43 protein-coding genes and 1 other RNA gene (2 of these 44 only partly in view) are annotated in these 57671 nt (G+C 59.0%); 34 read left to right on the top strand and 10 right to left on the bottom strand.

The window, feature by feature from the left end:
* The 9 genes from acnA to AC07XF_RS11160 form a co-directional block, all read left to right on the top strand.
* A protein-coding gene (gene acnA / locus AC07XF_RS11200) for an aconitate hydratase AcnA (RefSeq protein WP_495026532.1) crosses the window boundary here: on the top strand, nt 1-2455 show its 3' portion. It extends 287 nt beyond the left edge of the window; only the last 2455 of its 2742 coding nucleotides appear in the window; its start codon lies beyond the left edge, outside the window; the stop codon is at nt 2453-2455.
* 597 nt (nt 2456-3052) lie between these two features.
* Entirely contained in the window at nt 3053-3844 is a 792-nt protein-coding gene (locus tag AC07XF_RS11195) for a CPBP family intramembrane glutamic endopeptidase (RefSeq protein WP_495026531.1), read from the top strand.
* Between the two features lie 379 nt (nt 3845-4223).
* Nucleotides 4224-5018, top strand: coding sequence for an ABC transporter permease (locus AC07XF_RS11190; protein WP_495026530.1), 795 nt, complete (start codon nt 4224-4226; stop codon nt 5016-5018).
* A gap of 13 nt (nt 5019-5031) precedes the next feature.
* Nucleotides 5032-5685, top strand: a complete 654-nt coding sequence (locus tag AC07XF_RS11185; RefSeq protein ID WP_495026529.1) for an ABC transporter ATP-binding protein — start codon at nt 5032-5034, stop codon at nt 5683-5685.
* A gap of 47 nt (nt 5686-5732) precedes the next feature.
* Nucleotides 5733-6839 (top strand): KpsE/RkpR family capsule polysaccharide export protein, encoded by a 1107-nt coding sequence (locus tag AC07XF_RS11180; protein WP_495026528.1) that lies wholly within the window; start codon nt 5733-5735, stop codon nt 6837-6839.
* A 40-nt stretch (nt 6840-6879) separates the two neighbouring features.
* Nucleotides 6880-7950 (top strand): polysaccharide biosynthesis/export family protein, encoded by a 1071-nt coding sequence (locus AC07XF_RS11175; protein WP_495026527.1) that lies wholly within the window; start codon nt 6880-6882, stop codon nt 7948-7950.
* A gap of 21 nt (nt 7951-7971) precedes the next feature.
* Nucleotides 7972-8952, top strand: a complete 981-nt coding sequence (locus AC07XF_RS11170; protein WP_495026526.1) for a glycosyltransferase — start codon at nt 7972-7974, stop codon at nt 8950-8952.
* A complete protein-coding gene (locus AC07XF_RS11165) occupies nt 8949-10559 on the top strand; it encodes a capsular polysaccharide export protein, LipB/KpsS family (protein WP_495026525.1) in 1611 nt (536 codons plus the stop codon). The genes AC07XF_RS11170 and AC07XF_RS11165 overlap by 4 nt, the downstream gene beginning before the upstream one ends.
* A 110-nt stretch (nt 10560-10669) precedes the next feature.
* On the top strand, nt 10670-12157 hold the full coding sequence (locus AC07XF_RS11160) for a hypothetical protein (RefSeq protein ID WP_495026524.1): 1488 nt from the start codon (nt 10670-10672) through the stop codon (nt 12155-12157).
* Between the two features lie 150 nt (nt 12158-12307).
* Here AC07XF_RS11160 and AC07XF_RS11155 read toward each other — a convergent pair whose 3' ends face one another.
* Nucleotides 12308-13243: a KpsF/GutQ family sugar-phosphate isomerase gene (locus tag AC07XF_RS11155; RefSeq protein WP_495026523.1), complete on the bottom strand. Its 936-nt coding sequence runs from the start codon at nt 13241-13243 to the stop codon at nt 12308-12310.
* A gap of 409 nt (nt 13244-13652) precedes the next feature.
* Here AC07XF_RS11155 and AC07XF_RS11150 point away from each other — a divergent pair, with 409 nt between their 5' ends.
* From AC07XF_RS11150 to AC07XF_RS11125, 6 genes are all read left to right on the top strand, one after another.
* On the top strand, nt 13653-15683 hold the full coding sequence (locus tag AC07XF_RS11150; protein ID WP_495026522.1) for a capsule polysaccharide biogenesis protein: 2031 nt from the start codon (nt 13653-13655) through the stop codon (nt 15681-15683).
* Complete coding sequence (locus AC07XF_RS11145; protein WP_495026521.1) at nt 15683-16942, top strand: capsule polysaccharide biogenesis protein; 1260 nt, start codon at nt 15683-15685, stop codon at nt 16940-16942. The genes AC07XF_RS11150 and AC07XF_RS11145 overlap by 1 nt, the downstream gene beginning before the upstream one ends.
* Nucleotides 16939-17715, top strand: coding sequence for an SDR family NAD(P)-dependent oxidoreductase (locus tag AC07XF_RS11140; RefSeq protein ID WP_495026520.1), 777 nt, complete (start codon nt 16939-16941; stop codon nt 17713-17715). The genes AC07XF_RS11145 and AC07XF_RS11140 overlap by 4 nt, the downstream gene beginning before the upstream one ends.
* Nucleotides 17708-19882 (top strand): GNAT family N-acetyltransferase, encoded by a 2175-nt coding sequence (locus AC07XF_RS11135; RefSeq protein WP_495026519.1) that lies wholly within the window; start codon nt 17708-17710, stop codon nt 19880-19882. Before AC07XF_RS11140 ends, AC07XF_RS11135 begins: the two co-directional genes overlap by 8 nt.
* An 11-nt stretch (nt 19883-19893) precedes the next feature.
* Complete coding sequence (locus AC07XF_RS11130) at nt 19894-21345, top strand: capsular polysaccharide export protein, LipB/KpsS family (protein WP_495026518.1); 1452 nt, start codon at nt 19894-19896, stop codon at nt 21343-21345.
* A gap of 631 nt (nt 21346-21976) precedes the next feature.
* Nucleotides 21977-22435 (top strand): REP-associated tyrosine transposase, encoded by a 459-nt coding sequence (locus AC07XF_RS11125; RefSeq protein WP_495026517.1) that lies wholly within the window; start codon nt 21977-21979, stop codon nt 22433-22435.
* A 442-nt stretch (nt 22436-22877) separates the two neighbouring features.
* On the opposite strand, the gene AC07XF_RS11120 is transcribed toward AC07XF_RS11125, so the two are convergent.
* Both AC07XF_RS11120 and AC07XF_RS11115 read right to left on the bottom strand, forming a co-directional pair.
* Nucleotides 22878-24227, bottom strand: coding sequence for an aminotransferase class I/II-fold pyridoxal phosphate-dependent enzyme (locus tag AC07XF_RS11120; protein WP_495026516.1), 1350 nt, complete (start codon nt 24225-24227; stop codon nt 22878-22880).
* 8 nt (nt 24228-24235) lie between these two features.
* Complete coding sequence (locus AC07XF_RS11115; RefSeq protein ID WP_495026515.1) at nt 24236-31798, bottom strand: SDR family NAD(P)-dependent oxidoreductase; 7563 nt, start codon at nt 31796-31798, stop codon at nt 24236-24238.
* A 319-nt stretch (nt 31799-32117) separates the two neighbouring features.
* On the opposite strand from AC07XF_RS11115, the gene AC07XF_RS11110 reads away from it, so the two are divergent.
* A complete protein-coding gene (locus AC07XF_RS11110; RefSeq protein ID WP_495026514.1) occupies nt 32118-33683 on the top strand; it encodes a methyl-accepting chemotaxis protein in 1566 nt (521 codons plus the stop codon).
* Nucleotides 33684-33783: 100 nt separating this feature from the next.
* Here AC07XF_RS11110 and AC07XF_RS11105 read toward each other — a convergent pair whose 3' ends face one another.
* Nucleotides 33784-34461 (bottom strand): alpha/beta family hydrolase, encoded by a 678-nt coding sequence (locus AC07XF_RS11105; protein ID WP_495026513.1) that lies wholly within the window; start codon nt 34459-34461, stop codon nt 33784-33786.
* A 95-nt stretch (nt 34462-34556) separates the two neighbouring features.
* Here AC07XF_RS11105 and ccoN (AC07XF_RS11100) point away from each other — a divergent pair, with 95 nt between their 5' ends.
* From ccoN (AC07XF_RS11100) to AC07XF_RS11025, 16 genes are all read left to right on the top strand, one after another.
* The gene (gene ccoN / locus AC07XF_RS11100; RefSeq protein WP_495026512.1) at nt 34557-35981 is read left to right on the top strand and encodes a cytochrome-c oxidase, cbb3-type subunit I; all 1425 of its coding nucleotides are present in this window, start codon (nt 34557-34559) and stop codon (nt 35979-35981) included.
* Nucleotides 35982-35991: 10 nt separating this feature from the next.
* Complete coding sequence (gene ccoO / locus AC07XF_RS11095; protein ID WP_007987243.1) at nt 35992-36600, top strand: cytochrome-c oxidase, cbb3-type subunit II; 609 nt, start codon at nt 35992-35994, stop codon at nt 36598-36600.
* A gap of 3 nt (nt 36601-36603) precedes the next feature.
* Nucleotides 36604-36801, top strand: coding sequence for a cbb3-type cytochrome oxidase subunit 3 (locus tag AC07XF_RS11090; RefSeq protein WP_495026511.1), 198 nt, complete (start codon nt 36604-36606; stop codon nt 36799-36801).
* The gene (gene ccoP, locus AC07XF_RS11085; RefSeq protein WP_495026510.1) at nt 36798-37751 is read left to right on the top strand and encodes a cytochrome-c oxidase, cbb3-type subunit III; all 954 of its coding nucleotides are present in this window, start codon (nt 36798-36800) and stop codon (nt 37749-37751) included. The genes AC07XF_RS11090 and ccoP (AC07XF_RS11085) overlap by 4 nt, the downstream gene beginning before the upstream one ends.
* 482 nt (nt 37752-38233) lie before the next feature.
* Nucleotides 38234-39676 (top strand): cytochrome-c oxidase, cbb3-type subunit I, encoded by a 1443-nt coding sequence (ccoN, locus tag AC07XF_RS11080; RefSeq protein ID WP_007987240.1) that lies wholly within the window; start codon nt 38234-38236, stop codon nt 39674-39676.
* Nucleotides 39676-40284: a cytochrome-c oxidase, cbb3-type subunit II gene (ccoO, locus tag AC07XF_RS11075; protein ID WP_010456412.1), complete on the top strand. Its 609-nt coding sequence runs from the start codon at nt 39676-39678 to the stop codon at nt 40282-40284. Before ccoN (AC07XF_RS11080) ends, ccoO (AC07XF_RS11075) begins: the two co-directional genes overlap by 1 nt.
* A 5-nt stretch (nt 40285-40289) precedes the next feature.
* A complete protein-coding gene (locus AC07XF_RS11070; protein WP_003175465.1) occupies nt 40290-40475 on the top strand; it encodes a CcoQ/FixQ family Cbb3-type cytochrome c oxidase assembly chaperone in 186 nt (61 codons plus the stop codon).
* The gene (ccoP, locus tag AC07XF_RS11065; RefSeq protein ID WP_495026509.1) at nt 40472-41449 is read left to right on the top strand and encodes a cytochrome-c oxidase, cbb3-type subunit III; all 978 of its coding nucleotides are present in this window, start codon (nt 40472-40474) and stop codon (nt 41447-41449) included. Before AC07XF_RS11070 ends, ccoP (AC07XF_RS11065) begins: the two co-directional genes overlap by 4 nt.
* Before the next feature lie 437 nt (nt 41450-41886).
* A complete protein-coding gene (gene ccoG / locus AC07XF_RS11060; protein ID WP_495026508.1) occupies nt 41887-43302 on the top strand; it encodes a cytochrome c oxidase accessory protein CcoG in 1416 nt (471 codons plus the stop codon).
* An 11-nt stretch (nt 43303-43313) separates the two neighbouring features.
* Entirely contained in the window at nt 43314-43853 is a 540-nt protein-coding gene (locus tag AC07XF_RS11055) for a FixH family protein (RefSeq protein ID WP_495026507.1), read from the top strand.
* Nucleotides 43854-44011: 158 nt separating this feature from the next.
* The gene (locus AC07XF_RS11050; RefSeq protein WP_495026506.1) at nt 44012-46462 is read left to right on the top strand and encodes a heavy metal translocating P-type ATPase; all 2451 of its coding nucleotides are present in this window, start codon (nt 44012-44014) and stop codon (nt 46460-46462) included.
* Between the two features lie 22 nt (nt 46463-46484).
* On the top strand, nt 46485-46703 hold the full coding sequence (gene ccoS, locus AC07XF_RS11045) for a cbb3-type cytochrome oxidase assembly protein CcoS (protein ID WP_007971444.1): 219 nt from the start codon (nt 46485-46487) through the stop codon (nt 46701-46703).
* A complete protein-coding gene (locus AC07XF_RS11040) occupies nt 46696-47379 on the top strand; it encodes a sulfite exporter TauE/SafE family protein (protein ID WP_103394973.1) in 684 nt (227 codons plus the stop codon). Before ccoS ends, AC07XF_RS11040 begins: the two co-directional genes overlap by 8 nt.
* 269 nt (nt 47380-47648) lie before the next feature.
* Complete coding sequence (hemN, locus tag AC07XF_RS11035; RefSeq protein WP_495026538.1) at nt 47649-49031, top strand: oxygen-independent coproporphyrinogen III oxidase; 1383 nt, start codon at nt 47649-47651, stop codon at nt 49029-49031.
* Nucleotides 49032-49123: 92 nt separating this feature from the next.
* Nucleotides 49124-49858, top strand: a complete 735-nt coding sequence (fnr, locus tag AC07XF_RS11030; RefSeq protein WP_495026505.1) for a fumarate/nitrate reduction transcriptional regulator Fnr — start codon at nt 49124-49126, stop codon at nt 49856-49858.
* 80 nt (nt 49859-49938) lie between these two features.
* Nucleotides 49939-50487 carry an adenine phosphoribosyltransferase gene (locus AC07XF_RS11025; protein ID WP_007985920.1) on the top strand — a complete coding sequence of 183 codons (549 nt, stop codon included), beginning with the start codon at nt 49939-49941 and terminating at the stop codon, nt 50485-50487.
* Between the two features lie 106 nt (nt 50488-50593).
* Here the strand turns inward: AC07XF_RS11025 and AC07XF_RS11020 are convergent, their stop codons facing one another.
* The 5 genes from AC07XF_RS11020 to dnaX form a co-directional block, all read right to left on the bottom strand.
* Nucleotides 50594-51742 (bottom strand): acyl-CoA dehydrogenase family protein, encoded by a 1149-nt coding sequence (locus tag AC07XF_RS11020; protein WP_495026504.1) that lies wholly within the window; start codon nt 51740-51742, stop codon nt 50594-50596.
* A 180-nt stretch (nt 51743-51922) separates the two neighbouring features.
* Nucleotides 51923-52525, bottom strand: coding sequence for a recombination mediator RecR (gene recR / locus AC07XF_RS11015; RefSeq protein WP_007985916.1), 603 nt, complete (start codon nt 52523-52525; stop codon nt 51923-51925).
* A gap of 79 nt (nt 52526-52604) precedes the next feature.
* On the bottom strand, nt 52605-53639 hold the full coding sequence (gene curA / locus AC07XF_RS11010) for an NADPH-dependent curcumin/dihydrocurcumin reductase (protein WP_495026503.1): 1035 nt from the start codon (nt 53637-53639) through the stop codon (nt 52605-52607).
* Nucleotides 53640-53911: 272 nt separating this feature from the next.
* Entirely contained in the window at nt 53912-54250 is a 339-nt protein-coding gene (locus AC07XF_RS11005; protein WP_007995811.1) for a YbaB/EbfC family nucleoid-associated protein, read from the bottom strand.
* A 68-nt stretch (nt 54251-54318) separates the two neighbouring features.
* Nucleotides 54319-56400, bottom strand: coding sequence for a DNA polymerase III subunit gamma/tau (gene dnaX, locus AC07XF_RS11000; RefSeq protein ID WP_495026502.1), 2082 nt, complete (start codon nt 56398-56400; stop codon nt 54319-54321).
* A 123-nt stretch (nt 56401-56523) separates the two neighbouring features.
* Here dnaX and AC07XF_RS10995 point away from each other — a divergent pair, with 123 nt between their 5' ends.
* Complete coding sequence (locus tag AC07XF_RS10995) at nt 56524-57321, top strand: substrate-binding periplasmic protein (protein WP_495026501.1); 798 nt, start codon at nt 56524-56526, stop codon at nt 57319-57321.
* Nucleotides 57322-57380: 59 nt separating this feature from the next.
* On the opposite strand, the gene ffs is transcribed toward AC07XF_RS10995, so the two are convergent.
* Nucleotides 57381-57477, bottom strand: an RNA gene (ffs, locus tag AC07XF_RS10990) — signal recognition particle sRNA small type.
* A 122-nt stretch (nt 57478-57599) separates the two neighbouring features.
* On the opposite strand from ffs, the gene AC07XF_RS10985 reads away from it, so the two are divergent.
* Nucleotides 57600-57671, top strand: the start of a protein-coding gene (locus AC07XF_RS10985) for a tyrosine-type recombinase/integrase (RefSeq protein ID WP_495026500.1). The gene runs 1224 nt beyond the window's last position; only the first 72 of its 1296 coding nucleotides appear in the window; it begins with the start codon at nt 57600-57602; its stop codon lies off the right edge, out of view.

Raw genomic sequence — 57671 nt, 5'->3', positions numbered from 1 at the left:
GGTGGTCGACCTGGCCGCCATGCGCGCGGCAATGGCCAAGGCCGGCGGCAACCCGCAGCGGATCAACCCCTTGTCGCCGGTGGACCTGGTGATCGACCACTCGGTGATGGTCGACAAGTTCGCCAGCAGCAGCGCCTTCGAGCAAAACGTCGACATTGAAATGCAGCGCAATGGCGAGCGTTATGCGTTCCTGCGCTGGGGCCAGAGTGCCTTCGACAACTTCAGCGTGGTGCCGCCGGGCACCGGGATTTGCCACCAGGTGAATCTGGAATACCTCGGCCGCACGGTCTGGACCAAGGACGAGGACGGCCGCACCTACGCCTTTCCCGACACCCTGGTCGGCACCGATTCCCACACCACCATGATCAACGGCCTCGGTGTGCTCGGCTGGGGCGTCGGCGGTATCGAGGCGGAAGCGGCGATGCTCGGGCAACCGGTGTCGATGCTGATTCCGGAAGTCATCGGTTTCAAACTCACCGGCAAGCTCAAGGAAGGCATCACCGCCACCGACCTGGTGCTGACCGTCACGCAGATGCTGCGCAAGAAGGGCGTAGTGGGCAAATTCGTCGAGTTCTACGGCGATGGCCTCGCCGACCTGCCGCTGGCCGACCGCGCGACCATCGCCAACATGGCCCCGGAATACGGCGCCACCTGCGGTTTCTTCCCAGTGGACGACGTCACGCTGGAATACCTGCGCCTGTCCGGCCGCCCCCTCGAAACGGTGCAGTTGGTGGAGGCCTACAGCAAGGCCCAGGGCCTGTGGCGCCTGCCCGGCCAGGAACCGCTGTTCACCGACAGCCTGGCGCTGGACATGGGCCGCGTCGAAGCCAGCCTCGCCGGGCCGAAACGCCCACAAGACCGGGTTTCGCTGCCGAATGTCGCCCAAGCCTTCAGTGACTTCCTCGACCACCAATTCAAACCCACCAGCAAGGAAGAAGGTCGCCTGGAAAGTGAAGGCGGAGGCGGCGTCGCCGTCGGCAATGCCGATCTGGCCGGTGAAGCGGACTACCACCACGAAGGCCAGACCTATCGCCTGAAAAACGGCGCGGTGGTGATTGCCGCGATCACCTCCTGCACCAACACCTCCAACCCGAGCGTGATGATGGCGGCCGGGCTGGTGGCGAAGAAAGCCGTGGAAAAAGGCCTGAAACGCAAACCCTGGGTGAAGAGCTCGCTGGCGCCCGGTTCGAAAGTGGTTACCGACTACTACAAGGCTGCCGGCCTGACCCAATACCTGGATGAATTGGGGTTTGCCCTGGTCGGCTATGGCTGCACCACCTGCATCGGCAACTCCGGACCGCTGTCGGAGCCCATCGAGAAAGCCATCCAGCAAGCCGACCTCACCGTGGCCTCCGTGCTGTCAGGCAACCGCAACTTCGAAGGCCGGGTGCATCCGCTGGTGAAAACCAACTGGCTGGCCTCCCCGCCACTGGTGGTCGCCTATGCGCTGGCCGGCACGGTACGCACCGACCTCAGTCGCGAACCCCTGGGCAATGATCAGGACGGCAAGCCGGTTTATCTGCGGGACATCTGGCCAAGCAGCAAAGAAATTGCCGACGCCGTGAATCAGGTCAACACCGCCATGTTCCACAAGGAATACGCCGAAGTGTTTGCCGGTGACGCGCAATGGCAGGCGATTGAAGTGCCGCAGGCGGCGACCTATGTCTGGCAGGACGACTCGACTTACATCCAGCATCCACCGTTCTTCGATGACATCGGCGGCCCGCCGCCCGTGGTCAAGGATGTCAGTGGCGCCAACATCCTCGCACTGCTCGGCGATTCGGTGACCACCGACCACATCTCCCCGGCCGGCAACATCAAGGCGGACAGCCCGGCCGGGCAATACCTGCGCGACAAAGGCGTGGAGCCGAGGGACTTCAACTCCTACGGCTCACGGCGCGGCAACCACGAAGTGATGATGCGTGGCACCTTCGCCAACATCCGCATACGCAATGAAATGCTCGGCGGTGAAGAAGGCGGCAACACCCGCTACATTCCCACCGGGGAGAAAATGCCGATCTACGACGCCGCCATGCGCTATCAGGCCTCGGGCACGCCGCTGGTGGTGATCGCGGGTCAGGAATACGGCACCGGATCGAGCCGCGACTGGGCAGCCAAAGGCACCAATCTGCTGGGGGTGAAAGCGGTCGTCGCCGAAAGCTTCGAACGGATTCACCGCTCCAACCTGGTGGGCATGGGCGTGTTGCCGTTGCAGTTCAAGCTGGATCAGAACCGCAAGAGCCTGAACCTCAACGGCAGTGAAACCCTGGACATCCTCGGCTTGACCGGCGTCGAGCTGACGCCACGGATGAACCTGACGCTGGTCATCAACCGTGAAAACGGCACCAGCGAGAAAGTCGAAGTACTGTGCCGGATCGATACGCTCAATGAAGTGGAGTACTTCAAATCGGGAGGGATTCTGCACTACGTGTTGCGGCAATTGATTGCCTCATAACCCTGCACTGAGACAAGCACCGCCTTCGGGCTAATGCCGATCGGTCAGGCGAGCCCAGACGCTACGCCTTCCTTGTAGCAGCTGCCGAAGGCGGCGTCCGGCTGCGCAGCAGTCGTAAAGTCAGAGTTCGCGGTAAGTCAGACAGATCGCGCAAGCCGGATTTACGACTGCTGCGCAGCCGGACGCCGCCTTCGGCAGCTGCTACAGGGTATTACCGCCTTCGGGCGGTGTTTTTTTTTGGGGGGGGGTGCCACATCCCTGTGCTCAAAACTCTCGATATCGAAGGGCCGCAACTAGCGCTCGGTATCCCCTTCAATCCTGAAATGCCTTACCCAACCATTAAGCGAAATCACAACAACCATAAAAGCCGCCAGCATCAACAATGTCACAGCAATAACAGGCCAAGTCATCATGCGCATCTCCTGGTTCAGGAAAATCCGGCAGAGCGCCCTTCAAGCAAATGTCAGGCAGTTTTAAACATAGTCACAAGTGCAGTTCTACGCGCCAAGGCACCGCACAACAATTGCTGACTAACGACTATATCTGCCTAAATGCCCCCGACTTTAAGCGAGCCCATTGGAAACAAGGATCCTGTCCATGCCCGTACCGCCCTGGCCGTACCTGACTTTGCTTTCTGCTGGTTATGTCCTGGCACTCACTTATGGACAACTGACCGTCCTGGCGGGCGCGGCAATCATCCTGCTGGTGATCGCAGGTCTGGCAGTGCGGCAACCCAAGTATCGCTACGTCCGTTATCTCGGCCATGCACTGTTCGTCCTTCTGGCACTCGCCTTGGCAGTGCATTGGTGGCCGGGCTTCTACAACGCCAAGATGATCGACCAAGAGCACTTCTCCGAGAACGCCGTGCCCTTTTCGATGAACCTCAATCTGGACAAACCGCTGATTGGCTTCTGGCTGCTCGTGGTCTGTCCATGGATCGTCGGTCGCCAGCCATTGATGCGGACACTCAAGGCCGGCACCGTCGCCTTGTGCCTGACGGCAATGACCACGCTCGGGGCAGCCTGGCTACTGGGGATCGTCGAGTGGTCGCTGAAATGGCCGGACCAGGCTTGGCTGTGGATAAACAACAACCTCTTGCTGGTGACCGTAGTGGAAGAGGCGTTATTTCGCGGCTATGTACAAGGCGGCCTCAGCCGGCGCTGGAAACACTTGCCGTACGGCGGACACCTTGCCTTGCTGACCGCTTCGCTTCTATTCGGGCTGGCCCACTGGGGAGCCGGCTGGGAGTGGGTGGTGCTCGCGAGTGTGGCGGGCACAGGTTATGGATTGGCCTATCGATTCGGCGGACTCGCGGCCGCCATTGCCACCCATTTCGGTTTGAACCTGCTGCACTTCGGATTGTTCACTTATCCGATGTTGGCCGGGTAACAAACCATCGGTTGAAACCCACGCTGAACCCGGTGCCTTTCACGGCACCGGCCACTGAGTTTTGCCGCTGTAATCCGACAAGCGATCCCCGCGCCTCGATGTTAGAAATCAGACAAATAGCCGACACGATTTTGCTGTCGCCATTGACACCACCCAATAAATACAAAGCAAAACCGGATTTTTGATACCAAACATATCCACGTCGACAGTTATCTTTCGTCAGGCACTGCTCGGGAACTTAGCGGCTTGACTACTGTCTCGCGCTGCGTTTAACCTCGCGCCCCACGAATGGAAGCAATCTGCCAACCCCCGGCAGAAAGTCCTCTGAAAATGAATTCAAGCAACGCGCTTTTCGCGTCGTTGTGCTTTGCGGTTAATCATGCTCAAGCCTCGCTCCCCCCTGCAAATCAAGAAATCCGTCATTTTTGCCCTGGTGCTGCGTGAAGCGCGTTCGCGTTTTGGCGACCGGCGCATGGGTGCGAGCTGGACGTTGATTGAACCGATATGCCATCTGCTTATTTTGAGTGTGCTGTTCGGCCTGCTGCGTGGCCGCGCCATGGCCGGCATCGACTTCCCGGTTTTTGTATTGGTAGGCCTCGCGCCCTTCCTGCTGTTTCGCAACACGGCCTTGCGTCTGATGAACAGCCCCAAGGAAAACCGCTCACTGTTTGCCTACAAACAGATCAAGCCTCTCGACACCTATATTGCCCGTGTGCTTGTGGAGTTCTGCATCTCCGCGAGCGCTTACGCCATTCTGGTCTTTGGCTTTGCCTGGTTCGGCTTCGACATGTCCATCAAGTCCCCCATCGAGTGGATGCTGACCATCCTTCTGGGGGTCCTGTTTTCCCTTGGCCTGGGCATGCTGTTGTCATTGATTGCCCATGCCATGCCCAGCAGCGCGCTGTTTCTGCGGATGATGTTCTTCCCGCTGTACTTCCTCTCAGGCGTATTGGTTCCCGCCGCCTACCTGCCTCACGCCATGCTGCCGCTACTGTTGCTCAATCCATTCCTGCATCTGCTGGAACTGATCCGCGCCGAAATCTTCCCGCATTACGTTCCGGTCGATGGCGTCTCGGTGCATTACGTAATCGCGTTCACCCTGGTCTTGCTGTTCGTCTCCCTTGGCACATACCGGGTTCGTCGACTGCATTTGATCTCTACCAAGAACGGCTAACCGCAGGCTTCCCGTGTTCGAGCTCAAAAATATCACCAAGTCTTACCTGACCCCCAAGGGTCGCCGGCACGTTTTCCGCGACCTGTCACTGCAGATTCCGCCGGACAAAAACATCGGCCTGATCGGTCGCAACGGCTCGGGCAAATCGACCCTGATGCGCCTGCTGGGCGGTGCCGACATACCGGACTCCGGCACTGTAGTCACCGACAAGAGCATTTCCTGGCCGGTAGGTTTGTCCGGTGGCCTCCACGGCACCATGACCGGACGCGAAAACATCAAGTTCGTCAGCCGGGTATACGGCGCGGAAGGCGAGGCCATGCGCCAGAAAATCAGCTACGTCGAAGACTTTGCGGAAATTGGCAGCTGGATCGACGAGCCCATCAAAACCTACTCATCCGGCATGCGCTCGCGCCTGGCGTTCGGCCTGAGCATGGCCTTCGACTTCGACTACTACCTGATCGACGAGGTGATGTCGGTCGGTGACGCGCACTTCAAGCGCAAGTGCGCCGACGTGTTCGAAACACGCCTGCAGAAATCCAAGGTCGTGCTGGTTTCCCACAGCATGCCCGAAATCAAAAAGCTCTGTGACGTCGTGCTGCTGGTGCGCGATGGCGGGGTGCAGATCTATGACGATGTCGATGAAGGCATCAAGGCCTACAACACCTGATCGCCTGACCGTGGCGTGACAGTTTCATTTCAAGGATGCGTGTGCATATGAGCAGTACGGGTAAATTCAAGGGCTGGCGCCTGACACTGGGGCTGATCGTGCTGCCGATGGTATTGGCCGCCGTCTACTACAGTTTTTTCGCCGTGGATCGCTATGTCAGCTCCGCGCAAGTGGTTGTACGCCAGGAGGGCAACAACCCTGCGGCCCAGATGCCCGGCCTGGGCATGCTGCTCAGCGGCGCCAACCCGGCCTCCCGCGAAGAAACCCTTTATCTGCGCGAATACATTGTGTCGATGGACATGATGCAATTGCTGGAAGACCGCCTGCACTGGGTCGAGCAATACAGCAAACAACGCAGCGACCCGCTCTTCTGGCTGGCCACCGATACCGAACGCGAAGACCTGCTCGAGTACTACCAGCGCATGGTCTCGGCTCACTACGACGAAACCACCGGCCTGCTGAAAGTTGAAGTACAAGCCTTCAGTCCGGAACTGGCCGAGCAAATGGTCAAGACCATTCTGGAAGCCAGCGAACACTTCGTGAACGAAGTCTCCCACAGCATCGCCCGCGAACAGATGCGCTTCGCCCAGGGCGAACTGGAAGGCGCGAAGAAAAACTACACCAAATGCAAGGAAGAGCTGTTGAGCTTCCAGAACCGCAACAAGGTACTGGACGGTAAAAGCTCGGCCCAAGGCCGCGCCAGCATCATCGACACCCTGGAAGCCGAGCACTCCAAAGAGCGCGCCGTACTCACCCAGATGCTCTACAAGCTTCGCCCGGACTCACCACAGGTCAAGCAGCAACAGCAACGCGTGGACGCTATCCGTGAACAGCTGAATGCGGAAAAACGCCTGCTGGTATCCGCCCCGGATGGCGCCCAGCTCAACGTGGTGGCTTCGCGCTTCCAGCAATTGACCCTGGACGCCGGCATCGCCGAAGAAACCTACAAGACCGCCGTGGCCGCACTGGACAATGCGCGTATTGAAGCCAGCAAGAAGATTCGCACCCTCGTCACCGTGGTCAGCCCGAACGCGCCGCAAATGGCCCTGTACCCGGAACGCCTCTACAACCTCGCAACCATCTTCCTGGCACTGCTGCTGCTCTACGGCATCACTCGCTTCCTAATTGCATCGATCGAGGATCATCGTGATTAAATCCATTTCTGGCCTGCCCCTTCGCCCCCTGAACTTGAGCATGCGAAACAGTGCTGTCGCGGGTTTGATGCTGGTGACCTTGACGCTGGCAGGTTGCAGCGGAACGCTGTCCGGTGCCGGCCCCTACAAAGGCGACATCGAAAGCAAAAGCCAAAGCACTGCGTATGACCTGGTGGACATCAACGCCAATACCATCGAGCCGTTCATGCGCCCGGCCGCCAAACCGGCCAAGGCCAAGATCACCAGCCCTCTGGCGCAAAGCGTGCGCCTGATGGGTGGTGACGTGATCAACGTGCTGATCACCGACAACGCCCCGGAAGGCAGCGGCCTGTTCGCCCCGCTCTCGACGGGCGGCACCCAGCTCAAAGTGCGCATCGACGACAAGGGGATGATCTCCCTGCCGTATGTTGGCCATCAATTCGTGGCCGGCATGACGTTGATTCAAGTCGAAGACATGATTCGCCAGAAGCTCAAGGGCGTGACCACCGATGTGCAAGCGCACGTTGATCTGGTTGGCGACCTGTCCGGCTCGGTGCTGGTCGCAGGCGCAGTCAAGACCCCCGGCCGCTTCTCCACCCTGCAAGGCCCGCTGACCCTGCTGGACGCCATCAACCAGGCCGGCGGCCCGGTGATGGAGCCGCACCTGGTCAACGTTACCGTGCGCAATGGCGCACAAGCCAACACCTACAACTACGAAGACGTCCTGGCCGGTAACAACTTCGTTCTGAATCCAAATTCGGAAGTGGTGCTGGACCGTGCGCGCCAACGCTTTGTGGCGATGGGGGCTGTGGGCGAACCTGGGTTGCATGATTTGCCAGCACAAAACGCCAGTCTCCTGGACGCGCTGGGCTCCGTCGGCGGGCTGAAAGAAGCGAATGCAAATCCACAGGGCGTGTTTGTGTTCCGGATGGGTGAAGGTGCAACAAAACCCACCGTTATGCGAATTGATATGCGTGATCCGGCGGCAATCTTTTATGCCCGTCAGGTCATGCTCAAACCCGACGATACGATTTATATAACTAACGCTGCAGTATATGAGTGGCAAAAAATTATTGGCCCGATTGTACAAACTTTGGTGCTCGGCAGAACCATCGATAGTCTTCAGCGGTAAACATCGGGTATAGGCATAAAAATGACTATCATAGTAAATCACGTTCTATCAAATAATGTTCATAGCGGAATTTTCGAGGATATCTTCGCCTATTTCTCTCGCTACACTGAACAATATGCAACTCACATACCCAGCGAAAAGCCAGTCGTTGGCGCCCATGTACGTCATTATCATAGACCGCACCTCGAAGTACGACTGATCAAACCTTGCGTTGTAACAGTCCATCATGATCTAAATGATCCTGACAGTTGGCTGCCGCTGCAAGTTTTCATTGATCGCTACAAAGAAGCTGATGTCGTCATCTGCTTGAATACTCTGCAGCAAAAAAAACTCGCGGAGTGTGGAGTTCTCAATACTGTTGTAATACCGCACGGCTACAATCACAGCCTGATTGATAACGCGAGACAACTAGGCAGACTGGAAAAAAAGAAATTCAAAGTCGCAGTCGTATCCAAACGCTATGCAAGAAAGGTAAAAGGAGAGGCCTATTTATTTGAATTGGCCAAACGCCTAGATTCGGACAATATCGAATTTTTATTGGTAGGCGACGGAAGATCAGAAGAAGGTAGAGTCCTTAGAGCACTAGGTTTTGATACTGAAGTGTATGAACGACTGCCTTACCCTGCGCTGATCGATGCTTACCGTAGCGTAAACGCCTTGCTCATGACCAGTTACTTTGAAGGTGGCCCAGCAAACATTCCTGAAGCGGCCGCAATGGGAGTTCCAATCCTGGCGAACCCGATAGGAATGGTCCCAGATCTAATCAAGCACGATATGCATGGGATTTATCTTGAGATGGAACCTGAAACAGACGCAATCATGCTTAATGATCTCGCTGAACCTGGAAACCTACGATATAAGAAATTATTTGAATCCAGCCAACACCCTAGCGAAAACCTTATTACTTGGCAGGATTCGATTAATCTCAACATGAAAGAGCACCTTGGCTTAATCAAAGGAAGCCAAGACTCAATCAACAAAGTACTTGAGCTATTCGCATGAGCAAATTTTTCATTGCTGACCCTCTACATATCAACAAAAGAAATTTTGGAAGCTTCTACGAATATCTGGAAGACTCAAAAGCGAACGCGATCTTTAACGAAGAACGTCAAGACTGGCTGAGCGTATTCGGGGACTATTCCGAACATCAAGAGCTTTTGATTGAGGAGTACAGTCATCTACGCTCGCTCTCACAGAACGAGCTTTTTGAGATATCCGTACTTGAAGTAAACATTTTCAAAGTCTCGAGAGCCGAAATTCTTTCATTGCTGATAACAAAAGAGAGTTTCTGGAATAAGCCTATCCCGACCTCTCGTAGAGAACTATTCGACCACATTTTCGAAACCGAACCAGACGTCTTGCTTTGGAATATGGCGGCAGCCATTCAATGGGTAAACCATTGGTCCCCAGTTATAAAACAGCACAACCCAAAATTTGTTCTGGTTTTTTCTGGAAGCTTGATATACGCACGATCACTGCTTGAACTACTGAAGAACAGAGCACCTCGTGCCTTTGTACTGGAAAGTTTTTTCACGGGCAGTGATAACTATATCGAAGAAAAATACGAACCAATTGCCAACAATTCAAACCTTAAACTCAAGGCCTACTACCGCTCATTAGGATCAGATGAGTCGCCTACAGAGCGTGATCGCAGCAGAAACAAAGCAATTAATAAAATTCTGAGCGGCGCCAATAAAAACGTTACTCAGCCTCCGGAAAACACAACAAAGCTGTTCTGCAACAGCAAAAAAACAATACTTATCACTGGCCAAGTACTAAATGACTTTTCCCTACTTGAATATAAAGACCTCGGTTTAAATTCGTTAAATTTCTATAAAGAAATTATCCAGAAAATCCTGGACGAAACCGAATTCAACATTATATTTAAAGCACACCCTTGGGAAAGAAAAAAGAAAAACATCAAAACCTCGTTGACTTTTGATGCTCTAGCATCTCACTTTGAAACCGACGAAAAAAACTACAACAGCAGCAAACGCTTACTGCTCTTGGAAAGCTACAACATAAAATCCTTATTCAAACAAACCGAATATGTACTAGGCCTAAACTCGCAGGCGCTTTTGGAAGCTGCTTTTGAAGGTTTTCAACCTATTCAGTTTGCAAACGCTTTCTATGGAAAACTTGGCTTCACATCGGACTACTCCCCCGAAACCATAGAGCTTTTCATCAAGGACCTAACAAGCGGAAAGCTGCAAAGCAGACTTGGTCTCGCTCAGTATAAATCTTACGAAGAATTCATTACCAAAGCATTGCAGTTCTCGCTAGTTTCTGCATTCCCATCCGGGAAGACCATGCTGAGAACAATATTTCATTTAACACCACCTATTCCGCTAATTAAGTCAGAACCACAAAAAAACGAAGCACTCACAACTCCGGCAACCCCTGTTAAAACACCGAATCCAACGAAAAAAGCCCCAGAACCATTAGAATCCGCGGCCACACCTGTGCCCTTGAGTAAAAAACTGGCACAACAAAAACGTGGAAAAAAGATGGAAAAATTCCTTAGAACGCCAAAAAAATTCTTCTTGGATTCAAAAAACCCAAGAGTCAGATGGCTTCACATTTTCTTCCCTAAAAACGCTTCAAAATAAGCATACGCCAAATCATTCCAATAGCTTTCCGGCATCAGAAACAAGACAGGTAGCATTTTCTCTATTGGTCCTTTTCTGAAGCTGGAAAATCAAAACTAGAGCAGAAGCTTATGGATCAAACTATTGACATAACAAGCGTTGTAGAGAAGAACGAAAAAACCATCTTTGGAAAAAAAGTTCTATTCGTACCAATTTCAGAAAACACAAACTCTGAAAAGCTTTTGATTGTGATGAGCGCCCACAACCAAGGCAACAAATATATGGCATTACGCTCATTTCTTGAAAATCAGATTTGTGACTTGCTGTTTATTTCCGACCCAAAGAATTCTTGGTATCTCGATAACGACAACGGAGAAACCTTTCTAGCAACAATTCAGAGTTTTACGAAGTTCTATGCACCACACTCAACATTTTTATTCGGCTCATCGATGTCTGGGTACGGTGCAATTTTTCATGCGTTCAAATTAAATGCCAATGCCATTGCTTCGAACCCCCAGATAAACCTCGACATCACCAAAGATTATGCATGGCCTGAACTTATAGAACACATCAATGAGATTAATGGGCATCACACCAACCTTGATGAAATTGCTGACTCCGAATGGGGAGACTCAGCAATCTATGTCATTCACGGCCATGATGAAATTGACACAATTAATGTTGAACTGCTGACAAAGTCAGCTCCCAAGAACAAAAAACTGATAGTCCAGACTCTCGACGTCGACTCTCACGTCATGTTCTTCGGAAAAGAAGTAGGGTACATCTACACAGTTATGGACCTTCTTTCAAAATTCAGAACCGAGCTCGACCTTAAGACAATACTTTCGCAGTTAATACCAGAAGACAAAACAAACAAACGACAACTCAGGGCAGAAAGAAAGCTAGCAAGAATTCATGACCCCTATCGCACAATAGACCACTCCGGCGATAGTATTTCATGGCAAAATCGCTACCTGTACCAACAAGCGGGTAAGGAAGTATTTTTTTCCAACATCGGCTTTTATGCCAACAACCATCTTACTGGCGGAACTTGCTTTTTTGATGGAGAGCGCTGGAGACTTTGCACACCAACACCCTCCATTAACGACAATCTAATTTCCGGAAATCACCTAAGAACAGCCGGAAAAATCAGCTCACTTCAAAACAACCAATACATCAATGATCACTGGTGGATTCGTAACGAAGGGGAGTCCGAAATCGCTATAAATAGTGATTTCAACCACCTGGAAATTAACCTTACTCCAATCAATACAAAAAACATTTATTTAAGCTCAACCGTACAAGCGAATGCAGAACAGCATCAAGCCATGCTAGGCAAATACATTACATTTTCTGCGGATGTATACACAACTCACGGAGAAATGTATCTAACATTGGGTGGAGTTGGAGACTCTGGATACCATCATAAAAACTCTCAAAAGAACAGCCCTGGAACCTGGAAAAACATCAGCGTTACTGAACAGTTCTTATCTATTAACTCAACCCATAAAGACTCAGTATTCGTACGGATCAACTTAGCTACAGACGGAAAAGCGAAAACTATTCTGGTGAAAAATCTAAGCTTACAGGTAGGATACTTTCCGATGGGTTTTGCCTAATCCTTTCAGGACTGCAGGACAAAGGATTGTCCTCTCAAAACCGTTGAAAATCTGATGCCCCCTCCGCCCCTATACAAACCCAAGCAAATCAAAGTCCATCACCTTTAATTTAATTGGGTTGTATTTTAATCAACTGAGATTGGCGCTTTATTAATCAAAAATCTCCACAACCCCCACAACCTCATCACTCCCCTCTGCCGTCACCAGCAGCGCACGAATCTTGTGATCCAGCATATAGGCCTCAGCCTCGCTCAACTGTGCATTGGCTTTCACGGTATGCGGGCTGGAGGTCATGAAGCTGGCGACACTTTCGTTCACTACACCCGGATTGCCCAGCAACGCACGGCGCAGGTCGCCGTCGGTGACGATGCCGACCAGTTTTTCATTGTCCATGACCAGGGCGAGGCCCAGGCGGCTGGAGGTCATGACCAGCAGGCAGTCGTGGAATGAGGTCTCGCGGCTGACTTTGGGCAGGTTGGTGTGCATCACGTCGCTGACGCGGGTCAGCAGTTTGCGGCCGAGGCTGCCGCCGGGGTGGTAGCGGGCGAAGTCCATCGGTTTGAAGTCGAGGGCGCTGATCAGGGCAACGGCGAGTGCATCGCCCATGGCCATGGTCGCCAGAGTCGAAGTGGTGGGTGCGAGGTTGTTCGGGCACACCTCGCGCTCGACGGAGATGTCGAGCCAGATGTCGGCGTGTTTGGCCAGTGTGGATTTGCCGTTGCCGGTCATGGCGATGATTTTGTTGCCGAAGGATTTCAGGCTCGGAATCAGCTTGATGACTTCTTCGGTTTCGCCGCTGTAGGAAATCAGGATCAGTACGTCGATCGGCTTGAGCATGCCGAGGTCGCCGTGGAAGGCTTCGGCCGGGTGCAGGAACAGACTGGGTGTACCGGTAGAGGCGAAGGTGGCGACCATTTTCTGGCCGATCAACCCGGATTTGCCCATACCGCAGACTGCTGCACGGCCTTTACAGCCGAGGATGAGTTCTACGGCGCGTTGAAATTCGCCATCCAGGCGCTCGGCGAGTTGGCTGATAGCTTGCGCCTGGGCGCTGAGGGCTTCTTTGGCGATGGGAAGGTGATTCATGGGGATGTTATCGCTCCTTGATTTGAGTGGCGCGCATGTTATTGGTTGGGTTGCTTGCAGGGAACGTGATGCTGCCCCTTTCCGACTAATACCGGGCAAGTCCTGTCATTTCCTTGCCTGCGCGTGCGGTGGGCGGGGTGACCCCGAAAGACAGGAGTTTTACGACACTTGTCAATTGCGTATAGCGCCAAGCCCTGACCGCTCATCGGAGCATTTAATCCATCACAGCCATCGGGCTTAGTCGCTTACAACAAATGTGAAAAAACGTCAGAAATATCCTACTTTAGTGTATGGCAACGTGCCATTTGTATTATCATTCGCGGCAAATTTCATTGAGCATTTTTCTTCAGGTACGCACTGATTGCGCCGGAGAGCTGTGCCCGCCCGTTATGGATATCTGCTGTTTTTTATGGACAATGCCGCTCCACCGCATCGCTCTTTGCTGATTCTTTCCAAAGGTGCGCAACAGATCCCTACCCTTCCAGCCCTGCTGCCCGAATATCGGTTGCTGTGTGGGACGGTGCGCGACATTGCCCAGGCCGATGATGTCCTCGCGTGGGGGCGCAAACCCAGTGCTGTGCGCGCTCAGGCTGTGGCTGAAAAAGCCGGTTTGCCGCTGCTCACCGTCGAAGACGGCTTTCTGCGCTCCGTGGGGCTGGGCGCCGAAGACCCGCCGCTATCGCTGATCGTCGACCCGCTGGGCATCTATTACGACGCCACCACCCCTTCTCGCCTGGAACAACTGATTCCCGTACCACTGACGCAAGCGCAGATCCTGCGTGCCCGTGCCTTGCAAACCAGTTGGTGCGAAGAACGCGTGTCCAAATATAACGGTGCCCGAATCGAACCCTGCGGATTGCCGCAGCCATGCGTACTGGTGGCCGATCAGACCTGTGGCGATGCCTCGCTGCAAGGCGCCAGCGCCGCTGACTTCGAACGCATGCTTGAAGCCGCGCTGGCCCGTCACCCGCTGAGCACGGTGGTGGTCAAGGTTCATCCGGACGTGGTGGCCGGGCGCAAGCAAGGGCACTTCGATCTGGCGGCGTTGCGTAAACACCCACGGGTTCATCTGATCAGCGAAAACGTTCATCCAGCTGAACTGCTGCCTGCCGTCCAGGCTGCGTACGTGATGACTTCGCAACTGGGCTTCGATGCCTTGTTGTGGGGCGTGCCGGTCTACACCTTTGGCATGCCTTTTTATGCCGGCTGGGGTTTGACCACCGATGTATTGCCCGCCCCCGCGCGGCGCCAGCCTGTCAGCCTTGAACAATTGCTGCACGCCGCTCTGGTGGAGTACCCGCGTTATGTTGACCCGGAGACGGGGGCACCCTGCCCACCCGAGACCGTTTTGGCATGGTTGGGCCTACAACGACGGATGCGCAGTCGGCTGCCAAAAAACCTGCAAATGGTTGGCTTCAGCAAGTGGAAGCAACCGTTGGTGCTGGATTTTTTTAACGGTTCGTCCATTCGATTTTTTGGTCGTTTTTCCCGTCAGCGCATCTCAACGGCGGTCATCACCTGGGGTTGTCAACACGACACGCCACTGAGCAAAAAAGTTGGCAAACACCTCGGCCGCGTCGAAGACGGTTTCCTGCGCTCTGTCGGCCTGGGTGCGAAGAAAACCCGCCCGCTGTCGTGGGTGTTCGACGACCTCGGCATTTACTACGACGCCACCCGCCCTTCGCGTCTGGAGCACCTCCTGCAGAACGAACCGTGCAGTCCGGTTTTGCTGCAACGGGCAGCCGCGCTGCGTGAAGCGATCTGCGCCGCGGGCGTCACCAAATACAACTTGCCCGGTGCCACGTGGAAACGTCCAGCGGGTGTCGAGCAGGTGATTCTGGTAACGGGTCAGGTCGAGTCCGACGCCTCGATCCGCTACGGCGCACACCGCATCCGGCGCAATCTTGATTTGCTCAAGGCTGTGCGCGAGCGCCACCCGATGGCATGGCTGTTATACAAGCCGCACCCTGAAGTGCTGGCCGGCACTCGTGAAGCTGGCGAGGACGAAGAACACACCAGTCAATGGTGCAACCAGGTGGTGGGCGATGTGCCCTTCCACGAACTGTTGCCCGAGGTCGACGAGGTGCATGTGCTGACCTCGCAATCAGGCTTCGAAGCGTTGTTGCGCGGCGTGCCGGTGACCACTTACGGCCAGCCGTTTTATGCCGGCTGGGGCCTGACCCGCGATCGGGACATCAGTGCTGAAGTTCAGGCGCGCCGCACCCGGCGCCTGACCCTGGACGAATTGGTAGCCGCGACCCTGATCCGCTATCCGACCTATGTCAGCCGCATCACTCGAAAATTCACCACCCCCGAACGCACGTTAGTCGAGATTCAGAACTGGGATGAAGTACCTACACAAGGAAGGCTTCCAACATGGCGAGAGATGATCCAGCGTTTACTTCTTACCGCATTGAAACCACGTCCCGGAAACTCGTAGTGCCTGTCGAGCGTTCAACACGTCCGGTATCGGTGAAAACGCGCAACTCGTTCCTGCTTTTGCAGGGCGTCAGTTCACCGTTTTTCGCACGCCTGGTACAGGCTCTGCGGGCCGAGGGGCAGTTGGTCAAATCGGTCAATTTCAACATGGGCGACATCCTGTACGGCAGCGGCGCGCGGGTGTTTTATTCGGCGCGTCCCGAGCAGCTGATGGACTTCTACAGCCAATGCTTCAGAGCGGACCATATTACTGACGTAGTGCTGTTCGGCGACTGCCGTCCGGTGCATCAACCGGCGGTGGAACTGGCCAAGTCGCTGGGCATTCGCGTGCACGTGTTCGAAGAAGGTTACTTCCGTCCCTACTGGATCACCCTTGAGCGCAACGGCGTGAACAATCACTCGCTGTTGCCCCGTGATCCGGAATGGTACCGGGAAGTCGGCAAGTACATCCCCCGTTATCACAACGGCAATTCGTTCCGCCTGTCCTTTGCCTCCCGGGCCGTCCACGATGTGATGTACCACGTCGGCAGCGCATTGAATAAAGTGGTGTTCCCTCATTACAAAACCCACGCGCCCTACAACGCAGCGGTGGAGTATGCCGGCTACATTCGCCAGGGCATTCGCCTGGCCAGTGCCAAGGGTCGTGATGCCGAGGTGATCAGTGAAGTGGCACGCAATCGCCATCGCACCTTTCTGTTACCACTTCAGCTGGACAGCGATGCGCAGATCCGCGATCACTCGCCGTTCAGGCACATGAAGGATGTGTTGAAGTTCGTACTGGGTTCGTTCGCTCGCCATGCCGGCAGTGACACACGTCTGGTGGTGAAGAATCATCCCCTGACCCCGGGCATCGTCAACTACCACCGGATCACCCGGCGCATCGCCCACAAACTTGGCATTGCCGATCGCGTGGACTTCCTCGAAAGCGGCCACATGCCGACATTGCTGTCCCACGTCACAGGCGTGGTCACGGTCAACAGCACCGTGGGCGGTTCGTCGTTGATGCACAGCGTGCCGACCATCGCCCTCAGCGACCCGATCTACAACCTCAAGGGGCTCACCCATCAGGGCAGCCTCGACGAGTTCTGGCACACGCCGGAGCCGCCTGATACCACGCTGTTCCAGCGCTTTCGCAGCACCGTGATACACACCACCCAGGTCAATGGCGGCTTCTATACGCGCTGCGGTATCGACATGGCCGTGACCAACTCGCTGGAAGTGCTGATGGCCAAAACCTCGAGGATTGAACGTTACTTATGACGCGGCAAAAACAACCACGCTGCATCCTGATCACCGGTGCCACGGGAGGCATTGGCGGTGCACTGGCGCCCGCCTATGCGGCGCCCGGTGTGACGCTGATCCTGCAGGGCCGACGCACCGAGCGCCTGGAGGAAATGGCCGGGCAGTGCCGCGCCGCCGGCGCCAGGGTCATCCTCCACGCACTGGATGTGCAGGACCTGGAAGCAGTGCGCAACTGGATCACCCGGATCAGCGAAACCGAACAGCCGGACCTGATCATCGTCGGCGCAGGACTGAACACCTCGACCGGCCCGAATGCCGAAGATGAAGAGTGGGCGTTGTCCCAGGCGGTGATTGAAGTCAACGTCATGGCGGCCATCGCCACCGTGCAGGCGGCGTTGCCGGCGATGCGCGCACGCAAGCACGGGCAGATCGCTCTGTTCAGCTCCCTCGCCGGTTGGCGCGGGCTGCCGGCCACGCCGAGTTACAGCGCCAGCAAGGCAGCCATCAAGGCGTACGGCGAAGCCATGCGCGACCTGGTGGCCGCTGACGGCGTGCGGATCAACGTGATCATGCCCGGTTATGTCGAATCGAAAATGTGCTTTGAAATGCCGGGGCCGAAACCGCTGTTGTGGAACCCGGACAAAGCGGCGCAGCGAATTCGCAGTGGCCTGGCGGCCAACCAGGCGCGAATCAGTTTCCCCTTCCCCTTGAACCTCGGATGCTGGGCCCTGGGGGTGATTCCCCCACGGATGTCGTCTGTAATTTTGCGATGGCTGGACTACGGTGCCTGACTTTCTGAACAGTGCTTTTGCCTGGGTCATCCTGGGCGGATTTTTACTCTCCTGCGGCATCGAAGCGCTGCTGATCCCAAGGCCCGCCTTACGCCGGCCGCTGCGCAGCTGGCTGCTGCACGCCGGGGCATGGTTGTTCGCGGTTGCGCTGCTTTATGGCATGACCGGACGCCCATATTTCAGTGCCGTCAACGTGCTGGCCCTGTGGCTGCTGATCGTGCTGGTGAGCAATTCAAAGTACCACTCGTTGCGCGAACCCTTCGTGTGCGCGGACTTTGAGTATTTCAGCGACGCCGTGCGCTTTCCGCGCTTGTACCTGCCCTTCTTCGGCATCGGCAAAACCATTGTGCTGGCGTTGGCGTTTGTCGCCTATCTCGCCTGCGGACTGTATTTCGAAGCCGCCGCCAGCGATGCATTATCAACCGCCGCCCTGGCGCTGGTCAGTGCCATGGTGTTGCTGTTCATTGGCGCAATGAAACCGCTGCAACCGAGCTACGACGCCAGCCTGGATTTGCGCCGCTGGGGGTTGGCCGCCAGTTTGTGGACCTACTTTTGCGCAGCCCGGCGCAAGGTGTCCATCGACACCCTGCACTCGCCTTTCGCGGTCGGTGCGCAAGCGCTGGATAACCCTACTGACGTAGCCCTGCCTGACCTGGTCTCGGTGCAGAGCGAATCTTTTTTCGATATTCGCCGATTGTGGCCCGGCATCCGCGAGCAGGTACTGAGCCAATACGATGTGCTACGCAGCGAAGCCAGGACCCATGGTCGACTGCAAGTCGCTGCCTGGGGCGCGAATACCGTGCGCACCGAGTTCGCCTTCCTGACCGGGATTGCCGGCGACAGGCTGGGCGTTCATCGCTTCAATCCTTATCGCCACCTGGCCCGCCAAGGGCTGCCAAGCATCGCCGCCGAAATGAAACGCCGGGGTTATCGCACTGTGTGCATTCACCCTTACGCGGGCAGTTTCTACGGCCGGGACCGCGTGCTGCCGGCGCTGGGTTTCGATGAGTTCATCGACGTGCGCAGCTTCAATGACGGGCAAAAAGCCGGGCCTTTCATTGGCGATTGTGCCGTAGCGGACAAGATCATCGAATTGCTCGACGACAACACTCGCACTCAGCCTTTGTACATCCACGCCGTAACGATGGAAAACCATGGACCGCTGCACCTTGAACAGGTCGAAGCGGCAGAGTTGCCCACCTGGTTCGATCGTCCGTTACTGGACGGCATGCGTGACCTGGCGCCTTATCTGCGTCACCTGAGCAATGCCGACCGGATGCTCGGAACGTTGCGCGAGTACCTGCTGGCCAGTCCAACGTCGACCGGGCTGTGTTTCTTTGGCGACCACGTACCGATTCTCCCGGATGTGTATTGCGCCCTGGGCGCGCCGGATGGCGATACCGATTTCTTCATCTGGTCCAACCAGGCGCCCTGCTCCAGCGCCCCCCGGGCATTGAGCGTGGAACAACTGGCCAAAACCTTCGTCGAGCAGTCGAGCAGTCGAGCAGCATCCAGCCATCCGTCAAGAAAGCAAGCCGGGCCAAGACCGCAACCCATGACTGACATCGACACCGCCGCTTTGCGGATCGCCCTCGGTTCGAGCCTGTCGGAACCCGATGAGTCGATCGTCCGGATGATCACGTCGGGGCGCAGCTCGCTGGCCTTCTTTCTCGGCGATGAAGCCTGCCGTTATCGGCTGCTGGCCGAGTCGATCAACTGGGACCGGATTCTGATCGCCTACCGCGATTGCACGCCCCTTGGCTATGCCGCCTTCAAGCACCATCGGCGCGGGCCTTTCTCGCCAGGTGCCGGGCCATTTGTGCGTGAATTCGGCCGGTTGCGAGGTGTACTGCGCTACCTGCTGTTTGCGATGACCGAAGGCCGGGAGTGGTACTACGGTTTTTATCTCTATGGTCTGCACGTGATCAAGCACGCACGTCATCAGGGCATTGCCCGTTCACTGCTGACAGCGACCTTTGATCAGGCCCGGCGAGCCGGCCATGATCGGGTAGAGCTGGAGGTCCAGGTGAAGAATCAACGGGCCCGGCGACTTTATGTGCAGCTGGGATTCACCCGGGTCCGCTCCACTCCAGTGAATTGGCTTGGCCGCCTTCTGCCCTTCCCCGCGGTGATCAACATGCGCCGCTCGCTGACATCCCAACCATGAACCGCGAAGAGATGAGTCGATCAATCCCCCTTGAGTCACTGGTGGAAGGCCCCGGCTGGGTGGGCATCATGTCGCAGTGGGTGATGTGGAAAGTCTTTCACTTGAGTGAGTTCCTCGACCCCGAAGGGCCGCCGCAGTGGCTGTGGCGACGCGGTCAACAGCGGCCCGAAGGTTTGAAGGCGATTTCCGGTATCGGCTACAAAAGCTCTTCCGACCATGCCCGGGTGCTGTGTAAACGCTGGGGCATCCCTTATGTAGCGCTGGAGGACGGTTTTCTGCGTTCCTCTTCGCTGGGGGTTGAAGGCGATACGCCGATGTCGATGGTGGTCGATCCCATCGGCATCCACTACCTGGCCGATCGCCCGTCACTGCTGGAAAACATACTGCAAAATCCGCACACCCTGACCGCTGCGGAGCTGGCGACCGCCCGGACATTGATTGGCCTGATGCGCAGCAGCGGCATCGGCAAATACAACAACGCCCCGGACTTGAGGGATGAAGACTCCCTGGGTCGCGACAAGCCATTGATCCTGGTGGTGGACCAGACCTACGGCGACTTCTCCATTCCTGGCGGCGGGCTTTGCGAAGCGGACTTTATCTCCATGCTCGATGCGGCACTGGCGGAGAATCCCGACGCGGACGTACGGGTGCGGATTCACCCCGACTGCATCAACGGCCACAAGAAAAGCTGCCTGCTCGACGCTGCCCTCGCGCGAGGCGTGGCGCTGGAGAACCGCCACGTGTCCTGGGCCTCCCTGGCGGGCCGCGCCCGACGGGTGTATGTCGGCACCAGCCAGGCTGGACTGGAAGCCTTGATTCAGGGTGTACCCGTGACGTGTTTCGGGCTGCCTTTCTACGCGGGATGGGGGCTGACCGATGACCGTTTGCCGATCCCGCGACGCCAGGCCCGGCCAACGCTGGAGCAACTGGTGGCCGCCGCCTACATTCGCTACTGCCGCTATGTGAACCCATTGACCGACCAGCGCTGCGACGTGTTGACCGTGGCCCGGCAACTGGCCCGGCAAAAACAGCAGGACAGCCAGTTCGCCGGCACATTAACCGTGCTCGGCGTGCCCCGACGCCGGCAACCGGCAATCCGCAGCTTGCTCGACAGCCGCTGGGGTCAAGTGAAGTTCACCCGCTATCGTACCGACCTGATGACAACAGTGGCGCGCGAAGCCGGCAAGGTGTTGGTATGGAGTGCCCATGAACCAGACGATCTGTCTTCACGCGCCGCAGCACAGGGCGTCCCCCTGTGGCGCATCAGTACGGGCAACACACCCGACAGCTTGATCCTCAAGCGCAGTGACAGCGACGAACAACAACTGGTGCAAGTCCGCGGCATGCCCTGCAGCCATCAGCAGGCGCTGGAACACCACGCGCAACCCGATCCAGGCCTGCTCGACAACTGCCCACGCTATCGACAAGTCCGCCGCTATCTCAAGGGCATGCTGTCCCTGTAACCCGCTGCTAAAAACCGGAACGCGTACACGCCAATATTTGCGGCCGACACCTGTAGGAGCCGGCTTGCCGGCGAAGGCGTTTTCATTGGCGCTGCACGGCGCACGGCCGTCTTCGCTGGCAAGCCAGCTCCTACACAAACGCGTACTCACAATTATTTTGTGGATACGCAAATCCTGTAGGAGCCGGCTTGCCGGCGAAGGCGTTTTCATCGGCGATGCACGGCGCACGGCCGTCTTCGCTGGCAAGCCAGCTTCTACACAAACGCGTCCGCATCATAATTTTTGGGCGACACAACCCCTGTAGGAGCCGGCTTGCCGGCGAAGGCGTTTTCATTGGCGCTGCATGGCGCACGGCCGCCTTCGCTGGCAAGCCAGCTCCTACACAAACGCGTCCGCATCATAATTTGTGGGCGACACAACCCCTGTAGGAGCCGGCTTGCCGGCGAAGGCGTTTTCATTGGCGCTGCACGGCGCACGGCCGCCTTCGCTGGCAAGCCAGCTCCTACACGAATGTGTACACGCCATTATTTTGTGGGCGACCGTCCAGATACATCCGGACGCAAACCTTTACGACGTTAAATCAACTGCGCACTAGCCTTACCCTTTTCTACCTGTACAGGAGGGCAAAGGATTGCCCATTCGTTCCCACGCCAACCATCTGCGCGCTGGTCGCCATTCCCAATCTGGACAAATCTACCTGCTCACTGCCGTGACCCATCTACGTAAACCGGTGTTCAGCGATTGGCGGGCAGGACGGTTGGTGGTGGATCAATTTCGACTGGCCAGGATAGATGGACGGGCAGAGTCCCTGGCCTGGGTGGTGATGCCCGACCATTTTCACTGGCTGGTCGAACTTCAGAACTGCACGCTACCGGAGTTGATGCTTGCAACAAAATCCCGCAGCGCGAGAGAAATCAATGTCTACCTGGGTCGCTCGGGCCAATTTTGGCAGAAGGGTTTCCATGATCGTGCCATCCGCCGCGAAGAAAATCTGTTGGCAGTGGCCCGTTACATCATCGCCAACCCAATACGCGCAAACCTGGTCAGACGCGTTCATGACTACCCGTTGTGGGACGCCATATGGCTGTAAATATTGGCTTGCCGGCGAAGGCGTTTTCATTGGCGCTGCACGGCGCGCGGCCGTCTTCGCTGGCAAGCCAGCTCCTACACAAACGCGTACTCACGATTATTTTGTGGATACGCACATCCTGTAGGAGCCGGCTTGCCGGCGAAGGCGTTTTCATTGGCGCTGCATGACGCGCGGCCGTCTTCGCTGGCAAGCCAGCTCCTACACGAATGTATACACGCCGTTTTGGGAGACTCGCAAAACCTGTAGGAGCCGGCTTGCCGGCGAAGGCGTTTTCATTGGCGCTGCATGGCGTGCGGCCGCCTTCGCTGGCAAGCCAGCTCCTACACGAATGTGTACACGCCGTTTTGGGAGACACGCAAAACCTGTAGGAGCCGGCTTGCCGGCGAAGGCGTTTTCATTGGCGCTGCATGACGCGCGGCCGCTTTCGCTGGCAAGCCAGCTCCTACAGCTTTTGCAGTTCCTGCGCAACGATGGTGACGGTTTCGGCAATTTGTTCCGGGGTGTGCAGGCTCGACACGAAGAAGCGTACACGTGCCGATTTTTCGGGTACTGCCGGGTGCAAGATGGGTTGCGCGTTGATTCCTCGGCGGGATAACGCGCTGGACAATTGGGTTGCCTTGAGCGAACTGCCGGTGATGACGGGTACGACCGCCAGACCGGTGCTGGTGCCGGTGTCCAGGCCCGCTTCCCTTGCAAGTTCAAGGAATTGCCTGCCACGTGCCTGCAAGGTGGCGACGCGCTCGGCATCTTCAGGCAGGCAACGCAGCGCAGCCAATGCTGCTGCCGCCACCGATGGCGGCATGCCGACGCTGTAGAGAAAGCCCGGAGCCAGGAACTTCAGGTGTTCCACCAGTGCCGACTCACCGGCGATGTAGCCGCCGCAACTGGCCAGGCTTTTACTCAAGGTGCCCATCCAGATATCCACGTCACTGCCGGCCAGACCGAAATGCTCTCGGATGCCTTTGCCGGTCTGCCCCATGACGCCAAGCGAATGGGCTTCATCGACCATCAACAACACTTGGTGCTTGTTCCTGAGCTCGACGAAACGAGGCAGATCAGGGAAATCACCATCCATGCTGTAGATGCCTTCGAGCACCACTAAAACGCGCTCGAAATGCTGACGCTGATCGCTCAGTACCCGGTCGACTGCTTCCCAGTCGTTATGGGCGAAACTCAGGCGCCGGGCACCCGACAACTGAATACCTTGCAGCACGCTGTTGTGAATCAATTCGTCATGCAGGATCAGGTCCCGCGGACCGAACAGGTAGCCAATGGTGGTCACGTTCGTCGCATGGCCACTGACGAAGGTAATGGCATCGTCCACTTCATAAAGGCGCGCCAGTTCCTGCTCCAGCTCTCGATGAATCGGACGGTCACCCGACACCGGACGGCTGGCCGATACCGACGTCCCGTAATGATCGATGGCGGCCTTGGCGGCTTCAGCGATCACCGGGTGTCCCGAGTAGCCCAGGTAGTTGTAGCTCGCGAAGTTCACATAGCGGCTACCGCCCATGACGGTTTCGGCCCCCGCCAAACCGTCGTGCAGCTTGAAAAACGGATTGGCCAGGCCAAAACGCGCAGCGCCGTCGAGCATGATGCGTAGCTGCTGATAACCGGGGAACTGGTCAAATCGGCAGAATTGCCCAAACCCCTCACGCGAGGCGCCTTTGACACCTTCCAGCGACGGGCTTGGCGCGCCATCGCCAGTCTTGCGCAGACGCCGTTCCAGGGCTTGTTGGATCAGCTTGTCCTTCATCGAAGTGGCAAGCCCGGGCGAGTTTTTCTGAGTCATGGTCCGGATCAATTGATCAAGCGTGAAAGTTTGGAGTCCTGGGTGCCAATGCCATCGCTCAATTGCGCGATGTCGTCGCGGGAAATGTCGACGCCATGACGCGAGAACGTATCGCTCGCCAAAGACTGCAGGTTACTTGCGGCATCCGGTTGCGCCTCGCCATCCTGATTGCCGCGCAGAAGTTCAAGGATACGAACAGTGATCTTGCCGATGCTCGACGCTTCGCTCAGCTCCATGACCGGGAGACGAATACCGAATCGCTCCTCAACCGCCACCACCAACTCGACACTCATCAACGAGTCCAGGCCCAACTCCTGGAGCGGTCGGCTGGTGTCCAGCTTGCTGGTTGGCAAACGAAGGATTTCGCTGATTTCCTGCTTGAGCATTTCACTGAACAGCTCGATCAGCTCGGGGTCGTCCATTTCGGTCAACAGCCGCTGAATATCGTCGGCACCGCTTTCTTCATCCTGCTCACCACCGTGCAACCTGGCCAGTTCAGTGAACTTGGGCGAGCCGGCTGCCGGCAGGAAGCGCGACAATGCTTTCCAGTCCAGCTCCAGCACGCCAAGCCCCGAACGACGCTGCAGCAGCAAGCGCTCCAGAGTCTGCAGCGCCGCTTGCGATTGCAAGGCAGCGCCACCCATGCGGCTTTGCAGGGCGTCCTTGATGTCCTGATTGCGGGCCAGGAAACCCGCATCATCGATGGCACCCCAGAGCACGCTGGTCGCCGGCAAGCCCAACGCCAACCGATACCGCGCCAGCGCTTCGAGCCAATGGTTGGCGGCAACGTAGTTGGCCTGCCCCGGATTACCGAACAGGGTGGTAGCCGAGGAGAACAGCACGAAGAAATCCAGTGGCAAATGGGCCGTCAATTCATGCAGGTACTGCGCCCCCTTGGCCTTGGGCTCCAGAACGCGCTGCAGTTGTTCATGGGTCAAATTGCGGATCAGGCCGTCATCGAACACCGTTGCCGCATGCACCACGCCACGCAATGGCTGGCCACTGGCTTCGATGCGCGCCATGACGGACGCCAGTTGCGCGCGGTCGGTGATGTCACAGGCCAGCGCCTGGACGTCGATGCCCTGCTGACGCCATTGTTCCAACACGGGTTGCGCCTCTTCCGTCGCGGTACCACGACGACCGAGCAGGACCAGGTGACGAGCACCCTTTTCCACCAGCCATTGCGCGCTGCGCAGGCCGAAACCGCTGAGCCCGCCGGTGACCAGGTAGCTAGCGTTCGCGGCCAGCATCAACGCGGGTGCGTGTACGGCAGGCGTCGCGACAACGTCCTGAATCGGTGTGCGATACGTCACCACAATCTTGCCGATCTGCCGTGCCTGCTGCATGTAGCGGAAGGCTTCGACCACTTCATTGGCATCGAAGGCGCGGTAAGGCAACGGGCTCAGAATGCCCTCGCGGAACAGTTCCATCATTTCGCCGAACAGCCGACGGGTCAGCTGCGGGCGCTCGCTCATCAGTTGGTCGGCGTCGATACCGAAGTAGCTGATGTTGTTGCGGAACGGCCGCAGGCCAATCCTGGTGTTCTGGTAAAAGTCGCGCTTGCCCAGTTCGAGGAAGCGACCAAAGGGCTTGAGCACCCGCAGATTGCGATTGATCGCCTCGCCCGCCAGCGAGTTGAGGACCACATCCACGCCGCGACCTTCGGTGATTGCCAGGATGTCATCGGCATACGCCAACGAACGCGAGTCGAAGATATGTTTGACGCCCATCAGCCGCAGGAAATCGCGCTTCTCGTCGCTGCCCGCCGTGGCATAGATTTCAGCACCGCACCATTTGGCAATCTGGATCGCGGCAATCCCCACGCCGCCCGCTGCACCGTGAATCAGGATCTTCTCTCCGGGTTCAAGACGCGCCAGGTGATGCACCGCGTAATACACGGTGAAGAAGGTGCTCGGGATGGTCGCAGCCGCCTCGAAAGACATGCCTTCGGGAATGCGTGCCACCGCATTGGCGTTGGTGACCAGGCGATTGGCGAAGCTCGACGGGCCGAAGCCGACGACGCGGTCGCCCGGTTGGAAATCGCCCTCGACCAAGGCTCCTTTCTCCCGCACCACGCCAGCGAATTCAAAGCCCAACGTCGGTCCGGAGAAGCCATTTTCAATCGCTTCATCGGACAGCAGGCCCAATGCGTACATGACATCGCGGAAGTTCAAACCCGTGGCCTGAACCTCGATATCCAGTTCATCATCAGCCGGCAGCCGCGGCGTCCGTGCTTCCCAGCGCAAATGGCGCAACTGGCCCGGCAAGTCGAACCCGAGCTTGACTTGCGTCGGCGCTTGCAGTGTTCCATGACGCGGCAGCTCATCGGGCTGGATTCGCAGCCGTGCAACATAACGATCGCCCGCCGCAGTGACGGCCAGTTCGGTTTCTTCATCCGCGTTGAGCAGCGCCGGGACCAGTTGCTCTACACCGGCCCCCATCGCCAGATCGAGCAGGCGGACACGACAGCCGACGGCTTCGTTGCTCAGGGTCCGACCGAAGCCCCACAAGGCCGCATCGGCAATGTCCTGCACAGTCGTGTCCTGCCGCGTGACTTGCGGCAGCAGATGAACAGCCGCGCCTGAGGTCAGCAACCAGCAATCGGCGGCGATGCCGGCCGACTCACAGGCCTGAGTGATGGCGGCGGCAAGCATGCACCGATCGGCCTGCGCATCCAGCCCTCCGGAAGCGAACAGACCGGCGAGCATCACAATGTGCCGAGGCGCCGACGGCGCTTCACTCAAACGTTGTGCCAGCACCGCTGCCGGGCCCGGTGCAAGCAACGAAGCGTCTTGGCCGCGCTCACGCAAGAGCGAAGCCAGTGTCTGGGCAAACGGACCTTCAGGTCCCTGCTCGTCGGCGACCAGCAACCAGCGCTGACGCGGATACTCAGGAGCAACCCCGAGCGCCTTCACGCCCTCTTTGGCGGCCACCAGCAGATAGCTGCCGGCGGCCGAGTCCGGAATGAACTCCAGAGGCTCGGATACTTTCAGGCCATGACGCCGCAGTTCCTGCTGCCAGAAGCCCGGGGTCTGCTGCACCGAGAGCGTCTGTTGCCCCTGGCGGGCGAGCCACCAGGACGGCTCGGCGCCGAAGATGAAGTCAGCCCATCGTGCGGGATGTTGCGCCAGCAGCAGCACTTCGCCATGGGCACACAACCGTGCGGCACCCTGCTGCAAGCCTTGACTGAGCGCTTCGAGCGGCGCCAGGTCAGTGGCAACGAGGACCAGATCAAAGTCGTTCGCCGGCACCCTGGCAACTTTTTCCGAGTCTTCCAGGCTCAGGACCTGAAGATCCGGGAACTCCGTCTGGAGCATCGACGGCGCTTCAATATTCTGCGCAACGTACTGATAGTCGATCCGATCAAAATCCAGGCCGACACACAGATCGGCCGCCAACGGCGCGCCCTCGAAGCCAAGCTCGAGAATGCGCAAGCGCTGCCCGTCAGGCAGAGCGTTCAATCGTTGGGCGATGTGCTCTCGCAGACCATTGAGCAATGCGTGATGGCCGGATGCGCCGAGTGCCAGGCGGGTCAATACGGCCGGCGTGGTTTCCCGTGGCAACAGTTGCGCAAGGCTCACCTGGCCGCTGAGCAGCTCCAGCAGGTGCATACCGATGCGGCCCACCGAATGAATAATCTGGAAGTGCTCGGGATAACTGCGGAACAATTCCTGCCAGATGTCCTGAGCACCGGCGTGCTCGCCCTGGTCGGCCAGTTGCCAGGCGTCGTTGCCGATTGCGACCAGACTGCCGTCCTCAACAGCTTGTTCAAGCAGATGGTCAAGATAACTTCCAGCTTGCCAAGTGGCGTACTGCTGACGCGTCAGTCCACCACCGAGTTTCTCGATGGCTTCGAGCAGGAAGCTGCCACACAGGCCATCGAGCAACGGATCGATTTCATGGGCATACCGGACCAGTCCGTAATCATCGACGAGCGTGCCAAGGTGCTGCTGCAGCTTCACCTGCAGTTGTGAACTGACCACTGGCACGGCGCGTTCATTGGCGGGATAGGGTTTTGCGACCCCGACAAAGTCCGCCAGTTTGATGTCGCCACTGCGATCCTTGTGTAACCGTACGCCGCGAAAACGCGCGTCCTTGATGCAGATGACCGCGCGCCCCTCGGCGTTGTACAGCGTGAAATCCGCCAGCAAGGAATGCTCTGAACGCTTCACCAGGGTGACCTGGGCCAGGCAAGGCACAAGGCTGCCGGCAGCAAAGCAGATGCGCCCCAGTTTCACCGGGATGAAAGCCAGGCCTTTGCGGCTGCCGGCATCCTGGCTCAATAGTTGAGTGATCAATTGAAATGCACTGTCCAGCAGTGCCGGGTGCAGATTCAGGGTGGGCAGTTCTGCCTCGATCGGTGCCGGGACCGTCAAGCGCGCCAACACCTGGTTGCCATCGATCCAGCCGGCCTCGACCGCCTGATAGGCCGGGCCATAGTTGAGGCCGACGGCACGCGTCAGCGCCAGGTGCCCGGCCGAAGTGAAATCAGGCGAGCGGGCCGGGAGGGCCGGAGCGGAGCAGGCCAACAAACCGCCGCGAGCTTCACCCGGAAACCTCGCGACCACATGCTGCGCCCACGGCTCGGCCTGGGCGGTGGTACGCGACACGATGGACAGCGTCCCGTCGCTGCTATCTATTGTCACGCGGACTTTTTTGCTGAAATCCGAATGCAGCAGGAGCGGACTGTGAATTTCCAGCTCTTCGATCTCAACATACTCGCCGGGCTGATACTGCAGCGCAGCAGCCAGTGCAAGTTCGGTGAAACCTGCACCGGGGAACAACACCGATTCGCCGACCATATGGTCGCCCAGTGACGGGAACAGTTGCGTATCCAGCCGGTTGTCCCAGGTGAACTCATGCTCGGGCAGCGGGTAACCCAACAGCGGGTGGACCCGTTCACGGTGCAGGTTGCCGCTTGATTCGGGCGAATCACCGTGCCAGAGACGTTCGCGCTGCCAGGCGTAATTGGGCAGTTGCACGAAACGCCCGGCCGCGGAAAACAGGCAGTGCAGATCGATGTCGACGCCGGCAATCAGCACCTTCGCCAGTGTGCGGTCGATCAGCTGTGGGGTTTCCTCACCACGCAGCACTGTCGGGATCACGATGCCTTCCAGCTCCTGGCTGCTCAGTGCGTCCGCGACATACGCTCGCAGGATCGGGTGCGGCCCGACCTCCACGAATACGTTGTAGCCCTGCTCGACGAGCGCCTCGCTGGCGGATTTGAACAGCACCGGATAACGAATGTTTTTCCACCAGTATTCGGCGTCCAGACTCTCGCCGGACAGCAGGCCTCCGGTCACGGTCGAATACATTGGAATTCGGGCAGGTCCCGGGACAATGTTACTCAAGACCTCGACCACCTGATCGGCAATCACATCCATGGCCGGCGAGTGGAACGCATAATCGAGATCCAGTCGGCGCGCAAAAACCTGACGCTCGTTCAGTGCGTTTTCAAGAGACTCCAACGCAGCCGGCAGGCCGGCGACCGTGGCCCCTTTGGAACTGTTGTCGCCGGCGACCACCAGCTCGCTGTCCAGGCCAAGTGCCTGCAAAAGGCTCGCCGTGTCTACGCCCGACAAGCCGACCGCCGACATCTTGCCGCAGCCCTTGGTCAAGCCTTGCAGGCGACTGCGATGGTAGATCACAGCCGTGGCGTCGTTCAGCGTCAGCGCCCCGCACGCCCAGGCGGCAGCGACTTCACCGACGCTGTGACCCATGACAGCCACCGGTACGACGCCTTTTTCGGCCAGCATGCGGGTGACCCCCACCTGCAATGCAAACAGCGCCGGCTGTGCAAATTCAGTCAGCCGATAACGGCCCTCGCCCAGCTCACCCGCCAGCTCGGCGATCAATGAATAACCGGACAGTGGCTGAAAAATCGCGTCCACCTCGGCAACCGCCCGATGGAACACCGGGTCGGCCAGCAATGACTTGCCCATGCCCTGCCACTGCGATCCATTACCGGAGAAAACGAACACCGGTCCTTTGGCCTGATCCAGTGCACGGCCACTTTCCAGCACCGCTGACAGCGCCGGAACACCGGGTTCCGTGGCGAAATCCAGGAGCGCCTGTGCGCTGTCCCGAGCCTGCGCGCCGAACACCACAACCCTTTGCGGGTGCTGCTCGCGACGCACCAGTGCCTGGTAGGCGACGTCGTAAAGGCTTGCCGCGTCCGGCACGGACATGAATTGCGCGAGCTGCTCACACTGGGCCGCCAGGGCTGCACTGTCCTTGGCAGAGACCATCAGCGGCACATATTGCTGCGTCTGAACCGGGACTGGCGCTGCCGGTGGTGGGCTTTCCAGGATCACGTGGGCGTTGGCCCCGCCGAAACCGAAGGAGTTGACCCCGACCACCAGTTTTCCGCTCGGTTTCAGGGCCTGGGTCTCGGTGACCACACTCAGGTTGAGATCCGCGAAGGGAATGTTCGGATTGAGCTTCTTGATACCGATGGTGGCCGGCACTTTGCGTTCGATCACGCAGTACAGCGCCTTCATCAGGCCGGCGACGCCGGAGGCGGCCTCAAGGTGGCCGATGTTGCTCTTGATCGAGCCGATCAACAGTGGCTGATCCGCCGGGCGTTGCTGCCCCAGCGCCTCACCGATGGCCCGGCTCTCGATAGGATCGCCAACTGGCGTGCCCGTACCGTGAGCCTCCAGGTAATCGATATCGGCTGCATCAATGCCGGCCGTGTCGTAAGCCTGTTTCATCAGGGCAATCTGCGCATCCGCACTCGGGACCGTCAGGCTCGATTTGCGCCCGTCGGTATTGGCCGCGCTGCCGGCAACGACCGCAAGGATCTGGTTGCCGTCCTCGATCGCCTTGTCGTAATCCTTCAGGTAGAACAGTCCGGCGCCTTCGGAACGGACATAGCCGTCCGCCGATTCATCGAACACATGGCATTGCCCGGTGCGCGACAACATAGAGGCCTTGGAAAAGATCAGGAAACCGAAAGGATGCAGGTGCAGGCTGACCCCACCGGTAATCGCCTGTTCGATGTCGCCGTTCTGAATGGCCTGGCACGCCTGGTGAAAAGCGATCAGGGAAGAAGAGCACGCCGTGTCGATGGCCATGCTCGGACCCTGGAGGTCATAGAAAAAAGATAACCGGTTGGCCGCGATGCTGAAGGTATTGCCGGTGGCGGTGGCGGCGTCGATCTGCGACAGGTCGTGGGCCAGGCGGTAGCTATAGTCGACACTGGCAATGCCCAGGTAAACACCGCAATCGCTGCCACGCAGGCTCGACGGCTTGATGCCGGCGTTTTCGAACAGTTCCCAGCCAAGCTCCAGCAACAAACGCTGCTGAGGGTCCATGACCGACGCTTCACGAGGAGAGATATTGAAGAATCCGGCATCGAAGGTCGAAATGTCGCCCAGGGATCCAGAAGCAAAGGTGTAGGACGTTGCGGGGTTTGCCTTGTCCGGGTGCAGGAATTCGTCTTTGGACCAGCGAGAAAAATCCGCCTGGGTAATGAAGCTTTGCCTATCCAGCAGATGCGGCCAAAAAGTTGCAGAAGTAGAGCCTGGAAAACGGAACGACGTCCCTATGATTGCAACCTTCTTACGCATTGAAACTAACCTTTTTATCCCCAGCCCTTTTTCCAAAAGCTGAACAACAATCAAATTCCATTAATGTAAATGCTGGAAACCCGGCGACACCTTGAGTGTTATCTTCCGATGCAATCCTGACCGTAAGTAACATCCTGCAAATCGCCGCGGATCATACGCTTGGAACCCATCAAGGGAAACCTGAAATGCTCGGTCGCCGGGCGGATCGACCTTCATCCACCCGGCGAAATTGCGACATGTGTCAGGTTCTGAAAAAAAACATTCATCAAATTCGCGACGCAGCCGACAAAGCCTGAAAGCCTTGCGGATTGAAAAAGCCATGCGTAACAACCAGCCAATTACACAACGCGAACGGACCTTCCCGGCTCAGCAACGGTTGATTTCCACCACCGATGCCAAGGGCATGATCACCTACTGCAACGACGCTTTCGTCGAAATCAGCGGGTTTTCTCGTGAGGAACTGATCCGTGCGCCGCATAACCTGGTGCGTCACCCCGACGTTCCGGCCGCGGTGTTCTCGCACATGTGGGGCACACTGAAACAAGGCTTGCCATGGATGGGCATTGTCAAGAATCGCTGCAAGACCGGTGATCACTACTGGGTCAACGCCTATGTGACACCGATCTTCGAAGGCAATCAGGTGATCGGTTACGAGTCGGTGCGGGTCAAGCCCACCGCCGAACAGATCCGTCGCGCCGAAGCGCTCTACCAACGCATCAACCAGGGCAAGTCGGCCGTTCCCTCCTCGGATAAATGGTTGCCGATTCTGCAGGACTGGTTGCCGTTCATTCTGGTCAGCCAATTGAGCTTCATGATCGGTGCATCGCTGAATTCCCATTGGGGGTTTGTCCTGGCTGCCGGTCTCTCGGTGCCGCTGGGCCTGATGGGCCTTCAGTGGCAACAGCGTGGCCTCAAGCGTTTGCTGCGCCTGGCCGAGCAGACCACCTCCGATCCATTGATCGCACAGATGTACACCGACAGTCGCGGCGCCCAGGCACGTCTGGAAATGTCCATCCTGAGCCAGGAGGCACGCCTGAAAACCTGCCTGACGCGCTTGCAGGACACGGCCGAACACCTGACCGATCAGGCCAGGCAATCCGATGCCCTGGCGCACAACAGCTCCAGCGGCCTGGAACGTCAACGCGTCGAGACCGAGCAAGTGGCCACCGCGGTCAACCAGATGGCCGCTACCACCCAGGAAGTCGCCAGCCACGTACAACGCACCGCCGATGCCACCCAGGAAGCCAATCGCCTGACCGGTCGTGGTCGCGACATCGCCGGGGAAACCCGCGAAGCCATCCAGCGCCTGTCGGTGGTGGTCGGTGAAACCGGCGTGACCGTGACCCAACTGGCCAGGGACAGCAACGAAATCGGTGGAGTGGTCGACGTGATCAAAGGCATCGCCGACCAGACCAACCTGCTGGCGCTGAACGCCGCCATCGAAGCGGCCCGTGCCGGCGAGATGGGTCGTGGTTTTGCGGTGGTGGCCGACGAGGTTCGTCAGTTGGCGCAACGCACCAGCGAGTCCACCGGGCAGATTCATGCGCTGATCGCCAAGCTCCAGCAAACCGCCGGTACAGCCGTACAGACTATGGAAGCCGGGCATCGTCAGGCTGAAGAAGGCGTGGCGCGGGTATTGGAAGCGGACCAGGCACTGGTGGGGATCAGCGAGGCGGTGGCCAACATTACCGACATGACCACTCAGATCGCTGCCGCGACCGAAGAGCAAAGTGCCGTGGCCGAAGAAATCAGCCGCAACATCAGCAATATTTCGTCCCTGGCTGACCAGACTTCGGAACAGGCCCAGAATTCGGCGTTGCTGAGTGAAGAGCTGACCAAGACTGCGAACACCCAGTACTCGTTGGTGGAGCGGTTTAATCGTTAGACCTTCAGGCCGCCTTCGCTGGCAAGCCAGCTCCTACAAGGGATCGCAATCTGTAGGCGCTGGCTTGCCAGCGAAGAGGCCCTGATTCTCACCCTGCATATCACTGAAGAAATGCAGCAACCTTCCCCGCCGCAGCTGTTAGATGCTGCTCATGACTAAACCCCGAAGCCTTCAACGGCTTCAGATCATGATCCCCCGCCACCAGCCAGAACACCTCGATACTCGGCGATAGCGCATAACCTTCGACCGCCTCGCGATTGCCCAACGCATCGCGCTCGCCCTGTACGATCAAGGTCCGAGTCTTCAGCCCGGCCAAATGTTCGACCCGTGGCTTCTCCGGTTTGCCCACCGCATAAAACGGATAGCCCAGGCACACCAGCGCATCCACACCCAACTCATCGGCCAGCAAACTGGCCATCCGCCCGCCCATGGACTTGCCACCGATGGCCAGCGGCCCGGCGACATGGCGTCGCACTTCGGCATACACCTCGCGCCAGCACTCCAGCAGTTTCGGGGCCGGATTTGGCGGGCGCTTGCCGCCGTCGGTGCGCCGTTGCGCCATATAGGGAAACTCGAAACGCAAGACGTTGACGCCAAGCCCGGCAAGGCGTGCAGCCATGTCGCTCATCCAGTCGCTGTCCATCGGCGCGCCGGCGCCATGGGCGAGGATCAGCGTCGCCGAAGCCGGGACTGACGCGGCGCTCCAGAGCCATCCGCGATCCCGCACACACTGCGCCCATTGATCCCCGTCAATACCGGCCTTGTGCCCTTTGTCCATGCTTGCCTCGCTTTTAGTCTGCCTATAACTCCGGCCGAAGGATGCGCCGCCTCGCGCGAGCGCGCTCACTTCAGCTGAACCGTGGATGGGGAACCATGAACACTTCTATCAGTACCGCCTACAACTACAAGGTGGTCCGCCAATTCGCCATTATGACGGTGGTGTGGGGCATCGTCGGCATGGGGCTCGGGGTTTTTCTCGCTGCCCAGTTGGTCTGGCCCGAACTCAACTTCAATCTGCCGTGGACCAGCTTCGGCCGCTTGCGCCCACTGCACACCAACGCGGTGATCTTCGCCTTCGGCGGCTGCGCCTTGTTCGCCAGTTCGTTCTATTCGGTGCAACGCACCTGCCAAGCCCAATTGTTTGCGCCGAAAATCGCCGCGTTCTGCTTCTGGGGCTGGCAACTGGTGATTCTGCTCGCGGCCATCAGCCTGCCGCTGGGCTACACCAGTTCCAAGGAATACGCCGAACTGGAATGGCCGATCGACATCCTGATCACCATTGTCTGGGTCGCCTACGCCATCGTGTTCTTCGGCACGATCATGCAGCGCAAGACCAAACACATCTATGTCGGTAACTGGTTCTTCGGTGCGTTCATCATCACCGTGGCGATCCTGCACATCGTCAACAACCTGGAACTGCCGGTCAGCTTCACCAAGTCCTACTCGCTGTACGCCGGTGCCACCGACGCGATGGTGCAATGGTGGTACGGGCACAACGCCGTGGGCTTTTTCCTTACCGCCGGCTTCCTCGGGATGATGTACTACTTCGTGCCGAAACAGGCCGAGCGCCCGGTGTATTCCTATCGCCTGTCGATCGTGCATTTCTGGGCGCTGATCACCCTGTACATCTGGGCCGGTCCGCACCATTTGCACTACACCGCGCTGCCGGACTGGGCGCAGTCGCTGGGCATGGTGATGTCGCTGATCCTGCTGGCACCGAGCTGGGGCGGGATGATCAACGGCATGATGACCCTGTCGGGCGCCTGGCATAAGTTGCGCAGCGACCCGATCCTGCGTTTCCTCGTGGTGTCCCTGGCGTTCTACGGCATGTCGACCTTCGAAGGGCCGATGATGGCGATCAAGACGGTCAACGCCCTCTCCCACTACACCGACTGGACCATCGGCCACGTACACGCCGGCGCACTCGGCTGGGTGGCGATGATTTCCATCGGCGCGCTGTACCACATGATCCCGAAAGTCTTCGGACGCGAGCAGATGCACAGCATCGGCCTGATCAACGCGCACTTCTGGCTCGCCACCATCGGCACCGTGTTGTACATCGCCTCGATGTGGGTCAACGGTATCGCCCAGGGCCTGATGTGGCGTGCGGTGAACGAGGACGGCACGCTGACTTACTCCTTCGTCGAGACCCTGGTGGCCAGCCACCCTGGCTTCGTCGTGCGGCTGGTGGGTGGCGCGATCTTCCTCAGCGGCATGTTCCTGATGGCCTACAACACCTGGCGCACCGTGCGGGCCTCGCAGCCTGCTGCCGTCGCCGCTGCCGCGCAGATGGCCTGAGGAGTCCGCCATGAAACACGAAACTATCGAGAAAAACGTCGGCCTGTTGCTGTTGCTGATGATCCTGGCCGTGAGCATTGGCGGCCTGACCCAGATCGTCCCGCTGTTCTTCCAGGACGTGACCAACAAACCGGTGGAAGGCATGAAGCCCTACACCGCGCTGCAACTGGAAGGTCGCGACCTCTACATCCGCGAGGGCTGCGTCGGTTGCCACTCGCAGATGATCCGTCCGTTCCGCGCCGAGACCGAACGCTACGGGCACTACTCGGTGGCCGGCGAAAGCGTTTGGGACCACCCGTTCCTGTGGGGTTCGAAACGCACCGGGCCGGACCTGGCGCGGGTCGGCGCGCGTTACTCGGATGACTGGCACCGCGCGCACTTGTACAACCCGCGCAACGTCGTGCCGGAGTCGAAGATGCCCGCCTACCCGTGGTTGGTGGCCAATCAGCTCGACAGCAGCCACACCGAAACCAAGCTGCGCGCCATGCGTACCCTCGGCGTGCCGTACACCGACGAGGACATCACCGGTGCCGTTGCCTCGCTCAAGGGCAAGAGCGAAATGGACGCGCTGGTCGCCTACCTGCAAGTGCTCGGCACTGCGATCAAGAGCAAGAGGTGAGCCATGGTTGTTGAGATAAGCACTGGAATGATCCGCGGCTTGGGCACCGTCGTTGTCTTCATCGCCTTCGTCGGCCTGACCCTGTGGGTGTTCAACGGCAAGCGCAACCCGGAATTCGCCGAAGCGCGCCTGCTGCCGTTCGCCGACGAGCCACAACCCGACATCACCGAAGATTCAGCAACAAGGAGTACCCGGCCATGACCACCTTCTGGAGTACGTGGATCTGCGTACTGACCATCGGCAGCCTGATCGGCCTGACCTGGCTGCTGATCGGCACGCGCAAGGGTGAAACCAAGGGCAGTGTCGACCAGACCATGGGCCACAGCTTCGACGGCATCGAGGAGTACGACAACCCGTTGCCGCAATGGTGGTTCATGCTGTTCGCCGGCACCCTGGTATTTGCCGTCGGTTACCTGATCCTTTATCCGGGCCTGGGCAACTGGAAAGGCATCCTGCCCGGCTACGAAAATGGCTGGACCGGCGTGCACGAATGGGAAAAGGAAATGGCCAGGGCTGACGCGAAGTTCGGACCGATCTTCGCCAAATTCGCAGCAATGCCACTGGAAGAAGTTGCCAAAGACCCGCAAGCGCTGAAAATGGGCGGACGTCTGTTCGCCTCCAACTGCTCGGTGTGCCACGGCTCGGACGCCAAGGGTGCATTCGGCTTCCCCAACCTGACCGACAGCGACTGGCGCTGGGGCGGCGCGGCCGAAACGATCAAGACCACCATCATGGGTGGCCGGATGGCGATGATGCCGGCCTGGGGTGAAGTTCTGGGCGAAGAAGGTGTGAGGAACGTCGCCGCTTATGTGCGCCATGATCTGGCCGGCCTGCCGTTGCCTGCCGACAGCAAAGCCGACCTGCAAGCCGGACAGCAAGCGTTCAGCACCACGTGCGTAGCCTGCCATGGGGCAAACGGCCAGGGCACTGAAGCCATGGGCGCGCCGAATCTCACGCACCCGGCGGGATTCATTTACGGTACAAGCCTGACGCAACTTGAACAGACGATTCGTCATGGCCGCCAGGGCCATATGCCGGCGCAAAACGAACTGCTCGGCAACGATAAGGTGCAATTGCTGGCCGCGTATGTGTACAGCCTGTCCCACGGTTTGAATACCGAGCGCTTACAGGCTGAAGACAACCGCGAATAAATCCCGACCGCTCTGCTGCCGCATTCTCCCGGATGCGGCAGTTCCCTGCCCCTTTGCGACGCATTGTCGCACCCTCTTTGACTCTTCCTTTCGGTTCCCCGGATTCAGGTCTAAGCTTCCCCCGATGCGGACTGGCCGGTGCCGGTTCCAGGTCGACCCTGAACGATGTGTTCGACGAATCTGCCCGATGACAGGCCGCAAAGGCTGGTAGATACCGGCTGTCGCGCCAATTGCCTTCGGTCAGCCAAACGTTGCGTTTGAACACACCCCGTTACATCCGACCTGACCCCCTCGCCTGATCAGTCCGCCAGGACGTTTTGTCCGTGGGCAATTTTGTCCCTACGCGGCGCATGGAAAGGCCGCAGAATCAGCATTTGAAAGCATTGACCCAGGTCATGGCGCGTTGCAATGACCCCCTGCTTTCTCCATACTTGCGGCCGATTTTTAATCCTAATAAAACACCCAAACCGTGGAACCTTAGAATGAGCACAGCAATCAGTCCGACTGCTTATAACTATAAGGTAGTCCGCCAGTTCGCCATCATGACGGTGGTCTGGGGGATCCTTGGCATGGGGCTCGGTGTCTTCATCGCCTCACAGCTCGTATGGCCGGAATTGAACTTCGGTCTGCCGTGGACGACTTTTGGACGCTTACGCCCGTTGCACACCAACCTGGTGATTTTCGCCTTCGGTGGATGTGCACTGTTTGCCACTTCTTATTACGTCGTGCAGCGAACCTGCCAAACGCGACTGATTTCCGACAGCCTCGCCGCCTTCACCTTCTGGGGATGGCAAGCGGTGATCGTCGGCGCAATCATTACCTTGCCGATGGGTTTCACCACCACCAAGGAATACGCGGAACTGGAATGGCCCCTGGCTATTCTGCTGGCCATTGTCTGGGTCACCTACGGTCTGGTGTTCTTCGGCACCATCGTCAAGCGCAAGACCAAGCACATCTATGTGGGTAACTGGTTCTACGGCGCGTTCATCGTCGTGACCGCGATGTTGCACATCGTCAACCACATGTCGCTGCCGGTCAGCCTGTTCAAGTCCTACTCGGCCTACTCGGGTGCGACGGATGCGATGATCCAGTGGTGGTACGGCCACAACGCCGTAGGTTTCTTCCTGACCACCGGCTTCCTGGGGATGATGTACTACTTCGTGCCGAAACAGGCCGAACGCCCGATCTATTCCTATCGCCTGTCGATCGTGCACTTCTGGGCACTGATCACGCTGTACATCTGGGCCGGTCCGCACCACCTGCACTACACCGCACTGCCGGACTGGGCGCAGTCCCTGGGCATGGCGATGTCGATCATCCTGCTGGCTCCGAGCTGGGGCGGCATGATCAACGGCATGATGACCCTCTCGGGCGCCTGGCATAAGCTGCGCACCGACCCAATCCTGCGCTTCCTGGTTGTCTCCCTGGCGTTCTACGGCATGTCGACCTTCGAAGGTCCGATGATGGCGATCAAGACCGTCAACTCGCTGTCGCACTACACCGACTGGACCATCGGCCACGTACACGCCGGTGCCTTGGGCTGGGTAGCGATGATCTCGATCGGCGCCATCTACCACATGATCCCGAAACTGTTCGGTCGTGCGCAGATGCACAGCACCGGCCTGATCAACACCCACTTCTGGCTCGCGACCATCGGTACCGTGCTCTACATCGCCTCGATGTGGGTCAACGGCATTACCCAGGGCCTGATGTGGCGTGCAATCAACGACGACGGCACCCTCACCTACTCGTTCGTCGAAGCGCTGCAAGCCAGCCACCCTGGTTTCATCGTTCGCGCCCTGGGCGGTGCGTTCTTCGCCACCGGCATGTTGTTCATGGCCTACAACGTATTCCGTACCGTACGCGCCTCGAACCCGGCTGAAGCTGAAGCCGCCGAACAGATCGTTGTAGTTGGAGCTCACTGATGAAGCATGAAGCAGTCGAGAAGAATATTGGCCTGCTGGCCTTCTTCATGGTCATCGCCGTCAGCGTCGGCGGCCTGACCCAGATCGTTCCGCTGTTTTTCCAGGATGTCACCAACAAGCCGGTCGAGGGCATGAAGCCCCGCACCGCCCTTGAGCTGGAAGGCCGGGACATTTATATCGCCAACGGTTGTGTCGGCTGCCACTCGCAGATGATCCGTCCGTTCCGCGCCGAAACAGAACGCTACGGCCACTACTCGGTCGCCGGTGAAAGCGTCTGGGACCACCCGTTCCTGTGGGGTTCCAAGCGTACCGGTCCGGACCTGGCCCGTGTCGGCGGTCGTTACTCCGATGACTGGCAGCGTGCGCACTTGTACAACCCGCGCAACGTAGTGCCTGAGTCGAAAATGCCGGCCTACCCGTTCCTCGTGGAAAACAAGCTCGACGGCAAAGACACTGCGAAAAAAATGGAAGTCTTGCGCACGCTCGGCGTCCCTTACACCGACGAAGACATCGCCGGTGCCAAGGATGCCGTGAAGGGCAAAACCGAAATGGACGCGCTGGTGGCCTATCTGCAAGGCCTGGGCACCATCATCAAAAGCAAACGGTGAATTAGATGGATATCGGGATGATTCGTGGCCTGGGCACCGTTGTTGTGATGGTGGCCTTCATCGGACTGGCACTGTGGGTGTTCAGTCCCAAGCGCAAGTCGGAGTTTGAAGACGCGACCTTGCTGCCTTTCGCGGATGATCCCGAAGCCATCAAGCACGTCGAGCAAGCTTCTAGGAGTAACAAAGAATGACTACATTCTGGAGTCTGTACGTCACAGTCCTCAGTCTCGGTACGATCTTTTGCCTGACCTGGCTGTTGCTGTCGACCCGCAAGGGCCAGCGCGCAGAGCAGACAGACGAGACGGTCGGGCACTCCTTCGACGGGATCGAGGAGTACGACAACCCGCTGCCGAAATGGTGGTTCATGCTGTTCGTGGGCACCATCATCTTCGCACTGGGCTACCTGGCGCTGTATCCGGGCCTGGGTAACTGGAAAGGCCTGCTGCCGGGTTACGGCTACCTCGACAACGAGAAGCAGACCCCGTTCGCCAACGGCCAGACCGGCTGGACCGGCGTTCACGAGTGGGAAAAGGAAATGGCCAGGTCGGACGCCAAGTTCGGTCCGATCTTCGCCAAGTTCGCTGCCATGCCAATCGAAGAAGTGGCCAAAGACCCGCAAGCCCTGAAGATGGGTGGCCGTCTGTTCGCCTCCAACTGCTCGGTTTGCCACGGTTCCGACGCCAAGGGCGCCTATGGCTTCCCTAACCTGACCGACGCCGACTGGCGCTGGGGCGGCGAGCCGGCAACCATCAAGACCACCATCATGGGCGGCCGTCATGCAGTAATGCCGGCGTGGGCTGAAGTGATCGGCGAGCAAGGCGTGGCCGACGTGGCCGCGTTTGTCCTGACCAACCTCGATGGCCGCAAGCTGCCGGAAGGCGCCAAGGCCGACCCGGTTGCCGGGCAGAAACTGTTCGCCACCAACTGCGTGGCGTGCCACGGTCCGGAAGGCAAAGGTACGCCAGCGATGGGCGCGCCTGACCTGACTCACCCGGCCGCGTTCATCTACGGTTCGAGCTTCGCTCAACTGCAGCAAACCATCCGTTACGGCCGTCAGGGCCAGATGCCTGCGCAAGAGCAGTTGCAAGGCAACGACAAAGTTCACCTGCTGGCCGCTTACGTCTACAGCCTGTCTCACGGTGAGAAGGCAGCGGACGCCCAGTAAGTCAAACGCTTGATGCAACAAAAAACGGCCCCGCCAATGTGAATTGGCGGGGCCTTTTTTATGGCTCTTCACGCATTCCCGGGAAACTGTAGGAGCCAGCTTGCTGGCGATGGTCGTTTACGACAACGCGTGCCCTCTGGTTCAACGCGGCGCCCTTGACTCCATCGCCAGCAAGCTGGCTCCTACAGGTTGTTGCGTTGCCTGAAGACAGCATCGACTTCAACGAATTGATTCCGCCCGCACCTGAAAACCGTCCATAATTTACAAGTCAATTGATTCAAGTCATTACACCATCAATTGATTTTGCCAAACGTGACCAAAGGTCGCACCCGCAGGCTAGAGCGACAGGCGTATCATTGCGCCACTGCAACACCCCTTTTTGACCGCGGTTGGCACGTACTGACCGAGGCACTTTTCCACTGCCGTGGGATGCAATGATGAGCAACCAGATTCCGGTACACGACGTCACTCCACCCGCCAAGAACGCGAACAACAGCGTCGACCTCTACGCCTCCAGAGAAAAAATCTACACCCGCGCCTTCACCGGCCTGTTTCGTAATCTGCGGATGACCGGCGGTGCCGTGTTGTTCCTGCTGTATTTCGGTACGGTGTGGCTGAACTGGGGCGGTCATCAGGCCGTCTGGTGGAACTTGCCGGAGCGCAAGTTCTTCATTTTCGGCGCCACCTTCTGGCCTCAGGATTTCATCCTGTTGTCCGGCATGTTGATCATCGCCGCGTTCGGCCTGTTCTTCATCACCGTGTACGCCGGACGGGTCTGGTGCGGCTATACCTGTCCGCAAAGCGTCTGGACCTGGATCTTCATGTGGTGCGAAAAAGTCACCGAAGGTGACCGCAACCAACGCATCAAGCTCGACAAGGCGCCAATGAGCGCCAACAAGTTCCTGCGCAAGTTCAGCAAGCACAGCCTGTGGCTGTTGATCGGTTTCGTCACCGGCATGACCTTCGTCGGCTACTTCTCGCCGATCCGCGAACTGACCATCGAATTTTTTATCGGCGAAGCGGATGGCTGGTCGTATTTCTGGGTCGGTTTCTTCACCCTCGCCACTTATGGCAACGCCGGCTGGTTGCGTGAACAGGTGTGCATCTACATGTGCCCATACGCGCGCTTCCAGAGCGTGATGTTCGACAAGGACACCCTGATCGTTTCCTACGACCCGCGCCGTGGCGAAAGCCGTGGCCCACGTAAAAAAGGCATCGACTACAAGGCCCAGGGCCTGGGCGACTGCATCGATTGCACCATGTGTGTCCAGGTTTGCCCGACCGGCATCGACATCCGCGACGGCCTGCAAATCGAATGCATCGGATGCGCCGCCTGCATCGATGCCTGCGACGCCGTCATGGACAAAATGGAATATCCGCGCGGGCTGATCAGCTACACCACCGAGCACAACCTGTCCGGGCAGAAAACCCATAAACTGCGTCCGCGCCTGATCGGTTATGCCATTGTGCTGCTGGCAATGATCAGCTTGCTGGTGACGGCATTCTTCATGCGTTCGCTGGTGGGCTTCGATGTCAGCAAAGACCGCGTGCTGTACCGCGAGAACGCCGAAGGCCGGATCGAAAACGTCTACAGCCTGAAAATCATGAACAAGGACCAGCGCGACCATACCTACTTGCTCGAAGCCTCTGGCCTGCCGGATATCAAATTGCAGGGCCGACGCGAGATCAAGGTCGCGGCCGGCGAGATCGTCAGCCAGCCTGCCGAGCTGTCCGTCGCCCCGGAAAAACTGCCGTCGAGCACCAACGAGGTGAAATTCATCCTCAAGGATGCCGATGACGACAGCGTCCACATTGAAGCCAAGAGCCGATTCATCGGCCCACAAAATCGTTGAGAGAACAGAACATGCCCGCAGCAACTGCCGCAAGCCCCTGGTACAAGCACCTCTGGCCGTGGATCATCATCGGGATCCTGGCCTGCTCGGTGACCTTGACCTTGTCCATGGTGACCATCGCGGTGAAGAACCCGGACAACCTGGTCAACGACAACTACTACGAGGCAGGCAAAGGCATCAACCGCTCCCTCGACCGCGAACTGCTGGCCCAGAACCTGAAAATGCGCGCCAGCGTTCATCTCGATGACGTGACCGGAGAGGTTGACTTGCGCCTGAGCGGCGACAGCCAGCCCAAGACCCTGGAGCTGAACCTGATCTCGCCGACCCAACCGGAAAAGGATCGCAAGATCACCCTGACCCGCAGCGAAACCGAACAGGGCCGCTACATCGGCCAGTTGAGTGACAAGGTCGAAGGCCGGCGTTTTGTCGAGTTGCTCGGCACTCAGGACGACCACATCTGGCGCATGTTCGAAGAAGAACCGGTCAGCCATGACAAGGAGCTGCTGCTGGGCGACGAACCGTTGCAAGGCGCGGAAGACCTGAAGAAGTAAAAAGGCTGCGCTTCGCGCATTCGCGGGCAAGCCCGCTCCCACAGGGATCACTGGTGTACACAAATTCTGTGCACGACATTGATCAACTGTGGGAGCGGGCTTGCCCGCGAAGAGGCCCTACTTGACGACAGAGATCCAGCGGCATTAATGAAAACCTCATGACCACCCCACTCCCCTGCTACCACTGCGCCCTGCCCGTCCCGGCCGGCAGCCGCTTCACCGCTGCGGTCCTGGGGCAATCCCGCGAATTCTGCTGCCCGGGTTGCCAGGCCGTGGCCGAAGCCATTGTTGCTGGCGGCCTGGAAAACTATTACCAGCACCGCAGCGAAGCCTCGGCCAACCCTGAAGCGTTGCCGGTGCAACTGGTGGATGAACTGGCGCTGTACGACCGTGCCGATGTACAGCAGCCCTTTGTTCGTCACGAAGGCGAGCTCGCCGAAACCACACTCCTGATGGAAGGCATCAGCTGCGCTGCCTGCGGCTGGTTGATCGAGAAACACCTGCGAACCTTGCCGGCGGTGGCTGAAGCGCGCCTGAACCTGTCCAACCATCGCCTGCACGTACGCTGGGCCGATGCGCAATTACCGCTGAGCCAGATCCTCAGCGAACTGCGCCACATCGGTTACGCCGCACACCCGTACCAGGCCGACCGCGCCAGCGAACAACTGGCCAGCGAAAACCGTCTGGCCCTGCGCCAGCTCGGCGTGGCCGGGCTGCTGTGGTTCCAGGCGATGATGGCAACCATGGCCACCTGGCCTGAATTCAACATCGACCTCAGCCCTGAACTGCACACCATCCTGCGCTGGGTCGCCCTGTTCCTCACCACCCCGATCGTGTTCTACAGCTGCGCGCCGTTCTTCAAAGGTGCCATGCGCGATTTGCGTACCCGCCACCTGACCATGGACGTTTCCGTGTCACTGGCCATCGGCAGTGCCTACGTTGCCGGGATCTGGACCTCGATCACCGGGGTCGGCGAACTGTATTTCGATGCCGTCGGCATGTTTGCCCTGTTCCTGCTGGCCGGGCGTTATCTGGAACGGCGCGCCCGCGAGCGCACGGCCGCCGCCACTGCGCAACTGGTGAACCTGTTGCCCGCCTCCTGCCTGCGCTTGACGCCTGACGGCCAGAGCGAACGCATTCTGCTCAGTGAACTGCGTGTCGGCGATCACGTGCTGGTTCATCCGGGCGCCATTCTCCCGGCTGACGGCAAGATCCTCGACGGCCAGTCGAGTGTCGACGAGTCGCTGCTGACCGGCGAATACCTGCCGCAACCCCGCACCCTCGGCGATGCGGTCACCGCTGGCACCCTGAACGTCGAAGGCGCGCTGACCGTCGAGGTCCAGGCCCTGGGCCAGGACACTCGCCTCTCGGCCATCGTCCGCCTGCTGGATCGCGCCCAGGCCGAAAAGCCGCGCCTGGCGGAAATCGCCGACCGCGCCGCGCAATGGTTCCTGCTGTTGTCGCTGATCGCTGCAGCCGCGATTGGGCTGCTGTGGTGGCAACTGGATGCCTCGCGGGCATTCTGGATTGTGCTGGCGATGCTCGTGGCGACGTGCCCGTGTGCATTGTCGCTGGCGACACCGACCGCGCTCACCGCCGCCACCGGCACATTGCACAAACTTGGCCTGCTGCTGACGCGCGGTCATGTGCTGGAAGGCCTGAACCAGATCGACACGGTGATTTTCGACAAGACCGGCACCCTCACCGAAGGGCGCCTGGCGCTGCGCTCGATCCGCCCTCTCGGTCCGCTCGACAGTGATCAATGCCTGAGCCTCGCCGCGGCCCTGGAAAATCGCTCCGAACACCCGATCGCCCGTGCTTTCGGTCGTGCGCCAATGGCGGCCGAAGAAGTCCACAGCACTCCGGGACTCGGCCTGGAGGGTCTGGTTGAAGGGCGGCGCCTGCGCATCGGTCAACCGGGATTCGTCTGCGAACTCAGTGGCGCCGTGGTGCCGCCGATGCCCGAAGAAGCCGGCCAATGGCTGCTGCTGGGCGACGGCCAGGGACCGCTGGCCTGGCTCGCTCTCGATGATCGCTTGCGTGCCGATGCGCCCGCGCTGCTGGCCGCGTGCAAGGCACGTGGCTGGCGCACGCTGTTGTTGTCCGGCGACAGTTCGCCGATGGTCGCCAGTGTGGCGGCGGAACTGGGCATCGATGAAGCCCGCGGTGGTTTGCGTCCGGACGATAAACTGCAAGTCCTGCAACAACTGCACAAAGAAGGTCGCAAGGTGTTAATGCTGGGTGACGGGGTCAATGACGTGCCAGTGCTGGCAGCTGCGGATATCAGCGTCGCCATGGGCTCGGCCACCGATCTGGCGAAAACCAGTGCCGATGCCGTGCTGCTGTCCAACCGCCTCGACGCCCTCGTGCAAGCCTTCAGCCTGGCACGGCGCACCCGTCGGGTGATTATCGAGAACCTGTTGTGGGCCGGGTTGTACAATGGCCTCATGTTGCCCTTCGCCGCCCTCGGCTGGATCACCCCGGTGTGGGCTGCGGTGGGCATGTCGATCAGTTCGTTGACCGTGGTGTTGAACGCCCTGCGCCTGACTCGAATGCCGAGCGCGCCCGCCCTCTCCACCACGCCAGAAACCCGCCCGCTGCCGGCCTGAGCCGCGCGAGCATGGAGTCCAGATGCCAGCTCTTTACGTGATGATTCCCGCTGCGCTGCTGATCGTGGCCATCGCCGTCTATATCTTCTTCTGGGCAGTCGACAGCGGTCAGTACGACGACCTCGACGGCCCGGCCCACAGCATCCTGTTCGACGACCAGGACCCGAACCACACCGCCGCCGTCGATGAGGCCAGTGGCCAACCGGCCAAGCCGCAAGACAAGGCACCGCCCCATGCTTGAACTGGCACCACTGCTGGTGTCTGCGGTGATCCTCGGCTTGCTCGGCGGCGGCCATTGCCTGGGCATGTGCGGCGGTTTGATGGGCGCGCTGACCCTGGCGATTCCCAAGGAACAACGCAGCCGCCGCTTTCGCCTGCTGCTGGCCTACAACCTGGGGCGGATTCTGAGTTACGCCTGCGCCGGATTGCTGATCGGCCTGGCCGGATGGGCCGTGGCCAGCAGCCCAGCGGCGATGTTCCTGCGCATCCTCGCCGGATTGCTGCTGATCGCCATGGGCCTGTACCTGGCCGGCTGGTGGAGCGGCCTGACCCGTATCGAAAGCCTCGGTCGAGGCTTGTGGCGGCATATCCAGCCAGTCGCCAACCGGTTGCTGCCGGTGTCGAGCGTTCCGCGCGCGCTGCTGTTGGGCGCACTCTGGGGATGGCTGCCGTGCGGCCTGGTTTACAGCACCTTGCTATGGTCGGCCAGTCAGGGCAACGCGCTGGACAGTGCATTGTTGATGCTCGCGTTCGGGCTCGGCACCTGGCCGGTGCTGCTGGCGACCGGCCTCGCCGCCGAGCGCATCACCGCACTGTTGCGCAAGCGCAGCGTGCGGATGGCGGGCGGGTTGCTGGTGATGCTGTTTGGCATCTGGACCTTGCCGGGGCCGCATCAGCATTGGCTCATGGGGCACTAGATCGGCGGCCCCCCCCCGTGTAGCAGCTGCCGAGCCTGCGAGGCTGCGTTCGGCGGCGCAGCCGTCGTAAACCCTGAGCACCAAATTCACCTGAAACACCGCACAGTCTGATTTCACGACGGCTGCGCCGCCGAACGCAGCCTCGCAGGCTCGGCAGCTGCTACAGGGTGATGTTTGGCAATGACACCCTTGATGCAAATCAAGATGCCCCACCCCGCCCTCGCATAAAGTGGCTGACACTGCCAGCCTATCCGGGGAATGCCCGCATGATGCTCGACGCCATTCGTTGGGACACCGATCTGATCCGCCGCTATGACCTGGCGGGACCACGCTACACCTCGTATCCGACTGCCGTGCAATTCAACAGCCAGGTCGGCACTTTTGACCTGTTCCATGCCCTGCGCGACAGCCGCAAGGCCCAACGCCCGTTGTCGCTGTACGTGCACGTGCCGTTCTGCGCGAACATTTGCTATTACTGCGCCTGCAACAAGGTCATCACCAAGGATCGCGGCCGGGCGCAGCCCTATTTGCAGCGCCTGGAACAGGAAATCCAGTTGATCGCCTGCCACCTCGACCCCACACAAAAAGTCGAGCAACTGCACTTCGGTGGCGGCACGCCCACCTTTCTCAGCCATGACGAGCTGCGCCAGTTGATGGCGCAATTGCGCAAACACTTCAATTTGCTGGACGACGACTCCGGTGACTACAGCATCGAAATCGACCCGCGCGAGGCCGACTGGTCGACCATGGGCCTGCTGCGCGAATTGGGCTTCAATCGGGTCAGTATCGGCCTGCAAGACCTCGACCCGGCGGTCCAGCGAGCGGTCAATCGCCTGCAAAGCCTGGAAGAAACTCGCGCGGTGATCGACGCCGCCCGAACCTTGCAGTTTCGCTCGATCAATATCGACCTGATCTACGGTCTGCCGAAACAGACGCCGGAAAACTTCGCCCGCACCGTCGAAGAGGTCATCCACCTGCAACCGGACAGGTTATCGGTGTTCAACTACGCTCACCTGCCGGAACGCTTCATGCCGCAGCGGCGCATCAACAGCAATGAACTGCCGACACCCGCGCAGAAACTGGAAATGCTGCAGCGCACCATTGAGCAACTGATCAACGCCGGCTACCGCTACATCGGCATGGACCACTTCGCCCTGCCTGACGATGAGCTGGCGATTGCCCAGGAAGAATCGACACTGCAACGCAACTTCCAGGGCTACACCACCCACGGTCATTGCGATTTGATCGGCCTCGGCGTCTCGGCGATCAGCCAGATCGGCGACCTTTACTGCCAGAACAGTAGCGACCTGAACCAGTATCAGAACGCGCTCGCAGCGTCGCAACTGGCCACCAGCCGTGGCCTGTCATGCAACGCTGACGACCGCCTGCGGCGCGCGGTCATCCAGCAATTGATCTGCACCTTCAGCCTGGAATTTTCCGACATCGAACAGGCATTCAACATCGATTTTCAGGGCTATTTCGGCGAACTCTGGCCCCAACTGCAAGACATGGCCAAAGACGGGCTGATCGAACTCGACCGCGACAGGATCACCATCCTGCCCGCCGGGCGATTGTTGGTGCGCTCGGTGTGCATGGTCTTCGACGCGTACCTGGAACAACACAGCCGCCAGCGCTTTTCCCGGGTGATCTAGGCCGCTGCGACAAAGCGCCACGGACTGGCCGCAATCTCCTCGGGTGAGTTACCCTTACATCTTATGTGTGTTTTCCCACAAGGATTGAAGAAATGTCCGAGCCAGTAAAACTGCGCGCTCATAATCAAGCCCATTGCAAGGATTGCAGCCTGGCCCCTCTTTGCCTGCCACTTTCATTGAATCTGGAAGACATGGATGCGCTGGACGAAATCGTCAAACGTGGCCGACCGCTGAAAAAAGGCGAATTTCTGTTCCGCCAGGGCGATACCTTCGATGCTGTTTACGCAGTCCGTTCTGGCGCCCTCAAGACCTTCAGCCTGAGCGACACCGGCGAAGAACAGCTCACCGGCTTTCACCTGCCCAGCGAACTGGTCGGCCTGTCGGGCATGGACACCGAAAAGCATCCGGTGTCGGCGCAAGCCCTGGAAACCACGTCAGTGTGTGAAATCCCCTTTGAACGCCTCGACGAACTGGCCCTGCAACTGCCGCAGTTGCGCCGTCAGTTGATGCGCGTGATGAGCCGCGAAATCCGTGACGACCAGCAGATGATGCTGCTGTTGTCGAAAAAAACCGCCGACGAACGCATCGCCACGTTTCTGGTCAACCTCTCGGCACGCTTCCGCGCCCGGGGCTTTTCCGCCAATCAGTTCCGCCTGAGCATGTCGCGCAACGAAATCGGCAACTACCTGGGCCTGGCGGTGGAGACCGTGTCCCGCGTCTTTACGCGCTTCCAGCAAAACGAACTGATCGCGGCAGAAGGCAAGGAAATCCGGATTCTTGACCCGATCCAGCTATGCGCCCTGGCCGGCGGCTCACTGGAAAGCTGAAACAAACCGTTGCGGCTGAGCGAAACGGTTCAGCCGCCGTTATACTTCGTCGTTTGCAGCCCTGCCAGGATTCTTCGACTATGGCCTTCGACTCCTTCGACATCAAATCCCTTATCCGCCCTGTCATCGACTTCCCGAAACCGGGTGTGATCTTTCGCGACATCACCCCGCTGTTCCAGTCGCCCACGGCCCTGCGCCTGGTGATGGACAGCTTCGCTCATCGTTATGTCGAGGCTGACTTCACCCATATCGGCGCCATGGACGCCCGTGGCTTCCTGATCGGTTCGGTACTGGCCTATCAGTTGAACAAGCCGCTGGTGCTGTTCCGCAAGCAAGGCAAACTGCCGGCTGACGTGCTGGCCGAGGGCTATGCGACCGAATACGGCGAAGCCTTCCTGGAAGTGCACGCCGACAGCTTGTGCGAAGGCGATTCAGTGGTGATGTTCGATGATCTGATCGCTACCGGCGGCACCCTGATTGCCGCAGCGAACCTGATCCGCCGCATGGGCGCGCGGGTGCATGAAGCGGCAGCGATTATCGACCTGCCGGAGCTGGGTGGCTCACAGCGCCTGGAAGACATGGGCATTCCTACGTTCTGCCTGACGCAGTTTGCGCTGACCGACAAGTAAGCGGCGCCTTCCAAACCGCCTTCGCTGGCAAGCCAGCTCCTACAGTCGAGCGCGCCCCGTAGGAGCTGGCTTGCCAGCGAAAGCGTCAGCCGCCACACCGCCAAAATCAAAGCCCCATCTGCTTGCTGATGATCTCGTTCATCACTTCCCGTGTACCACCGCCAATCGACAGGATCCGGTTGTCGCGGTACAGCCGCTCCACCAGACTCTCGCGCATGTAACCCAGCCCACCCAGTATCTGCACCGCATCGTTGACGATCCGGTCTGCCGTATCCGTCGCAAAATTCTTGGCCATGGAAATCTCCTTGATCACGCTCTGCCCCGCCGCCATTTTCGCGGCCTGGCGGTAAGTGAACTCCCGGGACACTTCCAGCGCGGTCGCCATCTCGGCGAGGCGATGCTTGATCACCTGAAACTTGCCGATCGGTTTGCCAAAGGCTTCGCGCTGGCGCGCCCATTTCAGGCTTTCTTCCAGCGCAAGCTGTGCGGTCATGTTGGCCATCAACGCCAGGGCCAGGCGCTCACTCTGAAAATTGCCCATGATGCAGGCAAAACCCATGTTCTCGGCGCCGATCAGATTTCCTGCGGGCACCGGGCAATCATCAAAGAACAGTTCAGCCGTGTCTGACGCCCACCAGCCCATTTTCTTCAACTGCCGTCCTACGGTGAAACCGGGCGTGCCCTTCTCGATCAACAACAGGCTGATGCCAGCGAAACCTGGCTCGCCAGTGCGCACCGCGACGGTATAGAAATCCGCGCGCACGCCGCTGGTAATAAAGGTTTTGCTGCCACTGACCCGGTAAAAATCGCCGTCGCGCACGGCACGGGTTTGCAGGTTGGCGACGTCGGAGCCACCGCCGGGCTCGGTGATGGCCAGGGCGCTGATCTTCTCTCCCGCCAGCACCGGCGGCAGCACACGATCACGCACTTCGGGGCGGGCCCACTTGAGAATGGGCGGCAAGCCGATATCCAGCGAACCCAGGCCGGCAACCAACCCACCGGAGCCGCAGCGCATCAACTCTTCACTGGCGGCAATTTTGGCGAACAGATCCCCCTCATGGCTACCTCCGTAAGCTTCGGGGTAACCGATACCGAGAATCCCCGCCGCGCCGGCCTTGAGATAGAGCTCGCGAGGAAAGCTTTCGGCTTCTTCCCACTGCTCGATATCAGGAAGAATCTCGCGCTCGACGAAACGTCTGACGCTGTCACGGACCAATTGGTGGCTGGGGTCGAAGTATTCCTGAAAGGCAGACATCGGCGAGCTCCACTGTAGGGGTCAGTGAAGTTAACCGAGCGCTTGCTTGGTTTTCAACAGGATTGTGTGAACCAGCGACACCGAGGTGCCTGGTTCGCTGGCAAGCCAGCTCCTACAGGAAATCACTAACCCATGTAGGAGCTGGCTTGCCAGCGAAGGCGTCAGCCCGAACAACTCAAATCACAGAGAAATCGGCTTACGCCCCGCAAACGAATGCGCCAGCGTGCCGCCATCCACCAGCTCCAGCTCACCACCGAGCGGTACGCCGTGGGCGATGCGCGAGGCGATCAGGCCTTTGCTGCTGAGCAATTGGGCAATGTAGTGCGCGGTGGCTTCACCTTCCACGGTCGGGTTGGTGGCCAGGATGACTTCGGTGAAGGTACCCGCCTCTTCGATCCGCGCCATCAATTGCGGAATGCCGATGGCTTCCGGGCCCAAACCGTCGAGCGGCGACAGATGCCCCTTGAGCACGAAATAGCGGCCGCGGTAACCGGTCTGCTCCACCGCATAGACGTCCATCGGGCCTTCCACCACGCAGAGCAAGGTGTCGTCGCGACGGGTATCGGCGCATTGCGGGCAGAGATCATCTTCAGTCAGCGTACGGCACAAACGGCAGTGGCCGACCCCTTCCATCGCCTGGCTCAAGGCCAGTGCCAGTCGTGAACCACCGCTGCGGTCACGTTCGAGCAACTGCAACGCCATGCGCTGGGCGGTTTTCTGACCCACGCCGGGCAAAATTCGCAGGGCGTCGATCAGTTGGCGAATCAAAGGGCTGAAGCTCATGGTGGAAAAGTCCGACAAAACAACGAGACGCGGTTTATACCCGCGCCTCGGTTTAGCGTCAAATTGCAGCGTCAATTACTCAGTCCCGGGAAACCCGAACCACCAATTTGCCGAAGTTACGGCCCTCCAGCAGGCCGATGAACGCGTCGGGAGCCTGTTCCAGGCCATCGACCACGTCCTCGCGGAACTTCACCTTGCCATCACGTACCCACGGCACCATGGCGCTGAGGAATTCCGGTTGGCGATCACCATAGTCATCGAACACGATGAAGCCCTGGATGCGCACACGCTTGGTCAACAGCGTGCGCTGCAACAGTGGCAGGCGATCCGGACCGCTCGGAGCTTCTTGGGCGTTGTAGGAGGCAATCAGGCCGCAGAGTGGAATCCGCGCCTTGGGGTTGAGCAATGGCTGCACGGCGTCGAATACCTTGCCACCGACGTTTTCATAATAAATGTCGATGCCCTTGGGACAGGCCTGTGCCAGCTCATCAGCAAAGTCCGGGCTCCTGTGGTCGATGCAGGCATCGAAGCCCAGTTCTTCGACGACATAACGGCACTTTTTCGCACCACCCGCCACGCCGACCACGCGCAGGCCTTTGATCTTCGCAACCTGGCCGACCACCGAACCCACCGCGCCAGATGCGGCCGCCACCACCAGGGTTTCGCCGGCCTTGGGCTGGCCGATGTCCATCAAGCCCATGTACGCGGTCATGCCCGGCATGCCCAGCACCCCGAGGGCCATCGAAGGACTGGGCAGGCCTTTGGGCACCGGGATGATGCTGCGCCCGTCATTGATGCTGTGGCTTTGCCAACCGGTGGCACCGACCACCAGATCACCTTCCTGAAACTTCGGATTGAGGGAACGCTCGACCCGGCTGACCGCGCCCCCGGTCATGACTTCGCCGATTTCCACCGGTGCCGCATAGGACGGTGCATCACTCATACGTCCGCGCATGTAGGGATCCAGCGACAGGAAAACGGTCTTGAGCAGCACCTGACCGTCGGCCAGATCCGGTAGCGCCACCCGCTCCATGCGGAAGTTTTCCGGCGTTGGCGCGCCGACAGGGCGAGAAGCCAGGACAATACGTTGATTGAGGGGAATGGGGTCGGACATGGCAGCGTCTCCTGTGATCGATGGGGTTCAGTGATATAGGGAGCAGACCTTTGTGGCGGTTTGGCGTTCGATGATTATTCAGCAAGACCGGGGCGACTTCTTCGCGAGCAAGCCCGCTCCCACAGTGGGTTTGTGTACGACGCCCCCCCCTGTGGGAGCGGGCTTGCTCGCGAAGGCGACTTCACAGGCACCGCATCCCTGTCAGCCAGAAACAAAAATGCCAGGCGCAATGCCTGGCATTTTTTGTAGCTCATTTGCCGCCTGAAGGCGAATCAGAACGGCAGTTTCATGCCCGGTGGCAGTTGCATGCCGGCAGTCATGCTACCCATTTTTTCCTGGCTGTTGGCTTCGATCTTGCGTACGGCGTCGTTGACCGCGGATGCGATGACCGCTTCCAGCATTTCCTTGTCGTCTTCGCTCATGCCTTCGACCAGGCTCGGGTCGATGGTGACGCTCTTGACGTCATGACGACCGGTCATCACCACGGTGACCATATCGCCACCGGCCTTACCGGTGACTTCGGCGTTGGCCAGCTCTTCCTGCATCTTGGCCATTTTTTCCTGCATCTGCTGCGCCTGCTTCATCAGGCCGGCCATGCCACCTTTCATCATGGTAATCACCTCAAAAGTACTTGGATCAAAACAGCGCCCGGCGGAGTGTAGCCGAGCGCCTTCAGTTATTAGCCCTGAGTGACCAGGGCGTCGACAGGTTCAATAGTATCGTTACGGACCACCGCACCGAACTGCTGCATCATTTGCTGGATGAACGGATCACCGTGGATCGATTCCTCCGCCTCGCGCTGACGGTTGGCGCGGCGACGGGACGCCGCTTGTGCCGGGGTTTCCTGCTCGGGCTTGATCAGCTCGATGCTCAGGGTCAGCGTGCGCTGGTGATACTGGTTCAGCGCATCGTTGAGGCGACGCTGTTGAGTGGCGTTGAACAAGGCACTGTGGGCCGGGTCCAGGTGCATCAGCCAATTGTCGCCATCCACCGCGATCAACGTACAGTTGGCGGCGATGCTGCCGGTCATGCCGGAGATCGGCAATTTCGGGAACAGTTCCAGCCATTGCAGGGCCAGACCGGTCGCCGGCATCGCTGCGGGTTCCGGCTCGGGCTCCGGAACCGGGTCGGCGGCATGTTCGCTGGCCAGTTCATCGAGGTAACTGTAGGCCGAATCCATGTCCGGCTCGATGTAATCCTCGTCCAGCGGTGGTTCGTCATCCAGGTCCATGCCCGGCGTCGCGGCATCGACGTCGGCCACCGAAGGTTCCGGGATTGGCGCGGCGGCCCACTCCGGGGCGTCCGGCACCACACTGTCCGGCGTCGGCAATGGCATCGGCGGTAATTCGGGTTGTTCGCTGGCGGTTTCCAGCACCGGTTCCACTGCGGGCTGCTGAACGGGTGCGGGCTCGACCGGGTCATTCCACGGCAGGTCGACAACCTCTTCGACCACGACCGCTTCAACCACAGGCGCAGGCGCAGGTTCTGGCACAACGACCGGCGCCACCGGTTCCGGTGCTGGCGCTGGAGCCGCCACTGGCGCAGCCACTATCGGTGCAACGGCCGTAGCGGCTACCGGCGCAACGACCTGCGCGGCAGCCACTGAATTTGCGGAATCAACTGTGGCCTGGCTGATCCCCACTGGCTTTAGCGGTTGCCTCGGGGCATCCGCGGTGTCTGCGGGCCGGAACGCCAGCATCCGCAGCAATACCATTTCAAAACCGCCCCGGGGATCCGGCGCCAGCGGCAAGTCGCGGCGGCCGATCAGGCCCATCTGGTAGTAGAACTGCACGTCTTCGGCCGGCAAGGCCTGGGCCAGTGCCAGCACGCGATCACGGTCGCCGTGACCGTTATCGACCCCTTCCGGCAAGGCCTGGGCAATGGCAACGCGGTGCAGCACATTGAGAATTTCCGAGAGCACGCCATTCCAGTCCGGGCCTTGTTCGGCCAAGTGGCGGACGGCTTCGAGCAACGCCCTGGCATCGCCTTCGATCAGCGCATGCAGGACATCGTAGACCTGCCCGTGATCAAGGGTCCCGAGCATCGCCCGCACGTCGGCGGCCATGACCTTGCCCTCACCGAAGGCAATCGCCTGGTCGGTCAGGCTCATGGCATCACGCATCGAGCCGTCGGCGGCACGGCCCAGCAACCACAGCGCATCGTCTTCGAACGGCACGTTCTCGACGCCCAGCACATGGGTCAAATGCTCGACGACGCGTTCCGGCGTCATGTTCTTCAGGGAGAACTGCAGGCACCGCGACAGAATTGTTGCAGGAAGTTTCTGCGGGTCGGTCGTGGCCAGGATGAACTTGACGTAGGGTGGCGGCTCTTCGAGGGTTTTGAGCAGTGCGTTGAAGGAATGGCTGGAGAGCATGTGCACTTCGTCGATCAGGTAGACCTTGAAGCGCCCACGGCTCGGGGCGTACTGCACGTTGTCGAGCAACTCGCGGGTGTCTTCGACCTTGGTGCGGCTCGCGGCGTCGATCTCGATCAGGTCGACAAAGCGGCCTTCATCGATTTCGCGGCACACCGAGCATTCGCCACAGGGGGTCGAAGTGATACCTGTTTCACAGTTCAGGCATTTGGCAATGATCCGCGCGATGGTGGTCTTGCCGACCCCCCGGGTACCGGTAAACAGGTACGCGTGGTGCAGCCGCTGGCTGTCCAAGGCATTGATCAGAGCCTTGAGCACATGGGTCTGGCCGACCATTTCGCGGAACGAGCGCGGACGCCATTTACGTGCAAGAACCTGATAACTCATCGAAAACCGTCGCAGCGAAGGAAGCAGAAGCGGCTAATGCTAGCGGAGCAAGGCACAAATTGCATCCGGTGCGCTCGTGTATTCTGGCTAAGCTGCACATCGGAGGCATTTAATGGAGTGTTTATGCGGCTGGCCTTGGGGACATTGCTGTTGATCAGCCTGGACGGCGTGGCCGCGCAAGCGCCGCTGCGCTTCGTGATATCCGACAGTTGGACCATGCCCATGGTGCAACTTGAACGGGGCCAACCGACCCAGGGCATCCTGTATGACGTGATGGTCAGCCTCGCGACTCAGGTCGGCGTACCGGCCGAATTCCATGTGCTGCCCCGCGGGCGGGTGCAAAACGCCATGGAGCAAGGCGAGGTCGATGTCCGTTGTTATGCCGCGCAATCGTGGCTGCCCAAACCGTCCGGCGATTATCTCTGGAGCATCCCCCTGTTCACTCAACCTGACTTGTTGATCACCCGGCATACGCCGCCCACCGCAGTCAAACCCGCCGACATACCGCAACAGTCCATTGGCACCGTGCTGGGTTACAGCTACCCGACCCTGCAACCGCTGTTCGACGGCGGCCAACTGCATCGCGACGACGCCCGCAATCAGGAACAAGTGCTGGAAAAACTCCTGGCCGGCCGCAATCGCTATGCCGTCAGCAATCAATGGAGCCTGGACTGGTTCAATCAACGCCTGCTGCCGGAGAAGCAACTGCAAGGCGTGGCGGTGCTGCAGGAACACCGTATCGGTTGCTACGTGCGCAACGACCCGCAAGTCCCGGTGCAGCGCATTCTGAGTACCCTGGTACAGATGAAGATGTCCGGGGAGATCGATGAGATTGTCCGGCTGTATATCGGTGGCGAGCCAGCGGCTGTCGATAAATCGGAAACGACAAAAAACCGCCCCGGACAAAGTCCTGGCAGCTAGCGTACGTTGGTTTCAGAAAGATAACGCGAGAGAACACTCGCGCGGCGTTAAGGTGGTAACCCTACCAGCCACACCCCGGCACACAATGTCACCGCTGCGGCTGCTCCCTTCCAGGCCTGACCGGGTTCACGGCTGATCGTTGCGATGCTTCTAAATCAAGGGTTTTGGCGTTATCGGGTTGTTCCTACCTTCTGTGTTCAAGGTGATCACAGGCAGTCAAAAAATCGGGGTGTAGCCAGCACTGTCACACTTTGCTGTAACACTTTGGTGTCACACCCATGGCCTACATGATCAAGCGCGGGGCGCTCTATTACCTCAATCTCAAGCTGCCCAAGCACCTCTTCCCGAGG

The sequence above is a fragment of the Pseudomonas sp. GW821-FHT01C01 genome (genome assembly GCF_059422645.1).
The sequence above is the reverse complement of the archived record's forward strand: the minus strand, read 5'-3'. Positions and strand labels throughout refer to the sequence as shown.

Bases quoted from the DNA above. Each gene is read 5' to 3' on its own strand.
- AC07XF_RS11195 (WP_495026531.1), top strand. From the start codon at position 3,053: ATGCCCGTACCGCCCTGGCCGTACCTGACTTTGCTTTCTGCTGGTTAT.
- AC07XF_RS11190 (WP_495026530.1), top strand. From the start codon at position 4,224: ATGCTCAAGCCTCGCTCCCCCCTGCAAATCAAGAAATCCGTCATTTTT.
- AC07XF_RS11180 (WP_495026528.1), top strand. From the start codon at position 5,733: ATGAGCAGTACGGGTAAATTCAAGGGCTGGCGCCTGACACTGGGGCTG.
- AC07XF_RS11175 (WP_495026527.1), top strand. From the start codon at position 6,880: ATGCGAAACAGTGCTGTCGCGGGTTTGATGCTGGTGACCTTGACGCTG.
- AC07XF_RS11170 (WP_495026526.1), top strand. From the start codon at position 7,972: ATGACTATCATAGTAAATCACGTTCTATCAAATAATGTTCATAGCGGA.
- AC07XF_RS11165 (WP_495026525.1), top strand. From the start codon at position 8,949: ATGAGCAAATTTTTCATTGCTGACCCTCTACATATCAACAAAAGAAAT.
- AC07XF_RS11160 (WP_495026524.1), top strand. From the start codon at position 10,670: ATGGATCAAACTATTGACATAACAAGCGTTGTAGAGAAGAACGAAAAA.
- AC07XF_RS11155 (WP_495026523.1), bottom strand. From the start codon at position 13,243: ATGAATCACCTTCCCATCGCCAAAGAAGCCCTCAGCGCCCAGGCGCAA.
- AC07XF_RS11150 (WP_495026522.1), top strand. From the start codon at position 13,653: ATGGACAATGCCGCTCCACCGCATCGCTCTTTGCTGATTCTTTCCAAA.
- AC07XF_RS11140 (WP_495026520.1), top strand. From the start codon at position 16,939: ATGACGCGGCAAAAACAACCACGCTGCATCCTGATCACCGGTGCCACG.
- AC07XF_RS11130 (WP_495026518.1), top strand. From the start codon at position 19,894: ATGAGTCGATCAATCCCCCTTGAGTCACTGGTGGAAGGCCCCGGCTGG.
- AC07XF_RS11120 (WP_495026516.1), bottom strand. From the start codon at position 24,227: ATGACTCAGAAAAACTCGCCCGGGCTTGCCACTTCGATGAAGGACAAG.
- AC07XF_RS11115 (WP_495026515.1), bottom strand. From the start codon at position 31,798: ATGCGTAAGAAGGTTGCAATCATAGGGACGTCGTTCCGTTTTCCAGGC.
- AC07XF_RS11110 (WP_495026514.1), top strand. From the start codon at position 32,118: ATGCGTAACAACCAGCCAATTACACAACGCGAACGGACCTTCCCGGCT.
- AC07XF_RS11105 (WP_495026513.1), bottom strand. From the start codon at position 34,461: ATGGACAAAGGGCACAAGGCCGGTATTGACGGGGATCAATGGGCGCAG.
- ccoN (WP_495026512.1), top strand. From the start codon at position 34,557: ATGAACACTTCTATCAGTACCGCCTACAACTACAAGGTGGTCCGCCAA.
- ccoO (WP_007987243.1), top strand. From the start codon at position 35,992: ATGAAACACGAAACTATCGAGAAAAACGTCGGCCTGTTGCTGTTGCTG.
- AC07XF_RS11090 (WP_495026511.1), top strand. From the start codon at position 36,604: ATGGTTGTTGAGATAAGCACTGGAATGATCCGCGGCTTGGGCACCGTC.
- ccoP (WP_495026510.1), top strand. From the start codon at position 36,798: ATGACCACCTTCTGGAGTACGTGGATCTGCGTACTGACCATCGGCAGC.
- ccoN (WP_007987240.1), top strand. From the start codon at position 38,234: ATGAGCACAGCAATCAGTCCGACTGCTTATAACTATAAGGTAGTCCGC.
- ccoO (WP_010456412.1), top strand. From the start codon at position 39,676: ATGAAGCATGAAGCAGTCGAGAAGAATATTGGCCTGCTGGCCTTCTTC.
- AC07XF_RS11070 (WP_003175465.1), top strand. From the start codon at position 40,290: ATGGATATCGGGATGATTCGTGGCCTGGGCACCGTTGTTGTGATGGTG.
- ccoP (WP_495026509.1), top strand. From the start codon at position 40,472: ATGACTACATTCTGGAGTCTGTACGTCACAGTCCTCAGTCTCGGTACG.
- ccoG (WP_495026508.1), top strand. From the start codon at position 41,887: ATGAGCAACCAGATTCCGGTACACGACGTCACTCCACCCGCCAAGAAC.
- AC07XF_RS11055 (WP_495026507.1), top strand. From the start codon at position 43,314: ATGCCCGCAGCAACTGCCGCAAGCCCCTGGTACAAGCACCTCTGGCCG.
- AC07XF_RS11050 (WP_495026506.1), top strand. From the start codon at position 44,012: ATGACCACCCCACTCCCCTGCTACCACTGCGCCCTGCCCGTCCCGGCC.
- ccoS (WP_007971444.1), top strand. From the start codon at position 46,485: ATGCCAGCTCTTTACGTGATGATTCCCGCTGCGCTGCTGATCGTGGCC.
- AC07XF_RS11040 (WP_103394973.1), top strand. From the start codon at position 46,696: ATGCTTGAACTGGCACCACTGCTGGTGTCTGCGGTGATCCTCGGCTTG.
- hemN (WP_495026538.1), top strand. From the start codon at position 47,649: ATGCTCGACGCCATTCGTTGGGACACCGATCTGATCCGCCGCTATGAC.
- fnr (WP_495026505.1), top strand. From the start codon at position 49,124: ATGTCCGAGCCAGTAAAACTGCGCGCTCATAATCAAGCCCATTGCAAG.
- AC07XF_RS11025 (WP_007985920.1), top strand. From the start codon at position 49,939: ATGGCCTTCGACTCCTTCGACATCAAATCCCTTATCCGCCCTGTCATC.
- AC07XF_RS11020 (WP_495026504.1), bottom strand. From the start codon at position 51,742: ATGTCTGCCTTTCAGGAATACTTCGACCCCAGCCACCAATTGGTCCGT.
- recR (WP_007985916.1), bottom strand. From the start codon at position 52,525: ATGAGCTTCAGCCCTTTGATTCGCCAACTGATCGACGCCCTGCGAATT.
- curA (WP_495026503.1), bottom strand. From the start codon at position 53,639: ATGTCCGACCCCATTCCCCTCAATCAACGTATTGTCCTGGCTTCTCGC.
- AC07XF_RS11005 (WP_007995811.1), bottom strand. From the start codon at position 54,250: ATGATGAAAGGTGGCATGGCCGGCCTGATGAAGCAGGCGCAGCAGATG.
- dnaX (WP_495026502.1), bottom strand. From the start codon at position 56,400: ATGAGTTATCAGGTTCTTGCACGTAAATGGCGTCCGCGCTCGTTCCGC.
- AC07XF_RS10995 (WP_495026501.1), top strand. From the start codon at position 56,524: ATGCGGCTGGCCTTGGGGACATTGCTGTTGATCAGCCTGGACGGCGTG.